Source organism: Lentibacillus sediminis (assembly GCF_002763455.1).
GTDB lineage: Bacteria > Bacillota > Bacilli > Bacillales > Amphibacillaceae > Lentibacillus_D > Lentibacillus_D sediminis_A.
Genome location: NZ_NIXK01000002.1, coordinates 519,044 through 575,638, shown reverse-complemented (window position 1 = coordinate 575,638; position 56,595 = coordinate 519,044). Strand labels below are relative to the sequence as shown.

Here is a 56,595-nt window from a genome sequence, read left to right as displayed (position 1 = left end):
CTGCAATACCAATTGGTTTATAGTGCGTGTATGCAACCCGTACATATTCACTCACATCTTGTTTGAACTTATTTTGATTCTTGGAACTTCCGCCAACAACGTAAAGGGAGTCAACTAAATATGGACTTTGGGTAAGGAATGTTGCATCAACTTTCAATTTTGTGCCATCAGACCCTGTGACCCTACCAAGCTTTTCACTTATAATGACAATAATAACTCCGCGTTGCTGCAGGTAGTTTAGCACATTGGTTACTTCATTGCTGTTAAAACCATCGCCTACCAGAACGCCAACTTTTTGCGTGTAAGCATAATTTGGATTATTTTTGTATTGGCTAAGTGAAGGGTAACTTGTTGAAACAGGAACATTGGATCCCTCTGGACGGTCAACACCAATATTATCTGCAATGATGCAAGCCATTTCCTTATCCACTTTAACCAAATTGTTTACGTTTTGCTGGCGAACAAATTCGCTTTCTACTTTCCCAAGCTGATAGCTGAAGCCCTGTATGGTGTGCTGCTTTTCAATGGGTGTCATGCTATTCCAGAATATCCTCGGCTGTGTATAGTAATCCTTGAATGATTCGCTTCTGGCCCGTATAACATGCCCTTCCTCATATTTTGGATAAGTCTCATAGCCGCCATCTTCCGGGGGCACCGTGTATGGCGTGTTATTCGCCAGTGAATTCTTGTGATAATTTACCTGATCCACATCGATTCGGTGCCTCATATAGCCTCGCCGCTGATTATTATGAAATGGGCAGAGCGGCTTGTTAATTGGTAACTCAACATAATTGGCGCTGCCGAGCCGATGCTGCTGTGTATCTCTATATGCCATTATCCTTCCCTGCAGAACAGGATCATTGGAAAAATCAATTCCCGGAACGACATTTGCAGGGTTAAATGCGACTTGTTCCGACTCCGTGAAATAATTATCAATATTTTTATTTAATGTCATCTTACCGATTAGCTGAACAGGGATCAGTTCTTCCGGCCAAAACTTTGCAGGATCGAGAATATCAAAATCATATTTGAATTCATCTTCCAGCGCAACCAATTGAACACCTAATTCATATTCAGGGTATGCACCGCGGTCAATCGCTTCCCTGAGATCCCGCCGGTGGTAATCCGGATCGAGTCCGCCAATTTTCAGTGACTCATCATTAAGAAGGGAATGAACACCAAGGACAGGCTTCCAAACATATCTCATAAAGGTTGCTCGCCCTTCTTCATTAACAAACAAGTACGTATTAATCGACCACGATTCCATCATTCGATAGCTTTTTAAAGTGCCCCGATCGGACATGATCCACTGCACCATATGAAGTGCTTCCTCGTTGTTGGCCACATAATCCCAAAATAGATCGTGTGCGCCGGAAGCTGTTGGTATATCATTATCCTGCTTCGATTGATACGCATGCATGGCATCCGGAAACTTCATCGCATCCTGATTAATTAATACAGGCATGGCAATAGTGGTCAAATCAACATTTCCTTCTTCGGTATACAGCTTCACGCCCTGACAGCGTAAATCCCTTGCCGTATCATAGGAACCTTTAGCCCCCTGTACAGTAGAAAAACGGGTCGTTAATGGTGTCTTTTTTCCTGCTTCTGATAAGAATCCTGCTTTTGTTACATGTTTCATGGACTTGTAGCATTCAAACTCTCCATGTGCACTGTAACCTCTTGCATGAACCACCCTTTCCGGTATTTCTTCATGGCCAAAGTGTGACATTTTTTCAAAAAACTCATAATCCTGCCTCAATGCAGGACCGCGTGGACCAACTTTTAACTGGTCCGTATCTTGTGACCTCTTTTTTCCCTCCTGTGTCGTCATTGGCTCTCCAGCGTTTTTAATGCGGTACCGGTCCAGCTGTTCCTGTTTTGCATTTTCGTTCAAATGCCGGTCTTTTCCAGAAGATGATTTGTTATCCATGTAATCACCTAGCCTAACATATAAATTTTCGATCCTCTACATATGAATGGTATGCATTTCCTGGAAGGGTAGACCATTTATTTTGGATGTGTATCTGATAAGCAAATTCGTATTGTCTCCGTGCACGGTCTTTCAGTGATTTCATATAGTAATTATCAGCATTAAAGGAGGCAAATGACATGGTTTATGCTCATTATATAAGACAGGGTTTGTATAACCAGGGTCTTCCTGTTTATGAAACAGACATTCCTTTTATTCAAAACATCCTTTACACAGTGGAACAGGCTGAAAGCTCGCTTGGTGCATTTCCTTATCTGAATCAGGAAGTGCCGATTACGGTTGTTGATAAGGAGTTAATGCGATGACAGACATTTCTTTTCTAACTGCTGCTGAGCTAGGACCATTGATAAAGTCTCGCCAGCTGTCTCCCGTTGAGCTGACAAAACATACATTAAATCTTATGGAGACGATTGATCCCATCCTTCATACGTATATTACTCCTCTTCCTGAATTAGCCCTTCGGCAGGCGAGAAAAGCAGAGGATGAAATCATGCGTGGGGAGTATGCAGGACCTCTCCACGGAATTCCAATTGGCATCAAAGATAATTACTTTACAAAAGGGATACGTACGACAGCCGGTTCCAAACTTTTTAATAATTTCATCCCTAATGAAAATGCCACGGCTGTAGACAAATTGTTAGGTGCAGGGGCCATCATGCTGGGAAAGCAAAATTTGCATGAGCTTGCTGCAGGATCAACTGGTACCAATCCGTATTTTGGCACGACTCGTAATCCCTGGAAAATCAATCACATGCCAGGTGGTTCAAGCGGCGGAGGTACCGCATCTCTAGCGGCAGGTCTGGCAATACTGGCAACGGGGACAGATACATTTGGCTCGATTCGTTTACCTGCTGCCATGTGCGGGGTTTACGGGTTAAAGGCAACGTATGGGCTCGTTAGTACTTACGGCATTTTTCCGACGGCCTGGTCACTCGATACATCTGGGCCAATGGCGCGTTCCGTTACGGATTTGGCGCTAATGCTTCAGGTGATGGCTGGGTATGATGCAAAAGACCCTGCCAGCCTTAACATGCCAATTCCGGATTACACAGAAAATCTGAACAAAGGAATCAGCGGAGTGAAAATAGGGATCCCTACTTATTATCTCGAGGGGTTAGAGCCGGATGTAGAACAACTCTTTAAAAATGCAATAGCGACACTAACAAGTTTAGGAGCTGAAATAAGAGAAATAGAGATCCCTGAATTAACAATGTCCACATTTTCGGGGTATGCGATCGTGGGGGGAGAGGCCTCTGCTTTTCATGAAAAATGGTTAAAAGACCATGCAGAGGATTATTCCACGGATATCCGGACGTTCTTTCTGGCTGGTGCATTATCAAATACACCGCAATACGTCAAAGCCCAGCAAGCAAGGAGAAAAATGGTTAAAGCATTTGATAGAGCTTTTCATGATGTCGATATATTGCTCGGTCCGACGATACCTATTACCACCCCGGCGTTTCAAGAGAACTGGGTGGAGCAGAATTTAGATGTGGTAAGACGCTGTATGCCATTTACTTCACCGGTAAATTTAACAGGGACCCCCAGCCTGGCTGTACCAATGGGACTGGATGAAAATGGGCTTCCTGTTGGCATGCAATTTATTGGAAAGCATTTATCCGAAAAACAGCTGCTGCAGGTGGGGCATGCTTGGGAGCGTGTTGATCCATTAAAGATTAGTTTAAAGAGGATATGAGGTTCTTAGTAAAATAGTTTATTCAATAGAGTGTATTCATTAGGAATGCTCTTTTATTTAGGCTCTTTTCCGTAAGTTTTGTTGCTAATTTAGTTCGTAGTTGATGGAAACTGTGACCTAGCCTTCTGGCCGCCGCTGCGGAAATACCCCTCGCTTTCCGCGGGTGGCTGGTGAGCCTCCTCGCGCTGTCGCGCTGTGGGGTCTCACCGATGCCATTCCTCCCGCAGGAGTCTCAGGGTATTTCCTCCGCTAACGGTGTGCTTTGTTACTTTACTGCTTATTAAATTTAAAAAGGCATACATTCACTTTTGAGGGTTGACTCCCGCGCGCACCTTAGGGCATGGCTAACTGCTCGCGGGAAACCACCGCTGCACAGTCCAAGACTTGTGCTAACCCCACTTCAATTAATAGAATAGGCTTCTGTCTTAATTGATTTTTTAAAAAACCCCACCAGCGGAGGAAATACATGGAGACTCCTGCGGGAAGAAAAGCCTAGGTGAGACCCTGAAGTGCGACAGCACAAGGGGGCTCACCAGCTTCCCGCGGAAAGCGGAATGTATTTCCGTAGCGGCAGGAATTATGTCACAGTTTATAGATAGTGTGATGAACAAACGATTTCCGATGGGGCGTAACCGCTGTCCCAATCTTTTAGAAAACAGCCTTTATTTATAAAAAAATACTGTCCCCGTTCCAAATCTTATAGTATAATGAAACTACTCCAAAACTCCCCAAAAATTCCACAGATAAGGTGATAGATTTGAAAAAACTAATTCTAGCAGAAAAACCCTCCGTAGCGAAAAATATAGCTGATGCCCTTAACATTAAAACGAAAAAAGACGGGTACTATGATGGCTCAGGCTATCTGATCACCTGGGCGTTCGGTCATCTGGTTGAACTATATGACGCGAAAGATTATGAGAGTAAAATGGCGCGCTGGAAAATGGAGAATTTCCCATTTATCCCTACTGAGTTTCAATATAAGGTGAAAAGTAATCCAAGAAACCGCCAGCAGATAGACGGTGGTGCAAAAAAGCAGCTGGAGATCATCCATTCCTTAATGAAGCGATACGATGTGGATGCGATTATCTCCGCCTGTGACTACGACAGGGAAGGGCAGCTGATCGGCGACAGCATCATTTACCGGGGCGGAAAACCGAAGCAGCAGGTTTACCGGTTGCTGCTGAATGAATGGACAAGGGAAGAGGTGCTGGCTGGCCTTGAAAGAATTCAGTCCAACAATGCAATGAAACCGCTCCGGGACGCAGGTATTTCAAGGCAATGGGCCGACTGGGTCATTGGCATTAATTTAACCTCAGTTGCCACACTGAAATATCAGAAAGGGAAAGGAAAGGCGCTGAACATCGGCAGAGTGCTGCTCCCAACATTGAAAATTATTTATGATCGCGATAAGGAAATCGAGCAGTTTGTGCCGGAAGATTATTTTAAATTAACGGCTTTATTTCAGACGACAGGCGGTAAGGAATATCCGGGCACCTATATGGAAAAGGGGAAAGAAAAATTTCCCAAAAAAGAAACCCTCCTGGATCTCGCTGAGAAAATCCAGAATGCAGAGGGGACGATTACCGACAAACAAGTCGAAAAGAAGAAGGAATTTCCTCCTTTTTTGTTCAATTTGTCCAATTTACAGGGCTACATAACCAACAAATACAGCGGATGGACCTCAGACAAAGTGTTGAAGACAGCCCAGTCGCTTTACGAAAAAAAGCTGATTATCTACCCAAGAACATCCAGCACAGCGCTGGAGGAAAGTCTTGTTGGAAAAACAGCCAAGGTTTTAAAAACGCATGCCGAGGGACTCCCGTATCAGGATGAAATCTCTTTTCGCAAAACAAAAAGGGTGTTCAATAATGCCAAAGTAGAGAGCCACAGTGCGATTATCCCGACCTACTTGAAACCAAAACAGCTTTCCAGGGATGAGCAGCTTGTCTATCAGGCAGTGAAAAACCAGTTTCTTATGCAATTCATGCCTGTTGCGGAATATGAAGAAACCAAGTTGACAACAAAGGTAAGCGAAGCAACAGGCATATTTATGTCCAAAGGCAGGGTGCAGTTAGTTGAAGGCTGGAAAAAGGTGGAGAATATCCAGTCCAAGGAAACCATCTTGCCTGCGGTGGCGGAAAAGGAAAGGGTGGCAGTGAAGGAAACAAAAGTAACTGATCATGTAACCAAACCACCGAAGCATCACAGTGAGAAAACACTCCTAAGGGTCATGGAAACATGCGGGAAGGGCTTTGAAGAGGAAGAAAGTGACGAATTGCTGGGAAGTATTCTGACGGGTTTTAGCATCGGCACCCCCGCGACCAGGGCAGAGACCATCAAGAAATTAAAGGATGTTGGCTATATCACCACGCAAAAGAAGCAACTCACTTGTACGGAACTGGGAAAACGTCTGGTCGAAACATTTCCAGTCAAGGAGCTGTTTGATCTGGAATTTACCGGACGGCTGGAAAAAGGGCTGTCCGATATTCAAAAAGGGAAAGCCGGAAAAAGGGATTTCCTTGAGCTTGTGTTCCGTTTTACCAATCAATCGGTGACCGCAATCAAAAGCGGCGAGGACGTGACCATCCAGGAAGCGGCGAGTGACAGTAAGCCAAATGAAGTACTTGGTATCTGTCCGCAGTGCGGCGGGAAAGTAATTGACGGATACATGGGCTTCCATTGCAGCAACTGGAAAAAGAACTGCTCCTTTATCATTTGGAGAAACGACAAGTACCTTGCCGCGATGAGAAAAAAACCAACCAAGACGCTGGTAAAAGCCTTGCTGAAAAATAAAAAGGCTTTTGTAAAGGGTCTGACAAGCAAACGAGGCAAGAAATTCAATGCCTATTTACGGTATGAGAAGAATCCGGAAAATGATTACTATAGCTGGAAAATGGAATTTAAGTAAAAGACAGGATAAACAGTTGAAGAGAGCTCCAATAAAAATAGAAGAGGACCCTGCAGGCGGCGGGTTCCTCTTCTATTCCTTTTTACTTCATTTCCTGCAATTTCATCCGCAGAATTTTCCCGCTTGCCGTTTTGGGAAGCTCCTCAAGAAATGTCACAGTTTGCGGGCACTGAGAGGCGGACAGTTTTTCCTTAGCGAACTCTAGCAATTCCTGTTCATCTGCAGAAATACCATCCTGAACGACAATGTACGCGTGCGTTGTTTCCTTCAGCTCCTTATGCGGCCGGACGGCAACAGCAACTTCCACCACCGCCGGGTGTTGGTAAAAAACAGCTTCTATTTTTTTTGGCGAGGTTCTTGTCGAGCTGCTCTTTTGATCAATCACCTGGATACGGCCATTTTCATCAATGGTGCCAAGATCTCCCGTATACAGCCAGCCATCAACGACTTGGTGATTAGCTGTGTTTTCGCTGTCTGGCGTGCCGCTTCCTTTCACGATAATTTCACCTATTTCCACTCCGTCGGGCTGCACATCTGTTCCGGATTTATTGACAACACGCATTTCTGTATCCACCATCGTTATACCACCTTTGCCGATAGAATCATATCAATTACGAAAATTATAACACAAATTTCTGCAAGCGTTTACTAAAATGCACATTGCGGCAACCTAATCATTAGCATAATAAATCGAAGTTTGATATGATAAATTTATCAGCATACCTGCTATTTAATCACATGACTGCTTGCTCATTAAGTAACAGGTGAAGATACTTATCACGAGAGTAATGTATAATACTTAGATTTTTACTAGGAGGGAAATTTGTATGACTACCATTAAACCAAGAGTTGTCGTACTGGGCGCAGGATATGCCGGTCTGACAACCGTCAGACACTTAACCAAGAAACTGCTGCCGGAAGAGGCGGAAATTGTGCTCGTCAACAAGCATAATTACCATTATGAGTCGACCTGGCTTCATGAGGTGGCTGCAGGAACCATCAATCCAAACCAGGCACGCGTGATGATCAGCGATGTCGTCAATCAAAAGAGAGTGCGCCTCGTTTATGATTCTGTCGTCAAAGCAAACAAAGAAGAGCAGACTGTCGAGCTGGAAAACAGTGAAATTCCGTATGACTATCTGGTATTTGGACTCGGTTTTGAATCCAATGACTTTGGCATTAAGGGAATGGCGGAACATGCCTTTGCAATTGAAGACATTGATTCCAGCCGCCTGATCAGTGAGCATATTGAGTATCAATTTGCCAAGTACAATACGGAGGAAAATCCAGATGAGAACAGCTTGAACATTCTGGTTGGCGGAGCTGGATTCACCGGTATCGAATTGGTTGGCGAGCTGGCCGAAAAAGTGCCGGAGCTCTGCAAAAAATACGATATCGACCGCAGCAAAGTCCGCATCATCAATGTGGAAGCAGCTCCATCGATTTTACCGATGTTTGACAAAGACTTGGTTTCCTATGCAAAACAATCATTGGAAGACCGCGGTGTGGAATTCCGGATTGGTGCACCAATTTCCGAGTGTACATCGGAAGGTTTCATTGTTGGGGATGACAATGAATTGATCAAAGCAGGAACGTCTATATGGACTGGCGGGGTAAAAGGTAGCAGCGTGCTGACTAATTCCGGTTTTGAATTAGTAAAAGGAAAAGTAAATGTCGATGCAGATCTGCGTTTGCCAGGGGAAGAAAATATTTTCGTGCTTGGAGACTGCTCATGGGTCTGGAACAAAGAAGAGGATCGCCCGTATGCACCAACTGCGCAGCTGGCCATGCAGGAAGCAGAAACAGCGGCAAATAATGTCCGTGCACTCCTCACTGGCCGACCATTGGAGGATTTCGTCTTCAAGAGCAAGGGAACTGTAGCTTCACTTGGGGTTAATGACGGCATCGGAAATGTTTTCAATGACTATAAACTTCAAGGAAAATCAGCTGCTGCAATGAAAAAAGTGGTGGACAATCGTTCTCTGTTCATGCTCGGTGGTACGAAATTAATGCTGAAAAAAGGAAAAGTACGCCCATTTTAATTGCACATGGTCAGTGAAACTGCCGTGAAGAGTTGACAATCTACATGGAGGAGGTCCTTTGGTAATGAAAAACACAGTCTGCGGGATATTGCTCGTCCTCACTTCTTTGGTGGGGTACCGGTTATTGAGCGATTACCTGGAGGATACAAGAGAATTTCGTTAAACAGAAAACGGCCATCCGGCATCAAGCCGCATGGCCGTTTTTCAGGAAAAAAAGATTGCCATTAAAATATCTATATAATAATGAATGAGCCAGATGCCAAGCATTATTGACAAGGAGGAAAGACGATGAGCACTGGGCTTATAGTATTTCTCGTTGTGCTGTTTATTGCGGCTGTGGGAGGTACCTTTTTTGCATTTCGTCAGGAAGAAAAAAAGATGAAGAAATACGAGGAAGAAGGGGAGACGCACGAGGAAGAACTGAAGCGGTCCCTGGAATATGAAAAATCATCTCTTTCCAGCAATGTGCCGACGCAGCTCTGGATTTATTCTGTGACGATTATTCTTGCACTTGCCGCATTAGCCTTTTACCTTCTATAGAAAACCGGGGGAAACTCCGGTTATTTTTGTGCCATTTTCCCATACTAAAATGGGAGGTGTACAAATGAAAACTGCACGATTTGCGGCTATATTATTTATCGTTTTTTCCATTGGTGAACTTTCTGCAGAAGCGGCATCTGCGGATGAGCCTGTAATAACACTGGAGAAAGTGGAAATTGACCAATACGAATTGCCGTACCTGGACAAGGCATTTATTGATGAGGTGAGGCTTGATTTTCTGATGAAAACCCTTGAGGAAAAAATGTACCAGGCTCCAGAAAATGCTGCTTTTGACGAGCACGGGAAACTGATGGAAGAAAAACCCGGCTACACACTCGATAAGCAGCAGTTTGAGAAAGTATTCCGTGAGGCTTTTTACTCAAGCGAAAACGAGGGAGTGACCGTTCCTGGTATGGCGATTCATCCCCGAGTGGATGAGGCACTGCTTATGGAAATAAGCGAGAAGGAAATTGGCAGCTATGCAACAAATTTTCGCGAGAGCAATAAAGAACGTTCCCACAATATCCAGCTCGCCACAGAAGCGATCGATAATCATGTGGTTTTTCCGGGAAAGAGGTTCTCATTCAATGAAGTTGTCGGTGAACGCACAGCGGAAAGGGGCTATAAGCAGGCACCCGTGATCGTGAAGGGTGAGCTTTCAGAGGATATTGGCGGCGGCATCTGTCAGGTCTCCTCGACACTGTTTAATGCCGTGGACTTAAAAGGCATTCAAATTGTGGAGCGTTATGCCCACAGCCGCTCCGTGCCATATGTACCACCAGGCCGTGATGCTACGGTAAGCTGGTGGGGACCGGATTTCGTGTTTAAAAATGAGTATAATCAGCCTGTCCTGATCCGCGCAAATTCCACAAACGGACGAATGGCTGTCAGACTCTTTACCTCTGAGAGTGCAGAGTATTTTCGAGGGGAATAAACTACTCTCTGACATCGATTCTGCAGGCTTCTCCGTCCTTGCATTGATTCACCGGCACCAGTTTGCGGCTATCGGCGATTTATTGATAAATAACATCCCCCAGTCCAAGCCATTTCAGGCAGATACAAAAACGGCAGGATCAGCCACATCACGGGCGATAATTTTGCAATTTCCAGGATCGCCTTATACCCTTTGAACCACCGCCCGCCACTGGAAACATGGAGGCTTTATTCCAACTCAGCTATCCAATGTGCGGAAGGAGGAAAAAAATGAGCTTCTTCCGCCAATCCAATTTCTGCGAGATTGTGGAGGTGCGGTACATATTTTGCAGAAGCCATCGTAATAAACAATCATTATAATCCCCCTCCCATTCTCCTTCTATTTTACCACAGCACACTTTAAATACGAATATTTACGAAAATTAGTTTGACAGCAACAGTGTAATCGAATAAGATAATAACGAGAATGATAATCGTTTTCAATTAGGAGGTGTATAAGATGGAACTGACGGAAATGATACGAAGCAGGCGTACTATTCTTGAATATAAACCAGACAAGATGGATAAGGATGAACTTTTACATTTATTTAATACAGCAGCATATGCTCCAAATCATCACATGAGAGAGCCCTGGAAACTGAAAATATATGAAGACAGCGCGCGTTCTTCTTTCGGGGAGAAGGTGGTGGACAGCTATATTCGGCTCGGTTTATTGAAAACGAAGCAGCCGGACAAACTGGCAAAGGCACGACAGGGCTATGACCGTTTTTTCAATTCTGTTCCTTATCACATTTTATTTTACATGGAAAAACAAGATGATGGCGGCTATGTGGATGATGAAAACTTCGCTGCGGTTTGCGCATTTATCCAGAATTTCCAGCTGCTGGCTTGGGAAAAAGGAATCGGGACGATGTGGACGGCGAAGCAAACCCTGCTTGATGAAATATTTATTCGGGATGTTGGTCTTAGCCCGGAAAAACATAAACTTGTTGCAGTTGTGCAGGCTGGCTATCCGAAAAAAATACCGGAAGCAAAAGAGCGGTCTGCCATGGGAGAAAGCCTTGAATGGATACATACATCACAAATAAAGGGAGAGAGAGCAGAATGAAAAAAATTGGTTTATTTTTAGCGATACTGTTATTAGGTGTGCTTGCAGCATGCGGAAGCACCGGGGAAGAGAATGAATCGGCTGGTGAATCCAGCGATACGCCTAATGAACGAAGCCTTTCGATTGAAGATGCTATGGGGGAACAAACCATTGAAGGTATACCGGAAGACATCGTTGTGCTGGAATGGTCCTATGCGGAAAATCTGCTGGCATTAGGTATGCAGCCGGCAGGTGTTGCGGATGTAGACGGTTATAATCAATGGGTAAATATCGATAAAGAACTGGATGATAGTGTCGTGGATGTCGGGACACGGCAGGAACCGAATCTGGAAGCGATCTCGAGACTCGATCCCGACTTGATTATTGCTGTGAAATACCGGCATGAAGCACATCTGGATGCCCTGAATGACATTGCTCCTGTTGTAACTTTTGCTCCTTATGGGGAAGAAGCTGTCCAGGACCAATACCAGAACATGATCAATGAGTTCGAGAAAATGGCGACGATCGTTGATAAAGAAGCAGAAGCAGAACAAGTCTTAACAGATCTCGATTCCTTTGTGGAAGAACAGAAACAGCGCATCGCAGAAGCTGGGTTGGAAGGAAACTCGTATATTGCTACCCAGGCATTCACAGCGCAGAATGCACCGACTTTGCGCCTGTTCACCAATAATTCAATTGTTGCCCAGGTGATCAACAGCCTCGGTCTTGAAAATGCTTACCAGTCAGACACACTGGAGACTTACGGCTACAGTGAAGTAAATGTTGAAGCACTGCAAAATTTTCAGGGAGAAAACCTGGAATTTCTCTATATCGTTCAGGAAGAGGATAATATCTGAAAATCAGCTGCAAGGAAACCCGGTATGGGAAAATCTCAGCTTTGTCCAGGAAGGAAACACCCATGCCCTGCCTGGCGACACATGGACTTTCGGTGGACCGCTCTCAGCTAAAGTACTGACAGAGCAAGTCACTGATGCGTTGGTAAATGAGTGATCTGCAGATGAATAACATGTTGCAACACTCCATTAGGGCGGTTCTCACCTTTGGTGGTGGGGCCGTGCTTTTGTGCATTCTTACGTTCATACATATTAATCAGGGCAGTGTTGAAATTCCACTGGAGACCGTCGTCCAGGCGATTTTCGTGCCGGAAGATACCCTAAGTCATCACACCGTACGAATATTGCGGCTGCCGCGGGCAGTGATAGGGATTCTCGCTGGAGGAGCCCTGGCGGTGGCAGGGGTGGTGCTGCAGCGTGTCACCAAAAACCCGCTGGCTTCAGCAAGTACACTTGGCATCCATGCCGGCACCTATTTTGCGGTGGTTGCAGCAACGGTCTTTTTCCCGGCGGCATTATTCGGAAATGGAATAGCGCCTGCTTTTTTTGGCGGTATTTTTACATTTGCTGCTGTATTTATATTATCAGGGGGAAATAAAGCAACGCCTGTCCGTATGGTATTGGCAGGTATGATTGTCACCTTTTTGTTTTCTTCGTTGACCAGCGTGCTGCAAATTTTTTATGAAAATGAAACAGCCGGTCTGTTTTTGTGGGGATCAGGAACACTGGTACAAAATGACTGGAGTGGTGTGCAGTTTGCTTTGCCTGTCATAGCTGCAGGCCTCTTGGTGATTCTGGCAATGGGGAGAAAGTTAGATACCTTGAAGCTGGGGGATGATGTTGCTGTTGCTCTCGGCCAGCATGTCAACACGGTGAAATTGACGGCAACTGTAGCAGCGGTCCTATTGACATCGGTTACCGTAAGTGTTGTCGGGCCAATTGGATTTGTCGGATTGATTGCACCGCATATTATTAAGCTGATCAGCTATCAAAATCATCTTCCGCTAACAATTGCTTCGTTTATTTGGGGAGGGAATGTTCTCCTGGGTGCCGATATTGCGGCAAGGATCATCGACCCGTCCTTTTCCGAATTGCCTGTAGGAGCAATAACGGCATTAATTGGGGCACCGTGGCTGATATATTTAGTGCTGCGGCAAAGGAAGGGAAGTTACGGGGAGAAAGATACGTCTGTTCTTCCCGGAAAGGCAACTGGAGGGATCCCGCTCAACCTCTTGATTCCGCTTTTAGGCATCGTTGTCATGTTGGCTCTTGCAGTTAGTCTGGCCACCGGCAATTATGGGTTTGAACCGCTTCTTGCTTTTCAGGCGCTTTTCGGCGAGGAAGAAGCATTCATGCGAGGGCTGATGCTGGATCTCCGTCTTCCGCGTGCCCTTGTTGCTTTAGTGAGCGGCATGCTTCTGGCAGTGAGTGGGCTGATTTATCAAGGTGTGCTCAGGAATCCGCTCGCTGATCCATCTGTTATTGGCATTACCTCAGGCGCTGGTGCAGGTGCGTTAGTAATGATGTATTTGTGGGGGGTATCTGCTGTTTGGGTGCCGCTCGGGGCAATGGTCGGAGCGTTTATATTTTTTATGCTTGTCATGGGCCTGGCTATCCGCGCCAGATTCCAGCCTACGATCTTGGCATTATTGGGAATTGGTGTATCGGCTTTTGGATCTGCAATTATTCAGATCTTAGTCGTGCAGGCGGATATGGGTGTTGCTTCCGCTTTGACTTGGTTGTCGGGAACTACTTATGCGAGAGGTTGGACGGAGCTGTTTTACTACCTGCTTTGGCCTGCTGTCATTTTGCTCCCACTGGTGTTTTTATTGATTAAAATAGTGGACACATTGGCATTAGGCGATGATACGGCAAAGGGGTTGGGCATTCGGGTGATGAGTGTTCGCTTTTATCTGGCGCTCTTGGCAACAGTACTTGCTGCCTTCAGTGTAGCCGCAGTGGGTACGATTGGTTTTGTTGGACTGATTGCACCACATTTCGCCCGTTTGCTTGCAGGATCTGCTAATCAGCGAGTTCTGCCGGTTGCTGTACTGATTGGCGGGCTGTTGATGGTCACAGCGGATCTCATTAGCCGGACATTGCTGGCACCGAATGAGATTCCTGCCGGGATTGTCGTAGCGATTATCGGTGCGCCATATTTCCTCTGGCTGATGAAAAAACGTGCAGATTAACAAAAGCGGAAGCGCCCTTACAGGCTAAGAACGCCACGTCCTGTGGCAACGCCTGTACTAGCACGTCCTGTGCGTCGTAGCGACGTATGGACTGCGTCTGGCCATGCCAGGTGGATCAGCGTTGCCGCGCAAAGCGGCGAGTTTAGCTGATCATTCCTTCGGAGGAGATAAAGGAAACACACCCCTTCATAGGGGTATGACGGCGTTGGCCGCAAAGGCCGTAATTAGCCGGCCATCCTTTAACCGAGCCGATGTTGACTTATCGTACGAAGGGGAGGGAAGTCCACACAGCTTTAGCTCTGGAGATGGCCGTGGCATCCCCAGGCTCTGCTATTCACAATATGCGTGATTTATAATTTTTCCTAAGCATTAAAAAAGAGTATCCGGGGTCCGGACACTCTTTAAAACTTTTTAGCCCTGTCTTGCTTTGGTCCAATTGATTAATCCGCCATGCAGGACAATGTCTTTTTGTCTTGAAGTTAAGTTATGTTCCACTTGGATGTCTTCATTCTTTGTTTCGATAGTCGCGGTAAGCGCATCTCCCTGTTTCAATTGGTTGCGCAAATCACTGAAAGTAAGCACATCTTCCTGCTCCAGTTTTTCGTAATCTTTTTCATCAGTAAATTTGAGCGGCAGAATACCGAAATTGATCAGGTTTTGCCAGTGGATTCTCGCATAGTCCTTTACGATAACTGCACGCAGGCCAAGGTATCTTGGAGCAAGGGCGGCATGTTCACGGCTTGAGCCCTGCCCGTAATTATAGCCGCCGACAATAGCATGACCGCCAGCGTTCTTGCTGTCTTTCGCGCGTTCTACGTAAGTAGTATCCACACCTTCAAAGGTGAAATTGCTGATTTCCGGCAAATTACTGCGGAACGGAAGCACCCGCGCGCCGCCGGCCAGAATCTCATCGGTAGAGACATTGTCACCGACTTTTAAGAGGACCGGTATTTCCAATGTATCTGGCAGTTCATCCATTTCCGGGATGGAAACAATATTCGGCCCTTTACTTAACTGCACCTGTTTCGCTTCTTTAGGCGGAATCGGTTTATCAAGCAGACGGTCATCGACATTGACATTCTTTGCTTCGGTGACCTTTGGATATGGGAAATCCAGTGTCCGAGGGTCGGTGATTTCTCCCTTAAGCGCGGAGGCTGCGGCAACTTCCGGACCGGAAAGATACACACTGTCTTCCTTCGTGCCTGAGCGCCCGGGGAAATTTCTTGGTGTTGTTCGGAGACTGTTTCTTCCAGATGCTGGTGCTTGCCCCATGCCGATGCAGCCATTACAGCCTGCCTGGTGCAGTCTTGCGCCAGATTGCAAAAGACTTGCAATGTGGAGGTCTTCCACCAAATTAGTGAGCATTTGCCGGGAAGTCGGGTTGATATCAAAGGAAAGTCCCGGCGAAATGGTTCGATCTTTAACCATTTCAGCGGCTATTGCAAAATCACGGTATCCCGGGTTTGCGGAAGATCCGATATAGGATTGGTAAATTGGTGTTCCGGCAACTTCTGTAACAGAAACCACATTTCCCGGACTAGATGGTTTGGACACAAGCGGTTCCAATTCCGAAAGATTAATTTCATCCTCCAGATCATACGTTGCACCAGCGTCCGCCTTAATTTCTACCCAGTCATCTTCCCGGTTTTGCAGGGTCATAAAGCGATGTATCTCTTCATCAGATGGAAAAACTGTTGTGGTGGCTCCAAGTTCGGCACCCATATTGGCGATGACATGCCGGTCCATTGCTGTCAGGTTATCGAGTCCAGGTCCATAGAATTCCAGGATTTTTCCGACTCCGCCTTTCACATCATAACGGCGGAGCAGCTCCAGAATAACATCTTTGGCACTGACCCAGTCCGGGAGCTCACCGGTCAATTTTATGCCGAAAACTTTTGGCATTGTAATGTATATTGGTTCTCCGGCAATCGCCATGGCAACATCGATTCCGCCTGCACCCATCGCCAGCATTCCCATACATCCGTTGGCACAAGTGTGGCTGTCAGAACCGAGCAGTGTCTTGCCGGGAACAGCAAGCCTCTGCATATGAACCGGGTGGCTGACACCGTTTCCAGGTCTGGAAAAATACAGGCCGAATCGTCTGGCAGCGCTTTCCAGGAAGAGGTGGTCATCAGGGTTTTTGCTGTCAACCTGAATTAAATTATGGTCCACATATTGTGCGGAAGCATCTGTTTTGGCATAATCCAAACCCATTGCTTCCAGCTCAAGCATCACCATCGTGCCTGTGGCATCCTGGGTGAGCGTCTGGTCAATTTTCAGGCTGATTTCTTCTCCCGGATTCATTTCTCCGGAAACAAGATGGTCTTTTATCAATTTTTGTGCAACATTTAACGCCATAACACATTTCCTCCTTTTTCTTGTAGTCTTCCTCAAATCCATCAAATTGAAACAGGAAATAGGAGAGTTTGCAGTAAAAACGCCGGTGATTTTATTTACTAAGGCTCTTTTCGTAAGTTTATGGTTTAAAAATGGCTTGGAATTGATGGAAACTGTGACATAACGCCTGCCGCTACGGAAATACATTCCGCTTTCCGCAGCGGTGATCATAATCCACACTGATTTTACGTCATAGTCTATAACAACAATCATTCAGAAAACAGCTCTTAACAAAAACACCGGACTGCATTTCTCATGTAGAAGTACAGTCCGGTGTTGTTTGGTATTTAGTTATTCAGCTTTGTGTGCTTCGATTTCTACGTGAATTTTGATTTCGTCTCCAACAAGAACACCGCCTGTTTCCACTTGTGCGTTCCAGGTAAGTCCGAATTCTTTACGGTTGATAGATGTGTCACCGCTGAACCCTGCGACGGTATTGCCGCTCATTGGGTCTTTGCTTTGTCCTTCATAAACAACATCCACTGTTACCGGATTGGTAGTGCCTTTGATTGTTAGATCACCGGTCACATCATAGTTGGATCCCGATTTTTTCTTGATGTCTGTAGCAACAAACGTGATTTTTGGATGATTTTCCACATCGAAGAAATCATCACCGCGCAGATGGTCGTCACGGCCGCTTTGACGTGTATCAATGCTTGCGGCGTCAATCGTAACCTCTACTTTAGAATCTGTTAAGTCCTCGACATCTGCCTCAACGACAGCATCAAAATCATTGAATGACCCTTTTACTTTCGAGATCATCATATGTTTTACAGTAAATCCAATTTCACTGTGCGCTGTGTCTACGTTCCATGTTTGTTTTGCCATTTTAAATACCTCCATAATTTGCGTAACACTGTAGTTACTTTATGTTACCTAGTATAGAATGATAAATAAGTAATGTCAAGTATGAGATTTGCAAAACAGTAATACTGACTTATTATTCCCAGTAAACAAAAATTCAAACTTGAAAAATACAGGAAAATCGCAATTTGGGGCTGAAAATTTTCGAAGTTTTGATATAATAGAGAAGACAAGAAAAGCTTAACTAGAGTTTAAAAGGAGCGATTGGATGCAGACAGCTTACAACCCAACGTGGGATTTGGATGTGATTTTTCCGGGAGGGAGCAATTCGGAGGCATTTCATACATATGTCCAGAACATCCGTAAAGAAGTGACAGCACTGGAGGCACAAATAGATGCCTACACGCCTGCCCGGGGGGTGGAAAACAATCAGGAACTGGCAGATATTATCAGCCAGCTGGAAGCAACAAGCAAAAAAATGCGGGAAGCAGGAGCCTTTGTCAGCTGTCTCAGCGCGCAAGACGTAAAAGATGAAAAAGCCAATCTGCTTGTCGGCGAGCGCAGTGCACTGAAAGCAGAGATGGATGGTGTGCGGACGAATTTCAAACAAAAGCTTGCGGCATTGGATGAGGAAACATGGGAAGCATTGCTCAGATCACGTGAGCTTAGCGAGCTGTCTTTTGTCCTGAATGAATACAGACAGCAGGCTAAGGAGCAGCTATCCGTAAAAGAAGAAGTGTTGATTAATGACCTGGAAGTGGATGGCTACCATGCCTGGAATCAAATGTATGGCACGATTGTCGGCAAGATGGAAGTCGAGCTGGAAGAGGATGGGGAAGTAAAATCCTATTCTGTCGGACAGGCTTCCAACAAACTCAGCAACCCGGATCGGAATGTGCGCAAAACCGTTGCCGAGAAACTGGACGAGGCATGGAGCGAGCAGGCCGACTTATTCGGACAGACCCTAAATCATCTGGGCGGATTCCGTCTGCAAAAATACAAGCACAGAGGCTGGGACAGTGTGCTGAAAGAGCCGTTGGCAATCAACCGCATGCAAAAGGAAACCCTTGATGCGATGTGGACGGCGATCACCAATAACAAACAGCATTTTGTAAAATACCTGAACAAAAAGGCGGAGATGCTTGGGCTTGAAAAGCTAAGTATGTATGACATCGGTGCACCAATATCGAAATCGGTAAAAACATACAGCTATACCGAGGGAGCTGATTTCATCGTCGAGAACTTCCGTGACTTCAGCCCGCAAATGGCTGATTTTGCCAAAATGGCGTTTGAAAAGCGCTGGATTGAAGCAGAAGACAGGGCGGGCAAGCGTCCCGGCGGCTTTTGCACAAGCTTCCCGGACAGTGAGCAGACCCGGATTTTCATGACCTATTCCGGTACTTCATCAAATATTGCGACACTTGCCCATGAACTGGGACATGCCTATCATCAGCATGTGATGAATGATGTCAATGGGCTGAACCAAGGGTATGCAATGAATGTTGCTGAAACAGCTTCAACTTTTGCGGAGATGATTGTTGCTGATGCTTCGGTAAACAATGCACAGGATAAAGAGGAAAAACGTGCGCTATTGGAAGATAAAGTGAAGCGCAGTGTCGCCTTTTTCATGAATATTCATGCCCGCTTCCTGTTTGAACAGCGCTTTTATGATGAACGGAAGAAAGGCATGGTTTCCGTTGACCGGTTAAATGAACTGATGGTTGATGCACAGAAGGAAGCATACAATGATGCTCTAGGCGAGTATGATCCTAATTTCTGGTCGTCCAAGCTGCATTTCCATATTACCGGGGTGCCATTCTACAACTTCCCCTACACATTCGGCTACCTGTTCAGCTTGGGGATTTATGCCCATGCGAAGGAAAAAGGCGGCAGTTTTGAAGATGATTATATTGCTCTCTTGCGTGATACAGGTAGCATGAAGGTGGAAGATCTGGCGCAAAAGCATCTTGATGTCGACTTGACTAAACCGGATTTCTGGGAAAATGCGATTGCACTGTGTGTTAGTGATGTGGAAGAGTTTCTGTCCCTATAAGCAATAGTAAGCAGGCAGCCCGGAAATTTCCGGGCTGCCTGTTTAGCTGTTGTATTTACTTGTTGAATACGGTACAATGACAATAACAAAAAAAGTAAAGTTAAGCCTCTAGGGGAGCCATTTGGCTGAGAGTGAACACGAGCGTTCTTACCCTTTGAACCTGTTAGTTAACACTAGCGTAGGGATGGTGGCTTTTTTGATGGTTTCGAAAAGCAATGTGAGCGGACTGCCCATCAGGAAGTCTTCCCCTTGGCATTGCTTTTTTTGTGTGGAAAAATAGAAAACGCTTTAAAAAGGGGAGGGGAACCTTATGCGTTCCGGAAAAACATTATTTATGATTGAAGTGGCTATTTTTACGGCACTTGCTTTGCTTTTGGACATTTTCCCGGGTCTGCAGTTTAAGATCTGGGCCATGGGTGGCTCGATTTCATTAGCGATGATCCCGATTTTTATTGTGGCTTTCCGCTGGGGATTAAAAGGCGGGCTTGTGTCCGGGTTTTTATGGGGCCTCTTGCAGGTCGCTGCGGGAACAGCCTATATTTTGCATCCGGTTCAGGGAATTATTGAATATGGGCTTGCCTTCACCGTGCTCGGGTTTGCCGGTGTGTTTGCCAGCAAGATCCAGCAGGCTGTGAAGGATGGAAAGGTGAAAGTTTATTTAAGTTATATTGCGTTTGGCATATTGCTTGGTTCAACGCTGAGATTTATCGCTCATTATTTCGCTGGGATTGTCTTTTTCGAGTCAGCGATTGAAGGACAGCCGGTTTGGATCTATTCGCTGGTGTATAACGGTTCCTACATGCTGCCGTCCTACATTATTTGCACGGTGCTTGTATTCTTTTTGTTTCATAAACAGCCGAGAACATTACTAAGGACCGCTTAATTGATTCTCCGCTCACATTGGGGTAACCTCTGAATAAAGGGGTTATCTTTTTTTATAGCAAGTTTTGTTGCTCATTTATTTCGTAGTCGATGGAAACTGCGACATAGGCTGCCGCTGCGGAAATACCCCTCGCTTTCCGCGGGAAGCTGCCGAGCCTCCTCGCGCTGCCTCCGCTTGAGGGGTCTCGCCTATGCTTTTTATCCCGCAGGAGTCTCGGGGTATTTCCTCCGCTAGCTGTTGTGTTTTTTGTCTATACCCTTGTTAAATTAAACAGCACCTACACTCTGTAGATGGTTGATTGGAGCGGAGGGCAGTCGACTCCTGCGGGAAAAGCACGAGTCTAGACCTGAGCAGGAAGTGATCTTCTTCCGAGGAGGCTGAAGCCGTGCCCGCGAAAAGCGACTGCCCGCAGCGGAAATCAACGAGCACTTATGTCGCAGCTTATAGATATTATGATAAAAAAAATTCTTTTAGCAAACAGCCTATGGAAAAAGGAGGGTAACGAATGCGGGAATGGATTGGTAAATGTTCATCCTGCGGCAGGGATGTTTATTGCGAGAATGGCTTTTTTGCCGGGGAGCAAAAAAATGGGAAACTGTTGTGTGAGAACTGTGCGGCTTCTCAGGAGGAAAATTAGCCATGAAAAAAGGCGGCTCCGCAATATACTTGCGGATACCGCTTTTTTAACTTTTCTTGACTACATCAAATAGCTGTTCACGTCAGCGTTATTGGTAACAATCAAAAAGACTTTGCCTTCATCCATTTTTTCTTCGTAATTTTCCGCTTCCGCTTCTGTGAAGCCGATTTCCTCCAGCTTGGTGCGTAACTCATCACCTTTTTTGCTGAACATGGTGCCGACCGCGTCAGAGAAATCCATTTCGTTAAAGCCGATCGTATTTGCTCCCGCGGAATCTGCTACCCGTTCTGTGCGGTCATCATCATGGGAGAGAATATAGACATCGTCCTTATTAACCCCTTTGTCTTTCAACACACTTACATCCGTTTTCAGTTGTTCATCATTTGTATATTCTTTGATAAATGGTTTCAAGTGTAATTTCCTCCTTTTTTATGCTTGTACAATGTGCATACCCGCTCTATATTTCAATAAACTTGGAAGTATCTGCGGTAGCGTTTCTCTTACCAATGCATAGGCTATAGCATAGCCAGAGTGAAAGGAAGAGGTGAATATGGAGCTTACAATATCCCATTGGATGTACGGATTTTTTACCCTGATGATCATTGTTACCATGATTGCCCGCAGAGGAGTCGTATTTCCGGCACTGCTCGGAACGTTTGTCGTTACATGGGTCTTTAAAGGAAATATCATCGACGGCTTTACTGCGATATTTCATGCCAACCTGGTGGCGGCCCAGGAACTGTTTAACATATTTTTGATTATTACGTTTATGCTTGCACTCTTGCATTCCCTGAGGGATCTCGGTGCAGACAAGAAAATGATTCAGCCGATACAGAAGGTTATGGTGAATGGCCATGTATCGTTTTTTGTTTTAATCGCAGCAACTTATGTTATTTCGCTGTTTTTTTGGCCGACGCCTGCTGTACCGCTGATTTGTGCGCTTCTGGTTCCTGCGGCTGCACGGTCAGGACTGCCGGTAATGTTGTCTGCTGTTGCCATTGCGATTGCCGGCCAAGGCATGGCGCTGTCATCGGATTATATGGTGCGGGTTGCTCCAAACATTTCCGCCACATCTGCGGGAGTGGAGACGGCTGCAGTAGCCGACCAGGCTCTGATTTTATCCCTGGTTACCGGGGTGATTGCGATTGGCTGTGTCTATCTTTTCTACGGCAGATCGATCCGTTCAAAAGATGATCCGCGAAATGAAGAGGATTTGAAAAAAGTTCAGCCGCCAGCCGAGACGGATAAAATTTCTCCATCCAGAAATTTATCGAAATGGAGCAAGCTTTTTGCCGTGCTTGTGCCGCTGACCATGCTGGTTGTTGTGCTGTATATGATGTCGGAAAAATTGATGTCAGGCAGGATGACAGCACTCACTAGCGGCAATGAAACAGCTTTTATTGGCGGAGTCGCTGTGATCTTGCTACTGTTGTCTACACTTGCGTTTGGTCGTCAGCATGCGCTTGACTATATTTCCACCCATATTACCAATGGTTTTGTCTTTGCCTTTAAAGCTATGGGGCCTGTCATCCCGATCGCTGGATTTTTCTACATGGGAAGTGCTGATTTTTCCGGAAGTATAATCGGAGTGGAAGAGAATCCGCCGGCACTGTTGTTTGATCTGGTGCAATCCTCACAGGAATTTTTGCCGCAGAGTGCCATTCTGGCTGCGTTCAGTGTACTGATCATCGGGATTATTACCGGCCTGGACGGATCCGGTTTTTCGGGTCTGCCGCTGACGGGGGCACTTGCCGCTTCTCTGCAGAACGGTTCGATTGATACAGAGACATTGGCTGCGATTGGTCAGATGGGTTCGATCTGGACCGGGGGAGGCACGATCGTTGCCTGGTCTTCCTTGATAGCCATCGCCGGATTTTGCGGGGTTTCGGTTATGGATCTGGTCAGGAAAAATTTCTTCCCGGTCATGCTGGGGTTGTTTGTCTCCACACTCATTGCGGTATTTTTCCTGTAACAGCTTATAAATGTGTGGGAAAGGCTTTCAATGGTTAAACTATTTCATATTTGTTACACTGGTTGAAAATCGAGAGCTAAGATACACAGGAGGTAAATTAATGGCGAATGCAATTAAAGGAATAGTTGATGAATCATTAAACGCATTAATGGATGACACAACCTTTCTGCCAGAGTTGAAGGAAAATGACCGGAAGAAAGCCTTTGCTTCATTAGTTTCCATTTTATCCACCCCGAACCATGTGCATAAATCATTTCTACGGGTAACGCTGGAGGATGACCGGGTGGTACGGATTCCCGCTTTCCGCATTCAGCACAATAATATTGTTGGCCCATACAAAGGCGGGATCCGTTTTCATGAATCGGTAAATGAAGCAGAAGTGAGTGATCTTGCTTCCTTGATGACGTTGAAAAATGCGCTGCATGAAGTACCATTTGGCGGGGGAAAAGGCGGTGTATCTATCAATCCGCGGCAATATGATACAAGGGAACTTTTTTTGATCTGCCGTAAATATGTACAATATTTCAGTGATGTGATTGGGCCGGAAAAGGATATTCCCGCACCGGATGTCGGCACAAGTGCCCGCGAGATGGACTGGATGATGGGGGAGTACAAAAGTATTCGCCCTGGCAGGAGCTATCGCGGCAGTTTTACCGGGAAAAGCATTATCAACGGCGGGTCGCTGGGAAGAAGGGAAGCAACGGGGAAAGGAGTTTACTTTTCTTTCCGCTACCTGCTGCATGACTTTTTGAAAGACAACGAGCAATGGCTCAGTGAGCGCGATAACCGTTTTGCCAAAACAGCACTCGCTAATGTGAATAAATCATTCTCTGTTGCGGTGCAAGGGTTTGGCAATGTTGGATCTGTCGCTGCATTGGAAGCATACCGCTGTCAGCACTTGAATAATAAGGTGGTGGCTGTCAGCGATAAAAATATCACACTGTACAATGCGGATGGGATTGATATTCCTGCACTGCTGCAGTTTACTGAGCAAAATAACCACGATCTGCCTGTCAGTGAGGAAGAATTGGGAAAGGCTAATGTCAAGGCAGAGTTGATGGATCGCGACGCGGTGCTTACCTTGGATGTGGATGTGCTTATCCTTGCAGCACTGGGCGGTCAAGTCCACGCCGATAACATGGAAGAGATTAAGGCGCAGATTATTGTCGAGGGTGCCAACGCCCCGGTTACAGGAGAGGCGGATGACTATTTGAGTGATCAGGGGGTCATTATTATCCCTGATATTCTGGCAAACGCCGGCGGGGTGATCGTCTCTTACTTCGAATGGCTCCAAGGCAGGGAAACACAATTTTTGACGGAAGATGAAGTGTTTGAACGGCTAAACAGCAAAATGAAAAAAACCTTTGACACCGTGCTGCCGCAGTTTTTCGGGGACCCTTTTCCACTCAGGCAAAACTGTTATATGCATGCAGTGATGAAGTTGTCGACGATTTTGTTCCGTCAGGGAAAATTGTATTAATCAGCGCGTGAAAAGAGCTGTCTCTTATGAGACGGCTCTTTTTCAATTCGATTTTTAATTTATAAAGGCTCTATCCGTAGGTTTTATTGCTTATTTATGCCACAGTTGATGGAAACGGCGACATAGGCTGCCGCTGCCGCTGCGGAAATACCCCTCGCTTTCCGCGGGCGCTGGTGAGCCTCCTCGCGCTGACGCGCTGTGGGGTCTCACCTATGCTTACCATCCCGCAGGAGTCTCGGGGTATTTCCTCCGCTAATGGTGTGCGTTTTAAAAGCAGCCAAATAGCTACCCACTCTGTTGGGGTTGATTGAGGATGATAGCAGTCGACTCCTGCGGGAGGAATGGCCTCGGTGAGACCTCGCAGTGCGACAGCACAAGAGGGCTCACCAGCCACCCTAAGGTGCGCGTAGTATATTTCCGCAGCGGCGATCCTAAACCCCATTGATTTACGACGCAGTTTATAGATATTGTAACAACATTCTTTTAGTATATAGCCATAATAAAAGTTCTAAATAGTTTACATTTGTCCCACTTTTGGTAAAATACAAGTGTACTAAAAGTAAGCGTTTTAACATAGCGTAAAACTAGGATAAGTCTATCGATATACATTACCTGCATTGTTTTTCTTCATTTTTCATAGGCTAATCCTAAAAATTCAGGGGAGGTTGAAGAAATGTCAGGGATTTTCGTTGCGATTCTGGGGATTCTTATCTTTGCATTAGGGTACCGCTATTATTCTAAGTTTCTAGCGGAAAAGATTTACCGGCTTGATCCAAATTATGTCACCCCGGCCCATAAGTACAGAGATGGTGTCGATTTCGTGCCGACGAATAAATTTGTGCTTTGGGGCCACCACTTTACTTCTGTTGCAGGGGCTGCGCCGATTCTCGGTCCTGCCATCGCATTATATTGGGGCTGGCTGCCTGCTTTTCTGTGGGTCGTACTGGGGACGGTGTTCGCAGCAGGGGTGCATGACTTTGGTACACTTGTCGTTTCTGCCCGGAATAAAGGGCAGTCGATTGGAACACTCGCTGACCGGTTGATCGGGCAGCGTGCGAAAATCCTGTTTCTGTTTATTATTTTGATTCTGCTGCTGATGGTTAATGCGGTATTTGCCTGGGCCATTGCGAATTTGTTTATCACGTATCCAGCAAGTGTTATTCCTGTATTTATACAAATTCCGCTGGCCATTTGGATCGGCTATGCCGTCTACAAAGGGAAAACAAAGATGCTGATTCCGTCATTGTTAGCGCTCGCAGTCATGTACTTTGCTGCAATCGTAAGCAGCAGAGTCAATTGGCTGCAGATTGATTTGGTCAGCTACTTTGGCGGGGAGGGAGGAGCAGGACTGTTCGGTCTGGGCTCCATTTCCTCTGCGTTTCTCATTTGGATCATCATCCTAATGGTGTATGTCTATATTGCATCCACACTGCCGGTCTGGAAACTTCTTCAGCCAAGGGATTTCATTAACTCCCATCAGCTTATCGTAGGTCTGGCGATTCTTTATCTGGGTCTAGTCTTTTTGAACCCCGCAATGGGGGCGCCGGCAACTAACGCAACATCTGATGTCTCCTGGTTCCCGCTGCTATTCATTACGATCGCTTGTGGAGCAATTTCCGGTTTTCACGGCCTGGTATCCTCGGGAACATCTTCCAAACAGTTGGACAAAGAAACAGATGCCCGATTTGTTGGATATGCTGGCGCGGTCGGGGAAGGGGTTCTAGCATTAATTGCGATTATTGCCGTGGCAACCTTTTTCACAAATACGGATGAATTCTTTGCAGCTTATGGCAGTTATACCGAAGCAAACGGTGTAGGGCTTGGCATCTTCGTTGAGGGGGCAGCGAATCTGGCCACAGGGATTGCGATTCCACCGGATATTGCCACAACGATTGTGTCGGTTATTGTCGTCAGTTTCGCCGCGACAACATTAGATACATCGGTGCGTCTCTTGCGCTATATTATCGCGGAGTTAGGCTCGGAATATAAAGTTCCTGCGCTGACAAAAACGCATGTGGCCACATCGGTCGCGGTGGTAACGACTGCTGCATTGGTACTGATTCCGCAGGGGCCAAATGGTTTTGGTTCCGGAGGTTACTTGATCTGGCCGTTGTTTGGCACGTCCAACCAACTGCTTGCAGGCATCAGTTTACTGCTTATTTCCATCTGGCTGAAACGGCAGGGCAGAAATTATGCGGTCACATTAATACCGATGATCTTCCTGATGTTCATGACTATGTATGCCATGTTTAATCAGGTGCTGTTCGAATGGTCCTGGTTCGGTACGGAATCAAATATGATGCTGTTTGTTCTGGGCGCAATTATCTTTGTATTCGCCGTGTGGATTGTCCTTACATCATTCAAAGTGATGACAGAAAAGAATGAAGGACCGATAAATAAAGAATAAAAAACAATGTAAAGAAGAGATCAGCCAGGTCTGATCTCTTCTGGTCATTTAAAGAAAGGAGATATAATCATCATGCTTGATCAGACAAAGCGGCTTATTCGCTTTTATGAAGAGGTATTAAGTATGCCGCATCGCCAGGAAATTGCCCGAGAACTCAGGGCAGAAGATGATTTATTCATGCTGATGCTTTACTCGGAAATGATTGGGATACCCAATCCTGCTTATTATTATACCCTCGAACTTTATCCGTACATGATTGAAAAATTTCACGACTGGCATCTGCGGATGGGGATGGAAAAATCTCCACTGAGCGGCATTCGCTGCTGCTGATCGGGAGAAGGGACTGTTTATAATGGATGTGCTGGAAAAAGATATTATTTTTGTCGGCGGCAAAGGCGGTGTAGGGAAATCCACCTCAGCCGCAGCACTTGCTGCAAAAGCTGCCCGTAATGGTTATAAAACCTTGCTTATTTCCACCGATCCGGCTCATAATCTGGGGGATATTTTTAACCAAACCATCGGCGGAAAAATAAGCCGGGTGGCTGACGAATTGTATGCACTGGAAATCGATGCGGAAGTGGAGACGGAAAACTATATTCAAGGTGTAAAAGAAAATATAAAGGGAACGGTGCACGTAGGGATGATGGAAGAGGTAAATCGTCAGCTGGATACCGCAAAAGCTTCTCCAGGTGCGGATGAGGCAGCGTTGTTTGACAAGCTGATTTCAATAATTCTTGAGGAAACAGATCAATTCGACAAGCTCATTTTTGACACAGCACCAACTGGTCATACCATCCGTCTCTTGTCATTGCCGGAATTAATGGGTGTATGGATAGAAGGACTGCTGCAGCGCAGACAGAAAACCAATAAAAATTATTCCCAGCTGCTGAATGACGGTGAACCGGTCGAGGATCCGATTTATGACGTTTTACGAGAAAGACAGACTCGCTTTTCCAAAGCAAGAGAGATTCTGCTGGACGGAAAACGGACAGGCTTTGTGTTTGTCTTGAACCCGGAACGTCTGCCTATCCTGGAAACCAAAAAAGCAATCGAGCTGTTGGATCAGTATCATTTGCATGTAAGAACGCTGATTGTCAATAAAGTGCTCCCGGAAGATGCAGACGGAACTTTCTTAAAACAGAGAAAAGTACATGAACAGCAGTATATGCGGATGATTGAAGAAACCTTTCCAAAGCAAAAACGCATTTATATTCCGTTATTTTCCCAGGATATTTCAAACAAAGAACAGCTGGAAGCATTCAGCAATTTTTACTGAAAGGAATGACTGGAATGAAGGCATTTGTACATGAATATGGAGAATTGAAACTGAAAGAAATGGAAGCACCTCACGCAAATGAGGGAGAAGTGGTCGTCGCCCTTCGCAGCGCTGGTTTGAATCGGCGGGATGTCAATCTTCCAAACCGGAGAGGAGAAAAAGATGAGGCGCTGATTCTCGGTTCTGACGGAGCCGGAATAGTGGAGGAAGTCGGAGCAGGAGTGAGCAATCACCAAGTTGGGGATGAGGTGATCATTAATCCGGCGCTCCGCTGGAAGGAAAATTCCGATGCCCCGCCCGAACGCTTTGATATTCTTGGTTTACCGGATCACGGCACCTTTGCGGAAAAAATCGCGATATCTGCCGAGCAGGTAGAGCCAAAGCCTGAACACCTCTCCTGGGAGGAGGCTGGAGTTGTTGCTTTAGCGGGCTTGACTGGCTACCGGGCGCTTTTCACGAAGGGGCAGGTAAAAGAATTGGACACAGTGTTCATCCCGGGTGCGGGGAGCGGTGTCGCTACCTATCTTATTCAGTTTGCCAAAAATGCTGGGGCGAGAGTGATCGTCTCCTCCCGCAGCAAAGATAAGCAGCGCCGTGCGAGAGAACTTGGCGCCGATGTGGTGCTTGATAATGAACAGGACTGGCCGGAAGAACTTCAAAATGAAACAGTCGATCTGGTGATTGATAGTGTCGGACGGGCGACGTTCAACCGTTCGCTGGAAGTACTGAAAAAAGGCGGGCGAATGGTGGTTTTCGGAGCGACCACGGAGGATGAAGTCCCATTTAATCTGCGGAAATTCTTTTATGGGCAGTACCAGCTGTTCGGTACAACGATGGGATCAAGACAGGAACTAAGGGCAATGCTTGATCATTTGAAAAACTTTACCATGCATCCGGTGGTGGACCGCAGTTTTCTTATGGAGGATTTCCCTGAGGCCTTTGAGTATCTAAAAGAAGGGAAGCAGTTCGGCAAAATAGCTGTAAAGGTGAGCGAATAGCGTAAAAGCCAGCAGGAATTTTCTGCTGGCTTTACTCGTTTAGGTAGGGGCTGACTCCATCGATCGCCTGCTGCAGCTTGAGGCTGTTTGTTTCATACATTTGTTTCGCCTGTTCATTTTCCGTCGCAAGGGCAAATAACTCCAGGTCTGCCTGGCATTTTTTCATGGTGGCAACGAGAATCGGGATTTCCGTGGGGGCAGGAACAGCAATCATGTCGTCATACAAATCCACCGTGAGCTGCCCGTTTGTATCGGCTTGGGCAAGAAAAACATTTTCAAAGCTGACATTCTGTTTATCGAGTTCGGTTTCCAGCCACTTCGGATTCAAATTCAGGTTTGTTAAAGGTTCCAGAAGGACTCTTCCATCCATCATCACGGTTTGCGGTTCTTTCTCCGGTGCCAGCTTTAAGCCAAGATCTTTTGCTGTCAGCGGGCGATTTTCGCGCTTTGGCAAGACACTTAATGATCCGGATGGCTCCAATACAGCAAATTCCACATCAGCAAACTGGAAAATATTATTATCACGCAGTTTTTCCAGCAAATCATCGGTGGAATAGCCGTGTTTTTTCATATTGTCTTCCATGATCTTCCCGTCCTGAATGAACACGACGCTCTTACCTTGTGTTAAGTCGCGAAAGGATTTGCTTTTCAGGGAGATATATTCCACACCGTAAGGAACGATGAACCAGATGAACATTGCCAACAGCCCGTAAATCAGGTTTGCATTCGTATCAAGGGTGATAATGGCGACGATTCCGCCCAGGACAATTCCGGAAATGTATTCAAAAACATTTAATTGGGACAGCTGTTTGGCACCAAGCAGTTTGGTGATTAAAAATAACACAGCGAGCAGTGTAAGTGAGCGCAGAATAATGTTAATCCAATCCGGCATTGCAGGCCCTCCTTTCTTTCAGACGCCACTATTTGTACTGCGGCTCTTCCTTTGTCAGCTGAATGACCTGTTGCTGCAAGTCTGTTTTTATTTCCGTGATGGCTTGGCTGGCAGTAAAGAATGCTTGCTGCGACTCCTGTTTCTGTGCCTGGTTAGCCAGGACATCGAGTGTTGCTTCCACATTTTTCAGCGAGGAATAACAGCTTTTTACTTGTGATCCGACCGTCATAACATTTAGCTCCTATCCTTTTGGTTTGAACAGAATGGCGCCGATCACGCCAAAAATAATCGCTGCGGAGATCCCGGAACTGGTTACTTCAAACATGCCGGTAACCACCCCGATGATCCCGTGTTGTTCCGCTTCCTGCATAGCACCATGCACCAGGGAGTTGCCGAAACTGGTAATCGGCACGGTAGCTCCGGCTCCGGCAAAATCAATCAGCGGTTCATATAATCCGATACCGTCCAGCACCGCTCCGCTGATGACGAGTATGCTGAGCGTATGAGCGGGAGTAAGTTTGAATACATCAAACATAATCTGACCGATGACACAAATCAATCCGCCGACAACAAAGGCCCAAAAGAAAATCATGACACATCACTTCCTGACTCGATGGACACAGCATGGGCAATACAGGGGATAGGATCACCCTGCTGTATGCTTAGCTGTGAGTGTAAAGAACCTGTGGCAACGACCAAAATGCGGGTGATTTCTCCTTTTCTCATTAAGTTAAGGAAATGTCCATAGGTGACAATTGCCGAGCAAGCCGCTCCGCTGGCACCTGCCAGCACCGGCTGGCCTTCCCGGTAAATGGTCAGCCCGCAATCGACATATTGCTTGCTTGTGATATCCAGTCCTCGTTTCTGCAAAAGCTCAAGGGAGACCTCTCTGCCGATATGACCAAGATCCCCGGTAATAATCAGGTCATAATAAGAAGGTTCCACCCCTCGCTCTTTAAAATGCGTTTCGATCGTATCCACGGCTGCAGGAGCCATTGCCCCGCCCATATTGAACGGGTCGGTAAGTCCTTTGTCAACGACTTTGCCCATTGTGGCCGAGGTGACGACAGGGCCTGGCCCTTGTTTTGCAAGGAGAGCACAGCCTGCTCCGGTGACCGTCCATTGTGCTGTGGGAGGTTTCTGGCCGCCATATTCTGTAGGATAGCGGAATTGTTTTTCCGTTGCTGCATTATGACTGGAAGCCCCGCTTAATACATAATTGGCGCCATCACCGTTGATAAGAAACGCGGCCAGCCCGAGACTTTCCATCGAGGTGGCACAAGCGCTGAATAAACCCAAATAAGGCACATCAATCGTTTTGGCGGCAAAACTGGATGGTGTGATCTGATTGATTAAATCCCCGCTGATGAAAAAATCTACCTGTTCTTTTTCAATCGTACTTTTTTTCACTGCTGCCTGGGCCGCTTCTTCCATCATTTTTTGCTGGGATTTTTCAAAGGAATCCTGATTCACCCACATATCCTCGTGCAGGATATCAAAATCATTGGCGATATTGCCATTCGCTTCAAAAGGACCACCGACCGTGCCGGTAGAGATGATCACCGGTTTGTTTTCAAAACTCCATGTGCGATGCCCGAGCAGCATTACAATCCACCCCATTTAATCAAAATTGTTTTGATTAAAGCGACGACAAAAGCAGAAAATACCCCGTACACGATTACCGGGCCAGCGAGTTTAAGCATGTTGCTTCCTACTCCCAGGATAAATCCTTCTGTACGGTATTCAATCGCCGAAGCAATTACCGCATTCCCGAAGCCTGTCACCGGAACAGCAGTCCCTGCTCCGGCAAATTGGCCAAACCGGTCATAGATTCCAAACCCGGTCAAGAGCATGGTGATAAAAATAAGTGTTGCGGTTGTCGGGTTACCCGCCGTCTGCTCCGTGAAGTGAAAAAAGTAGATGTAAAAGGTGGTGATTACCTGGCCAATAAGGCAAATCAGTCCTCCGATGAAGAAAGCTTTTAAGCAGTTTTTCAAGAGTGGCCGCTTTACTTCTCGCTGCTGCTGAAATTTTTGGTAGTTCTGCGCATCCGGCGGTAAATTTTTCTTTTTCTTGTCTGCCATACTAACTTCTCCTTAGGTTTGTTCTTTGGATAGTTCAATAATTGCTTTCAATTCTTTTTCCAGCTTTTTTTTGGAAACTGAGCCTTTCTGGAGATTGTCTTCCAGTGCGCGCAGTTCCAATATGATTTTACGGTCGGTAGAAAGTTCGACTTTCATGTCAGGGAACTCATTTTTCATTTCTTTTGTCTTTTCTTTACGAATCTGAGCAAGCCGGAATCGTTTATGATGCTTAATTTCTATTGCAATTAGCATTGCTTTCGATGTATTAACCGCATGCACGGCCGTTATTTTTTCATCCTGATGCAATATTTCCTTTGCCCGATTGGAAGGCTTCTGACTGATTTCATTTGATGTGGAGATCTTGGTGAACTTCGTATTCTGCTGCTGGTTATCTTTTGTCGTATCTGCCCCACATCCGACCAGCAGGGATAAAAGCGCTAAAAGCACGGTCATTTTTATTGCATGCATCTGTTTCACCTTTTTCCAGAAGAGATAATCGAGGCTGGTAAAAACCAGCCCGGTGATTAAAAGCCTTTGTATTGCGGTTCTTCCTGCTCGATCTGCTGAACTCTTGGCTCCACACTTTGCAGAACTTGCATGGTTTGCTGTGCAGCATTTTCATACATTTGCTTCGTCTGTTTGTTTTCCGTTTGCAGGGCAAATTGCTCGAAGCTTGCCTGAGCACTCTTCAGTCCTGCTATCGTCTGTTTCACTTGACTGCCAACTGTCATAAAGCACCCTCCTTTGGTTTGCAGGTCATGCGATAAGTCAACTAAGGCTGGATAAACCCAAGTTTTCTTTGGATTGCCCTCTTATCATTCGATTTTTGCTTTAGAATATACATCAGCACGTTATTTTCTGTCTTTGGAAAACTGCCGCAACTGGGAAGGGAGAGGTTTTTAAGGAAGTCATATTGTGCAGTTGAAAATTTTCATGATAGAGAGGGGAGAAGAGGTGAAATCTTCGTGGTAAATGATGAACAAGCATAAAAAACCAGCCCTCTCCAGAAGAAAAGGGCTGGTTTTGATGGATTGCTTACTGTTTGTTTAGGTGTTTCTCTTTCACAAATGGGCCGACATCCAGACGGGTCGGTTTTTTATATTTGTCGATCATTTGCGATGACCATGTGGCTTTTCTGGCATTGCTTGAGCGATTCTGATAATAATTTAAAAGCTCTTTATCAAATTCCTGAATAAGCTGCTGCTGCCTTTCCGGAGATGGATAGGTATTTTCGTGATATACTGCTTCGAGCGGGAGGCGAGGTTTGATTTCCGGCTGCTGATCAGGATAGCCAGCTGCCAGTCCGAAAAGCGGAACCACGCGGTCCGGGAGATTCAACAGGCTGCTGACACGCTGAATGTCATTACGCAGACTGCCAAGGAAACAGATACCAAGCCCCAGTGCTTCCGCTGCGGTTGCTGCATTTTGGGCAGCGAGGGCAGCATCGATTACTGTAACAATAAATTGCTCTGTACTTTCCATATTTTCCTGGATAACTACTTGTTCTTCTGCACTGCCTAATTGCTGGTTGCGTTTGAGATCTGCACAAAAAACGAACAGATGGCCATTTTCCTTGACATAGGGCTGACCAGAAACTTTAGCCAGTTCTGACTTTAGCGAGGGATCGGTAACTCCGATAATGGTATAGGCCATGACATGACTGGATGTTGACGCCTGCTGAGCAGCGCGGATGATCGTATGTATTTGCTCTGTTGTCAGTTGCTGATCCTTGAATTTCCGAATGGAACGATGATGCAGCAATGTTTCAATTGTCTGATTCACTTGCTTTTTCCCCTTTATTTATTGTATTCTTTCCAGTTGCTCGTTCACCTGTGATACTCTTTCCATATGTTAGCACGGCAATATTTCTAAACCAACTGTTACGCTTTTTGATGGTCAGCAAAATCATATTTTTTCAGGAAACATTATCAACTTGCCGCGTTTTTTGGTAAACTCAAGGGAAAGAAACCAAAAACAGAGAAATGGACAGAGAGATAGCAGGAGGGATAGTATGAAAACATTTAAACTGGTCGCTTTGGATTTGATCGAGCAAAAAGAGGAAGAAGTGGTGCAAAATAATATCCCGCTAATTGACGGACTGATCATCAACAGGGAAGATGAGGATAACACCTGGCTGATAGAAGCATATACGGAGCACAGCTATCTTGAGCTGTTCACCGCACTTCAAGAGTATGATGAAATCTTGGTACAGGTCAAAATTACAAAGGAGAGCAATGAACCTGCAACATTTATCACCTCGATTGCCGGCGTAAATGAGATTGGCGGCAATATCAATGTCCTGTTTATCGGCACGATTGTCGATCAGCAGAAAAACCAGATAGAAGAGCGGCTGGTTGCGCTGATTGAAGAAGGATATCATGGAGAAGAACTGCTGCGAAAATTCAAGGAAGCAACCTGATCACGATCAAGCAGATACAGAAGAAATAAATCACAGGAATCTGGTGTCCATTCTGGGTGAGCGGGTGCAAACTGTGAATGTATTTTTAAGGCTAAGGGGTTAAAAAATAATGGCAGGAAACCAATATCACCGTCCACTTTTCAAGTGGATCAACCGATTGTCGCCTTTTAAGTTATTATTGATTTTTTATTTTTTTGCGGTGGTTGCCTCCACGATCATCCTGTCTCTTCCTATGATTTACCAGAGCGGGGTGGAGGTCGCCTTTATTGATAAACTGTTTACCGCAGTCAGTGCTCTGAGTGTTACCGGGCTCTCCACCATAACCATTGCCGATACATTAAGCACTGTCGGAATCATCTGCCTGGCGCTGATTATGCAGCTTGGAGCAGTCGGTGTGATGGCGATTGGCACCTTTGTCTGGCTCTTGCTGGGAAAGAAAATCGGGTTAAAGGAACGCCGGCTGATTATGACAGACCAGAATCAGACCAGTTTTGAGGGAATGGTTCGGTTAATCAAACAGCTTGTCTATGTGCTTTTGACGATTGAATTGATCGGCTTTCTGATTCTCGGCACCTATTTTCTTCAATATTTTCCGACTGCTTCCCAGGCATATCTGCACGGATTCTTTGGATCGATCAGTGCAACAACCAATGGCGGGTTTGACATTACGGGTGAGTCTCTGGAGCCGTTTCGTCATGATTACTTCGTGCAGTTTATTAATATGATTCTGATCATTTTTGGAGCAATTGGGTTTCCGGTATTGATCGAAGTAAAAGAATATATTTTTGCCAGGAACGAAAAACGGACAAAAATACGATTCAGTTTGTTTGCCAAAGTAACCACGTTTACATTTGCTGTATTGATTTTTGTTGGAGCATTATTTATATATTTGCTGGATGCGGCGAATTTTTTTGCTGGGAAATCCTGGCATGAGGCCTTTTTTTATTCCATGTTTCAGTCCGTGACAACGAGAAGCGGCGGTTTATCCACCATGGATGTGAGCCAGCTGACCGAAGCCAATCATTTGTTCATGTCCCTTTTAATGTTTATCGGCGCCTCCCCAAGCAGTGCAGGAGGAGGGATTCGTACGACTACGTTTGCACTCGTGGTCATTTTCATCATTACATATGCGAGGGGAAAACGGAGCATACGGATTTTCCACCGGGAAGTCTATGAAGAAGATTTGCTGAAAGCAGTCACCGTGATGCTGATGGCTATTGTGCTTATTTTCTCTTCTATGCTGGTTATTTCGATTACAGAGCCGTTTTCGCTGACGCAGATTTTGTTTGAGGTGACCTCGGCGTTCGGGACAGTTGGTCTCTCGCTGGGGATCACCGCGGAGTTAAGCACTTTCAGCAAGATTGTTCTCATGCTGCTTATGTTTATTGGGAGAATCGGCATCATCCCATTTCTGCTGATTTTTAAAACCGATAAGAAAAGCGGCAACTATCATTATCCGAAAGAAAAAATGATTATTGGATAATCAAAAAATCGCCTCCCTTCACTGGTATAGAAGGGAGGCGATTTATTATTACTTAGTACTTCTGTCTGTCTGCAGAATCCGCAGCTGATCATTTTCATGGGCGACGATAAATGTATAGGTATAGCTCTCTTTAACAGTTTCTGTTTCGTTCTCCGTTTCTTCGGCTTCTTTTTCCTTTAGCTCCGCTGTTGTATTCAGGGTAATCTGAATCCGATTATCCTCGGTAACGCTGCTGGTGAGGTTGGAAAACTCCAGATCGACTATGTGAATGTAGCGGTCACGGAAATCGGAATAGGACACCTCATCCTGCATAGAACTGCCCATTAATGTGTAGGCATTAAGATAATCTCGAATCTCGATACTCTCCATAAAATATTCGACCAGATATTCAGCATCAAGCAGGAAGGCCTCCGGATTATTGGTATCAATAATATCCTCAGCACTGGCGAATTCGAGCTGTTCATTTTGCGCCTCATTGGACCATTTCTCAATTTGTTCAATCACTTCTCGAATCGGGATGCTGAAACCAATCGTGCCGTCTTCTGTTCCCACGGAATTAATGCCAATCACTTTACCTGTACTTCGATTAATCAATGGCCCACCGCTGTTTCCGTGCGTGATCGGTGCCGAGATTTGATAGGCATTGGAATAGGTATAGCCATTCAGGGTGAAATTCCTTTCGGTGCCGGAAATAATTCCAAGTGTTACCGTGCTTTGAAATCCATGCGGGCTTCCGAGCGCCATGACTTCCTCACCAATTTCTGCGGGCGCGTCTCTGGCGACAGGGGAGTAACTTTCTCCCGCAAGCTCCGGCACACGGATCACTGCAACATCCGTGGTTTCACCAATTCCGACAACGGCTGCAGGATAAATGCGCGCATCAGCTGTACGGACATAAATGACTTCTGCATCCTGGATGACATGCGCATTTGTGATGATATCGCCTTTTTCATTATAGATAAATCCTGATCCCGTTATGGTGGAGGAAACGGTCTGACCTTCGACCTGGACAACGTTCTTTTCTGCTTCATAAATAATCGATTGCAGATCAAGCTGCTGTCCCTCGGTGCTCACCCGGTTAACCACAGGATCGCTTACTGCCAGCTCCTGCTTTTGCCAGTGTTCATAGAAAAGAACACACAGCACCACCCCAATGATCAGTACTGATGCACTGATTATGATGGGGAGCCGTTTTTTATGCATGGATTTTCACCCCGCTTGCTGAATTAAGTGGTCAGCCGAAAATCATTCGGTATACCAGGTGACTTTGTCGATTTCCACTTGTAAACCTTTCGTCTCTTCACTGATATCAAAATGGGTAAATTCAAATTCCCCGTTTTCATCCGGATAGAGCTTATCTGGATAGACATAGACTTCATTGGATAAAACTTCCGTGTCATTATCATTAAGCAGCGAATACTCGACCAATATAGAATGGACGGGAATGGTTGCGACACTTTTCACTTCGCCCTCTACTGCAAAATTTCCCTGCTCATTTTGTTCGACTTCTGCAGAGAGCAGTTCAATCGCATCCGTTTCATTTAATTGGTGATCTTGAGCTGCTGCATTGACAGCCTGTTCTATCCGCTGCTGCTGGGCCGTTTCAAACGCGGTCTGTTCTTTCTCCACAGTTGTTTGCAGACTGGTCAGCTTCTCGGAATTCGGAGCATATTTCAATCCATCTTCCACAAGCAGCCGGGCGTCGTTGAAATGTTTGTTGTTCAGCTGGGCGCTTGCTTTGGAAAAAGAGTAATCAATAATCTGATTGCGGATAGATTCCGTAATGCCTTCCGCTTCCTGATGATTTAGTTCATCCGCTTCCCATAACAACCGCTTCAATTGATCAATCCCAGGCTCCTCTCGCAGGATAGATTTTAGCTGAGCGACCTTTATTGTCTCACGCTGACTGACAATGACGTCAATCAGCTGGTTGACGGCTGTCCCGTTATAATTCTTCAGGCTGTTCTCTGCCGTGTTGATCATAGATAGAGCTTCCTGGAATTCTTTCTCGCGGGACAATTCCGCAGCTTTTTCAAGCGTTTGCTGCACTTGTAAGGTCTTTTTCATGAATTCACTGGCTACGTTTGCTTGGGTGAAGTTCCCATTACGATCAACAGCCTCAGCGAATAAATCACCGGCAGCCTCATAATCCTGCTGCATGAGCAGGTCCGCTCCCTGATAGTATAATTCCTCGGCTTTGGCACTCCTCGAGTCCAGCCATACATAAAATATCCCGGAAGAGAGGATAACTAGGAAGAGTACGGACAAGGGGAGATACCAGAATTTGTTGAATCTCCTAGTCCCGTCCAAACGTTCATCTATATCATTCGGCAGGGCTTTGCCGCATTTTATGCAGTATTGTTCATCTTCATTGATCATTGTTCCACAATATGGACAGTGCCGCATATCCTCACCCGCCTATTGTCTTGGTATTTACCTCAACAGTTTAACATATTTTTACTTTATTTAGGGGAGAAAAATTGATATGATAGGTAAAAGTATATGATTATTTGTCATCGTTCAATTTGTCTTTTACATACTGGAAAGGGGTGCGATTAATGGAAATTATTTTTGGTGCCATCTGTTTTGGACTTCTCGCGTTAAATATCGGCTACTGCCTGTTCGATAACGAATAAAAAAAGAGGTCAGGCGAATGCCTGGCCTCCTATTCTGTCTTCGTCCATTCATCAAATGGATAAATGACAAATTCCGATTTTCCGATAATATTTTCACCCTGGATAAAACCAAGACCGTTTCGACTGTCTTTGCTGATGCCGCGGTTATCCCCCATGACAAAATAGCTTCCCTCCGGAATGTCAATCGTACCAAGCCGGCCGGTATCTTTAAGCACCTCTTCACTTAAGAAAGGCTGTCTGTATTTTTCTCCATCAATATATAAATCATTGTCATTTACGCTAATCGTTTCTCCTGGCAGTCCAATAACCCGTTTTACATAATTTTTATTTTGACGCTGAATAATGACGATATCGCCACGCTCGGGCTCATCGACCAGATAGACAATTTTGTTGAACAGCACCCGTTCGCCATCTTCCAGGGTAGGTGCCATGCTTTCCCCTTCAACGATGGAAGTGGCAAAAATAAACGTATGCAGAAAATAAGCAATCAGTAAAGCAAGGAGGATTGATTTTCCCCATTCCCACCATTCATTTTTCTTTTTTGTTTCAGCCAATGGCAATCCATCCTTTCCTAAAGTCAATCCACTACTATAATAGCACAGTGAGAGTGTGGAGACGAGTGAATTTTTCATGAAATTCCCATGCAATAAAGATGTAAGTTGTATTTATCTGAACAGTTGTGCTACATTAAAATAAATGGAAGAAAGGGAGCATTCTTATCTGATGGGACCGACAAATAATCTCCTTAACCGAATCGAATTCCTCCGCCAGAAAATGACGGAAGTAGCCTTGGATAAAGGTTTTACTGACAAAGAATCTATTGAAATCAGCCAGGAACTGGACAAGCTGTTAAATGATTATGAATGCAGAAGACAGGATAATGTATAAACGAATCCAAATATATTCTGCGACTACCGCAGTTTTTCCTTCTGCATAAATGTTTCCAGACGATTCAAGCCTTCTGTCAATGTCTCAGGGTCATAAGCGTATGAAAGACGCATAAATCCTTCTCCCAGAGAGGAAAAACTGCTCCCGGGCACAAGAGCAACCTTACCCTTCTTCACCAGTTCAAGTCCCAGTTGAAATGATGTCATTTCCTTCACGGGAAATTTCGGAAAGAAATAAAAAGCCCCATCCGGCTGATTAACCGTGAAGCCAATTTCGCTCAGCCGGCTGTAGACGAAATCCCGTCTTTTACGATATGCTTCCCGCATTTTCCAGGTAGCCTCAGATCCGGCCCTTAGTGCTTCCAATGCCGCATACTGACTCACGGAGGATGCGCAGGATACATTATACTGATGCACTTTGACCATATGTCTCGACAACCATTTTGGAGCAAGGGTATAGCCAATTCGGAATCCGGTCATGGCATGAGATTTCGAAACCCCATTTACGACAATCGTTCTTTCTTTCATTCTCTCCAAAGAAGCAATCGAAACATGCTTTCCGTCAAATACCAGCTCACTGTAAATTTCATCTGCCAGTACCAAAAGATCGTTGTTTCTGATGACAGCAGCAAGCTCGTTCAGCTCGGCAGCGGAAAATGATGCTCCGGTCGGATTGGAAGGGTAGGGTAGAACGACACATTTAGTTTTGTCCGTTATCATGCCTTTGAGAACTTCTGCTGTCAGTTTAAATCCGGTGCCAGTGGTATCTGCATACACCGGGGTTGCACCAGCGAGGCGGATCAGCGGTTCATAACCAGGATAAACCGGTCCTGGCAAAATCACTTCATCACCAGGGAGTAAAATGGTCCGGAATGTAATGTCGATGGCCTGGGAGGCTCCGGTGGTCACAATAATTTCCTCACCAGGATCATAACTTATCGCATAATTTGTTTCATTAAAGGATGAAATGGCTTTGCGCAGTTCGATAATTCCTGCATTGGGTGTATATGTGGTTTTATTGCGGGCAAGAGCTTCGACGGCTGCTTGCTTGATATACTCTGGTGTATGGAAGTCGGGCTGTCCGATTGTCAGAGAAATAATATCTCCTTCCTGTTCTTCTGCCACCATATTAAAAAATTTACGAATCCCCGATATCTCAATATCTTTCACAAGCGGGTTGATGAAATGTTCCATTTATTGGCCTCCAAATACAATTGTTAAAAAATGTTCAAATAATTTTGATAGGTAAATCTGCAAAATAGTGCTATAATAAAAAAGAAGTATAAAAGGAGTGTATCATATGAGACCAAAATCGTTAAATTTTGACGAGCTTGTCGAACGTAACAAACAGGAACTGCTCAGAGACGAAAAGGAAATTTCCCAGCTTGAACTGAACTTGGAAAAGAAACAATCGGAAAAAGCAGAAGAAAAGCAGGATTGACGCACAACTGTCAGCCTGCTTTTTCTTTTTTGTATTTAAAAAACAAAATCTATAAATTGCGATGTAAAAACAGTGGGGTTTATGATTGCCGCTCCGGAAATACCTTTCGCACCTGCTGAGCGCTGGTGAGCCTCCTCGCGCTGACGCGCTGCGGGGTCTCACCTATGCTTATCATCCCGCAGGAGTCTCAAGGTATTTCCTCCGCTGGCTGATGTGCCTTTTTAAAAGCAAACAACGGCTATCTACTCTGTAGATGGTTGATTGGAGCGGAGGGCGGTCGACTCCTGCGGGAAAAGCAACGGCTAGACCTGAGCAGGAAGCGGTTTTCTTCCGAGGAGGCACGTACCAACATAATTACGTTCATTCCCAAATCTCTTTTAAAACATCTTTTCTCTTGCAGGTATAATTCCTTTCATAGATGAAGAGACTAATAATGCAGGATATAAAAACAGGGAAGGGGGAGAAGCGTATCAATTTTCCTGATTGGTTTCATTATTCCCAGCTTATGGCATTAGGCATAAAGCCTGAGTACATTTATTATTTACTCGTATTTCTTGGAATGGTGCTTTTATATTTGCTAATTCATCCTTTAATCCAGTGGTTTGTGGCTAAAAGCAGCACCAAACTGCTCAGTTATTTGCTCTCAAGTCTGCTGTTATTAACGACCGGATTGCTAGCTGCCGCATTGTCCGGCACATTTTCCGCTTCCCTCCGTTCTCTGTTGGGAATCACGCTTGAGACCCTGGCTGGTTTCGGAGTGGCACTAATTCTCTTTTACGGCGTTCGGCGGCTGGTAAAATAATAAAAACGCATGCTAATTTCAAGCATGCGTTTTGATATAGGGGCAATCGTTGTTTTTGTGTTTAGTATTCCGTTTTGTCGCCTGCTTTCTGCTGAAGATTCTCCAGCCAGGTAAAAACTGGCTGATAATAGGCATCAGGAGAATGCAGCATGTCTGGTGCTTCTTTCATCACCATTTCTTTTTCTTTAGCAGACAGCATTTCGTACTTATCTTTAAGATCATGAGCCTGAGCAGCATGATGTTCCAGTGCAGCCATGAAAGCTTTTAATTCCACCATAACCGTTCCTCCTTTTATAATTCTTTTCCTTTTAAACGGAGAAATGAAACATATTCTAATAGTTTCGATGCGATTTGGCAGGAGGCCACTCCATTTTACCTAAAGAGGATGGAGTAAAATAGGATGATTTATATCGCTTCTTTGAGACTTGAGGCTTCTTTTTCGGCTTCCAGTCCAGATATCGGTAAACGATCCTTTTGGCTTGGCCCAAGGACATCTTTGTTTGCGGATTTCGATAATTTTGATCCAATCTGCCTAAGTGCTCAAGCTCTTTGAAGTCTTCTTTTGTAGGAGGAACGTGAAAGTAATATTCATCTACTTTGACAAGCAGAGTGGAGTGCTGGTTGCTCATTCTCGGCCGGTCAGAGAAATGGAGTCCAACTTTGACTGCCCGTTTTTCCTGCAGCAGGCGGCTAATTGCTTCTTTTTTCAGTAAGTATAGATGCTGGGGTTCGGGCGCAGTTTTTGCATGTCGATTAATACTATACAGGGCTTTGGCCAGCTCATTCAGCGGGATATTCTGTTCCATGCTTTTCCTCCTTTCCAGTTTGTTTTGCAGTTGATAGTTAAAAAAGCCAGTCCTACTCTCTATCTCCTATCCTATCGCAAAGGTTGTCCATGTGCAAGGGTGAATGTGAAAGCGCATTTTTGGGTGTGTACTGTGTGCAGACTTAAAAAAATTTAAATCGTTGCATATTGTGGTTAGCCAAGGCAGGAGTATGCCCCGGCCAGCTCCAGCGCTAAAGCTGTGTGGACTTCCCTCACGTCCGTACGATAAGTCAACATCGGCTTGAAGTTTAAGGAAGGCCGACTAAAACCGGCCTCCCGAGCCAACGTCGGCAAACCCCTATGAAGGGGCATGTTTCCTTTATCTCCTTCGAAGGAATGATCAGCTAAATTCGCCGCATTGCGCGGCAACGCTGATCCACCCGGCATGGCCAGGCGCAGTCCATACGTCGCTACGACGCACAGGACGTGGCGTTCTTAGCCTGTAAGGGCGCTTCCGCTTTTGTTACAAAAAGGAAAAAGAGCGGAATGTCATTTTTTCCGCTCCTTACCGCTAAAGTTAAACAATGGCTTATGAGGTAACCGTTTTGAGGTCTTCGAGAATCTGGTCCATGCTGTCCGAACTTACTCCGTCATAATTTTTAATTACTTCGCCCTCCGGATTGATAAGGAAAAATTTTGTCCCGTGAGTCAGCTGATCGTTGCCCGGCTGTGCTTCCACAATGAGGTTGCGGAAGGATTTTATTGAGAGCTCTTTGATTGTTTCAAAATCATACCCTGTCAGAAACGACCAGTTGCTAAAATCAGCATCATAGCTTTCACCATACCTTTTGAGCACTTCTGGGGTATCACGTTCCGGATCAATACTAAAAGATACCAGCTGGGCGTCAACACCTTCTTCCTTCATGGCTGTCTGCAGTTGTGCCATATTGGAAGTCATCGGCAGGCACACAGTCGTGCAATTGGTAAAGATAAAGTCTGCGACCCACCAATCGCCCTTCAAGTCTTCAAGTTCCACTGTCTCCTGATTCTGGTTGGTAAAAGAAAAATCCGACACCTGCTCCGACATATTCGTCTCTATATTACTCCCGCAGCCGGCAAGAAACACCACCAGTCCGAACAGGATCCATTTCAAGTATTTCATTTCCCGCGCTCTTCCTTTCTGAAAAAGTAAACCTAGCCACATTATACCATTCGAAAACAGGGGTGCATTGAACGATCTATGACAATTTTGACAAAATGCCCCTGCAAATCCAAGCCATTGTTTTCAGTTACGAACGTTTCAACGTATACACATGAATTTCCGGTCTGCATAAAAACCGGTAGGGCAGACGGGTTGTCCCGATCCCGCTGTTGACATGTACGGTAAAATTCCCGTCGTTCAGAACATATTTACCCTGTACATATTTTTCCGCATAGACAGGGGTATACAAATGGCCGATAAACGGGAAACGGACCTGACCACCATGACTGTGACCTGATAATTGCACATCAACAGGGTAATCTTTAGCGATATCGGCAAAATCCGGCTCATGTGCCAGAAGAATGGTGAACAAATCGGGATTGGCGTTTGCCAGTGTCTCTCTCAGGTCGGGCCGGCCCAGCATTAAATCATCAATCCCGGCAAGCACTATGCGCTCACGGTTCTTTTGAATTGTCGTGTGGCTGTTTCTCAGGAGGTTAAATCCGCCTTCTTCCATCACATCCAATAAAATGTCGGTTCCATAGCCTCCATGATCGTGGTTGCCGTAAATCCAATACTTCCCATCTTTCGCCTTAAGAGCGCTTAGGTGCTCGACAATATTCTGGTTCCAATTATAGATATGAGGCTCATCCACCAAATCTCCAGTGAATAAAAGCAAATCCGGTTCCAGTTCATTAATTTTCGCGATCAAGCCGCGGAATTGTTCCAATGTATAATGAAAACCGATGTGTGTATCGGAAAATTGCACGATTCGATAGTTTTGAAATGCCGCGGGTATCCTGCCTGACAGTATTTCCTGTTCATTAATGCTCAGCATAGCAGGTTCCATTTCCCTGGCATAATAATATGTTCCCCCGCTCAGCCCCACAAAGGCGAGCAGGCTTCCTAAAGCTTTCTTCAAAAAAGCGCGCCGGCTCATTGTAGTCAAGACGTTAACCCCTCTAACCTATGATAGAGAAATTATAGCATACATAAGCTGTTCTTAAACAGATTTGTATTTAGGCTTAATCACAAAAATCACAGTTGCCATGTGTGCCGCTGAATCCCTCTACTTGAATGGTGCAATGGGTGATTCCAAAAGAATTATTGATTTCCGCAGTGGCACGCTGAAGCAACTGATCCCGATCGATGCCATCCTCGACGACCAAATGACAGGTTAGGGCAGGAAACTCGGATGTAATCGACCAGACATGCAGGTCGTGCACTTCTTTTACCCCGTTTAATTTGCCAAGACTCTCTTTCATGCTGTCGATGCTGATATGTTCCGGTTTGCCTTCCATTAAAATGTGAACCGCGTCCCGGGTAATGCGAATACCGGAAATAATAATCAGCACAGAGACGAGTACACTGGCAATCGGATCTGCAATATTCCAATTGAACAAAAGAATGAGGATACCCGCAGCCAGAGCGCCAACAGATCCCAGTAAATCGCCGAAAACGTGCAAGAGGGCGCTCCGGATATTGAGGTTATCCTGGGAGCCGCCGCGCATCATCATCCAGGCCACTACCACATTGACAATTAAACCGGCGAGGGCGATCAGCATCATACTTGCACTTACTTCAGGAGGTGAGAAAAAACGCTGATATGCTTCATAAAAGATGTACAGCGAGATTAATATAAGGGTAATGCCATTCAGGAAAGCGGCAATAATTTCAAAGCGCCTGTAGCCATATGTTTTGCTGCGGCTCGCATTTCTCTCCCCATACTTAAAGGCAACGAGGCTTAACCCAAGCGCGGCCGCATCACTTAGCATATGGCCTGCATCAGAGATGAGAGCAAGACTGTTTGTAAGGAAGCCGCCGATCGCTTCAATAATCATGAACAGGAAAATTAACAGAAAGCTAAAAAATAGCACCCTCACATTGTTTGTATTGTGGTGGGTGTGTCCGTGGCCGTGGTGACTGTGTCCCATTGTAACCCTCCTAACTGGTATGCTGTATGTGCTTGATGGTTTGTTCCAGAAGTGTACGCACATGGTCGTCATCCGGTGAATAATAATACCTGGTTTTTTCTCTTCTGCTTTTAACAAGGCGCAGCTGCTTTAAATATTTCAGCTGATGGGAGATGGTCGATTGATTCATCTCTAATTGTTCCGCAATGGCAGTGACCGCACACTCCTGATGAAAAAGCAGATGGAGAATTTTTATCCTGGTCGGATCTGACAGTGCCTTATAAACTTGGGCAATCATTTCTGCGCTACCTTCATCAATCGGCTGATAAGCTATTGTTTTCACTTCCTGACTTTATATGATCATATGCTCATATTATAATGGATTTTTTCTTTTCCTGCAAATACATCCTAATACCTGTGATGGAAATTAATCTATGGTAAAATGAGAACAGCAGAGGCTGAGATATAATATCGGTCGATCCCGAACCAACCTTCCTTCAGAAAAATAAAATGAATCAAAGGCAGAGAACTTACAAAGGGGCGTTCATTAATGGGGATAACAGAAAATAAGCAGTTGACAGATATAAAAATTGGGGACATTATGATCCCTTCAGAAAAAGTTGCTCATGTGCAGATCAATAATCCGCTGGAGCATGCGCTGCTGGTATTAATTAAATCAGGTTATGCAGCGGTTCCTGTTTTGGATAATTCCTACAGGCTTGTGGGGACGATTGGCAAGACGGTGATTTTAAATCAGATATTGGGACTGGAGCACATTGAATTTGAAAAACTGAGCGGAATACGTGTGCATGAAGTAATGAAGGAGGACATTCCCTGCCTCTTGAGAGAAGATAATTTTCTCAAAGGGCTGAACACAGTGATCAACCATCCATTTGTTTGTGTTGCCGATGAAGATGGTTATTTTGACGGAATTCTGACCAGAAGAGCTATTTTAAAGGAATTAAAGCGGGATATTTATACATCGGAGAAATAATTGCAGAAGAAATTTTAGTCTGGTAAAGTATATGACAGTTAAAATTGTAGGAGGAAATGCAGCATGAATATGATGGATGCAAATGAAATTATCAGCTTTATCTCAAATAGCAAAAAAAGCACTCCAGTAAAGGTATATGTAAAAGGGGACAATCTGGATTCTCTACCCGCAAATGACAGTATCCAGGCTTTTTTGGAAACAAAAAGCGGTGTGCTTTTTGGTGAGTGGAAAGACGTGCAATCTTTTCTGGAGGAAAACAATGGTCAAATTACTGATTATGTAGTGGAAAATGACCGCAGAAACTCGGCTATTCCGCTGCTTGACCTAAAAGGAATCAATGCCCGCATCGAACCGGGTGCAGTGATCCGTGATCAGGTGGAAATCGGCGACGGCTGTGTGATCATGATGGGTGCGATGATTAATATTGGTTCCGTTGTCGGTGAAGGCACGATGATTGATATGAACGCGGTCCTTGGTGGCCGGGCAACTGTAGGAAAAAATTGCCATATTGGAGCAGGCACGGTGCTTGCAGGAGTAATTGAACCGCCATCTGCCAAACCAGTCGTAGTCGAGGATGATGTCGTAATCGGTGCCAATGTTGTCGTGCTCGAAGGTGTGACGGTCGGCAAAGGCGCGGTCGTTGCAGCAGGCGCGATTGTTACAAAAGATGTCGAGCCGAATACCCTGGTGGGCGGCACCCCTGCGAAAGTGCTGAAAGAATTGGATGAAAACACGAAATCCAAAACTGAAATTAAGCAGGAACTTCGTAAACTGGACAACTAAGCAGGAGGAGCAGCACATGGAGTTTTCTGCATTAAAAGAAATAAGAAGAGAGCTGCATCAAATCCCGGAGCTTGGGTTTAAGGAAGTAAAAACTCAAAGGTTTCTGCTGGAAACAATCAAAAAGATGCAGATAAACCGGGTGGAAGTGACGACTTGGAAAACAGGAATACTTGTGCGGGTTGCGGGAACATCTCCGGAAAAGACAATCGGTTTCCGCTGTGATATCGATGGACTGCCCATACACGAGCAGACGGATTATTCCTTTTCCTCCAGGCATGAAGGAAGAATGCATGCATGCGGTCACGACTTTCATATGACGATTGCGCTCGGTGCACTTGATTCTGTTATTTCCCAACCGATGAAAGACAATGCTCTTTTTATCTTCCAGCCAGCGGAGGAGGGACCAGGCGGGGCGTTGCCTATGCTTGAATCAGCAGAATTTCAAGCGTGGAAACCGGATGAGATTTTTGCATTACATATTGCTCCAGATCTCCCGGCAGGTACGGTTGCAACGAAGCCAGGCACCTTATTCGCCAATACAAGTGAATTGTTTCTCGATTTCACAGGTAAGGGCGGGCATGCCGCATATCCTCATTTAACAAAAGATATGACGGTTGCAGCAAGCAGCTTTACAGTGCATTTGCAGCAGGTGATCTCCCGTTTTGTCGATCCGCTCGAGAAAGCGGTGGTGACCATCGGAAAAATGGAAAGCGGCTTTGTACAAAATGCGATTGCAGAAACCGCCAGACTGGAAGGAACGATCCGAACCTTTCAGCCGGAAACGATTGATCTGGTAAAAAAGGGGATTGAGCAGATTGCCCGTGGATTTGAGATCAGTCACGACTGCAAGATTGCCATTGATTACGGAGCCAATTATTACCAGGTGTTCAATCACAAAGGTTATGTGGAAAAGTTTGCCGAAGCTGCGCGTGAAGCAGGACTCATTTTTCAGGAGTCGACAGCGGCCATGACTGGTGAGGATTTTGGTTATATGCTGAAAGAAATTCCCGGCTTTATGTTTTGGCTGGGCGTGGAGGCAGAAACCGGACTCCATTCCGCACAGCTCCAGCCGAAAGAAGAAGCCCTTGAGGCTGGTGTTCGCGCTGTTGATGCCATGCTTCGTCATTTGTCCTGGTAAAAGAGGTATAACTTTTCTATCCCAACAAAAACTATATATGTAATTTGTCATATATAGGAGGTCAGGTGAGATGGCACGAATCGGTGTAGAACAGTCACTGTCAGATGTCAAAACAGCATTGATGGAAATGGGGCATGAGGTGGTGGATCTTCGCTCGGCAGAAGATGCCGCACATTGCGACTGCTGTGTGATAACAGGCCAGGACAAAGATGTAATGGGGATGGCTGATACCACGATTGCCGGCCCGGTGATCAACGCCCAAGGAACCAATGCTGAAGCTGTTTGCCAAATGGTCGATCAAAAATTATCTTAAGCAAGAAAGGCTTTCGTTTTGAAGGCCTTTTTTTGTGTGCTTGAAACCCTTCCTTAGTACCTTGAATAGAATGAAGCGATGATTGATTCAAAGGGAGGAAGAGAAAAATGAGAATTAAAACACCACTGCCGGAATTGGGGCATACAACCAAATGGCTGAACAGCCGTCCCTTAAGTACTAAAGACCTTTTAAACAATAAACCGGTCCTTGTACATTTCTGGTCGATAAGCTGCGATTTATGTGAAAGGGCCATTCGGCAGATAAATCAGTTACGGGATGACTATGGAGACGCGATAACTATCCTCTCTGTGCATATGCCCCGTTCGGAAAAAGACAAGGATACAGGTCAAATAAAAAAGAAAGCAAGGGATCATGGAATAACGCAGCCGATTGCCGTGGACAACGATGAAGAAATGACCAAAGCATTCCGCAACAGGTATGTTCCGGCCTATTACTTATTTGATGCAAGCGGGAGACTGCGCCACTACCATTCCGGCAGCGGGGGAGTGAATATGCTGGAAAAACGGATAAAACGACTTTTGGTTAATTGAACGGATATGAAGAAAATTCCTTGCTGTCACAAGCAGGGGATTTTTTGTTCGTAAAGAGAGAGTAATTTTGGCCTTGTCATTGCAAAAATAATATTTTTATAAAAATTAAGCAAAATAGGTGGAAATTTATTTCGAAACCCGTTATATTAATAGGTACGGGAAAAAACTTCATCTTGAGGAGGGAACTGCATGGAAACATTTAAAAGGCTAAAAGAATTTTACTGGCCCTATAAAAAATTAATGCTTTGGTCGCTATTCTTTCTGCTTTTTGTCACGGGTATCACCGTGGTTTATCCGATTGTCTTACAGCAAACGATTGACAATGTCGTGCTGGAAAACCAATACGAGCTGATACCTTATATTGCCGTCGCATTTTTTCTGCTAATGGCTATAAAAGGAGTTGCCACGTATTACCATCAGTATTTGGGTGACCTGTTTGGCATCACGGCAGTCTACAAACTGCGCGACTCCCTGTATGAAAAGCTGCAGGCCTTATCATTCAGGTATTTTGACAATGCAAGAACAGGGGATATCATGTCCCGGCTAACACAGGATGTAGAAGGTTTTCGCTTCTTTCTTGCTGTTGGCTTTGCGGAATTACTGCGTGTCTTTTTACTGATCACGTTCAGTCTCGCAGTTATGTTGTTCTATTCTGTTCCGCTGGCACTGGTTACCATGGCAGCGATGCCGTTTTTGGCTGTAGTTGTGTTTAAATTCGACAAGCGTGTGCATCCGGCATTCCAGACGATCCGCAAATCGCTTGGCAGACTAAATACACGGGTGCAGGAAAACATCAGCGGTATGAATACGGTCAAATCACTATCCAGAGAAGGCTTTGAAATTGGCCGGTTTTCTGACAGCAATGATACGTATCGCCAGAATTACTTGTTCACTTCAAAAATCTGGGCAAGATATTTTCCTTTAATGGAATTTATCGGGAATATTTGTGTGGTAGCACTGCTTGCATTTGGCGGATATCTCGTTGTTAATGGTTCGCTCGGGTTAGGTGAGCTTACTGCATTTTTTAGTCTTGTGTGGTATATTCTTGGTCCGTTGATGAATCTAGGATTTATTATTAACCAATTTTCCCAGGCAAAGGCATCCGGAGAACGGCTGCTGGAAATTCTCGATGCAGAGGAAGACATTGTAGAGAAAGAACAAGCAAAGGGAAAAGATATCAAAGGCCATGTATCCTTCCGTGACGTCACACTGACCTATGTGGCAGACGATGATGCGGCATTAAAGGATATCAGTTTTGACGCCCCACCTGGCAAAGTTATCGGCTTAATCGGCTCCACCGGTTCCGGGAAAACAAGCATTACCCAGCTGATTACCCGCTTTTATGAACCGGAAAAGGGAGAAGTACTGGTCGATGGAAAACCGGTCTCTGATTACCCGATCAAAAACTTAAGGCAGCAAATCGGTTTTGTCCTGCAAGAGCCGTTTTTGTTCTCCACTTCGATTCGGGAAAATATCCGCTACGGAAATCCGGATATGCCGGAAGAACAGGTGATTGATGCAGCAAAAAGGGCCCAGGCGCATGAATTTATTATGGAAATGCCTGAAGGATATGACACCATGCTTGGAGAAAGAGGAATGGGGCTTTCCGGCGGGCAGAAGCAGCGGATCGCCATTGCCCGGGCAATTTGCATTAATCCAAGTATTCTGGTGCTCGATGATGCCACGTCTGCAGTCGATATGCAGACTGAGTTTAAAATTCAGCAGGCATTGAAAGAGGTCATGAAGGGGAGGACCTCATTTATTATCGCCCACCGGATTTCTTCTTTGAAGCATGCTGATGAGATATTGGTACTGGAAGAAGGAGAAGCAGTCGAGCGCGGTACACATGAAGAGCTGCTTCAGCAAGATGGTATCTATAGACGAATCTATGATATCCAGTACCAGGACCGTGAAGCAATTATGGAACAGGCAAATTAAAAATTCGATAAAAAGGAGGGACTCTCTTGGCACAGGCAACAAAGCTACAAAAAAGCAGTCGCCAACTCAACCGGTTTCATTATTCCGTGGACCGGGCGATTGAGAGGCCGTTTAACTGGAAGCAAATGGTGCGGCTGTTGGAGTATTTAAAGCCATATTCAAAAACATACCTGCCAGGCGCGTTTATTGCCATGCTTGTATCAACCGCCGTTCGCTTGGCCGTGCCGATCCTGATCGGTAAGGTAGCGATTGAGGTAGCAATTACTAACCAAGACATTACACTCTTGACATACCTTGTTTTCGGCATCGGTGTTTTATATTTACTAAGTTATATAGGAAATGTGTATCGGATTAAATGGGTGAACATACTGGGGCAGAATGTTATTTACGATTTGCGCCAGCATCTTTTTACCCATGTGCAGCATCTCTCCCACCGGTTTTTTGACAAACGTTCGGCAGGGTCGATTTTAGTCCGGATTATGAATGACATTAACTCGCTGCAGGAACTGTTCACAAATGGAATTATTAATTTGCTGATGGACGCCGTCATGCTTATCGGGATTCTCGTTATTTTATTTGTGCTTAGTCCGGAACTGGCTGCAGCGATTATGATTATTTTGCCAATCATGTTCTTTTTATCAACCAAACTGCGCCGCAATATCCGCCGGTCCTGGCAGGAAGTGCGCATTCAGCAGTCACGGATGAATTCTCATCTGAATGAAGGACTTCAGGGCATGAGGATTACCCAATCATTTTCTCAGGAAAAGGAGAATGCCGAATTCTTTAATGGATTGAATCAGGGATATTTCGAGAGTATTCGCACGGCCTCAAAGAAAAGTGCGATGTTCCGTCCTCTCGTGGAAATGTGCAATGCATTTGGTACGATTATCCTGGTTGCTTACGGTGCGTATCTGATTTTAAACGGCAACATGGAAATTGGTACATTCGTAACCTTTGCCTTGATTATCGGGATGTTCTGGGAACCTATCTCCCGGCTTGGGCAAATGTACAACCAATTGTTGATGGCGATGGCTTCGTCTGAACGTATTTTTGAATACCTGGATGAACAGCCAAATGTAAAAGAGCAGGAAAAGGCGTATAAATTAACCGATATGAAAGGGAACATCACCTTTGATAAGGTAGAGTTTTCCTACAATCAAGACCGCATTGCCCTGCATGAAATTTCGCTGGAGATGAAACAAGGGCAGACGGTTGCCCTGGTTGGCCATACAGGAAGCGGCAAGTCGACCATTGCCAACCTGATCAGCCGTTTTTATGACCCGACAAAAGGCACCGTGCGGATTGATGGACATGATTTGCGCGAGGTTCAATTGGCGAGTCTAAGGGAACAAATCAGTGTCGTGCTGCAGGATACGTTTATTTTTTCCGGCACGATCATGGAAAATATCCGGTTTGGTCGCCCGGACGCAAGTGATGAAGAGGTCATGGAAGCGGCAAAAGTTGTCGGTGCTGATGACTTTATCCAGCGGCTGGCTGACGGCTACTTAACAGAAGTGGAAGAGCGCGGCAATATTCTCTCTGCTGGGGAGCGGCAATTGCTTTCCTTTGCCAGGGCATTACTCGCTGATCCGCGCATTCTGATTCTTGATGAGGCGACAGCAAGCATTGATACGGAAACAGAAGTCAAGATTCAGGAGGCTCTTGGCAGGCTGTTGAAAGGAAGGACTGCGATTATTATTGCCCACCGCCTGTCAACCATCAGGGAAGCGGATAAGATTTTTGTCCTGGAACAAGGCAAAATTCTGGAAAGCGGAAGCCATGATGAATTGATGGCAAAGCATGGAGAATACTATGGTCTGGTAAAATCGCAATTTCAGATGCTGGATGCTATTTAAAAGTGGCTCTTTTCGTAAGTATTGATGTCTTAGGTGATGGAAACTGCGACATAGCCTGGCGCTCCGGAAATGCATGTGGTTTTTAATAGAGTTGATAGAGAATTCGACTTGTGAGCTTGTTGATTTTCGCTGCAGGCAGCCGCTTTCCGCGGGCACGGCTTCAGGCTCCTCTGAAGAAGTGCACTTCCTGCTCAGGTCTAGACTCGTGCTTTCCCGCAGGAGTCGGCTGTCCTCCGCTCCAATCAACATCCAAAAGTGGTAAGTGAGGTTTGATTTAAATAGCAGTAAAGTAATGACCACAACACTCAGCGGAGGAAATACTCCGAGACTCCTGCGGGATGAAAAGCATAGGCGAGACCCCGCAGCGCGACAGCGCGAGGAGGCTCGGCAGCTTCCCGCGGAAAGCGAGGGGTATTTCTGCAGCGGCGATTATAAAACCTACTGATTTACGTCGCGGTCTAAAGATATTATGATAAAAAAACTTTCGATTAGAAAAAGTCTTAAAAATAAAGAGAGCAAACTTCCTTTATGGGAGTTGCTCTCTTTTCCATTCTTGCTGTATGATAACCATAAGACATGTAGAGCAATGGAGGAAGCGAGATGAAACAGGAATTTGCGGTGATCGGTCTGGGCCGGTTTGGCGGAAGCATTTGCAGAGAACTCAGCATGGAGGGGATGCAGGTGTTGGCCATTGACAACGATGAAGAAAAGGTCAATGAGTTTAAAAATATTGCCTCCCATGCAGTGATTGCCGATTCAACTGATGAAACAGCATTAAAGGAAATCGGCATTAAAAATATCGACCATGTTATCGTGGCAATTGGGGAAAACATTCAGGCTAGCATCTTGACTGCGGTAATTTTAACAGATTTAGATATTAAGCGGATTACAGTCAAAGCGCAAAACGACTATCATCAAAAAATATTGAACAAGATCGGGATTGATGAAGTGGTGCATCCGGAACGAGATATGGGTAGAAGGATTGCCCACCATATCATTTCCAATAATATTCTGGATTACCTGGAATTATCGGATGAGCACAGCATAGTAGAAGTGAAGGCAGGAAGAAAAATGGCCGGTCGGACACTGATTGATCTAAATATTCGTGCCAATTACGGCTGCAATGTTGTGGCCATTCGGCGGGGAGACCAGATGAACGTATCTCCTAATGCATATGACACCTTAAACGAAAACGATGTTCTGATCGTGATCGGAGCAGATAAGGACATCAACCGGTTTGAAAAGCACTTAGTTATAGATGATTAGCCCACGTAAAAAAGCTGCAGAGAATAATTTCTCTGCAGCTTTTTCGGCCTCTATACTTCCATAATAATTGGAAGTACCATTGGCATAAACGCGCACAAGATGCAATTGATTCTCTCTATACTTCCATAATAATTGGAAGTACCATTGGCCGGCGTTTGGTTTTTTCGTAAAGGAACGGTGCGATGGTGTCGGTAATTTCATTTTTAATTTCCGACCATTGCGACGTTCTTCTTTCCATCACTTTATTCAAATGTTTGGATACGAGCTTTTGGGCTTCATTTATCAGGTCTTCGGATTCCCGCATGTAGACAAACCCGCGAGAAATAATATCAGGGCCTGACGCAATTCTGAATTCCTTCATGTTGATGCTGACCACTACGATAACAAGTCCCTCTTCTGAGAGAATGCGGCGATCCCGCAGTACAATATTCCCAATATCGCCAATTCCGCTGCCATCTACATAGATGGATCCGGATGGAATTTTTCCGGCGATTCCGGCATTGTCTTTGCCAAGTGCCAGAACGTCCCCATTGTCCATGACGAAGGAGTTAGCCGGATCTACACCACATGCTTCCGCAAGTTTCACATGTTCTTTCAGCATGCGGTATTCCCCGTGTATCGGCATAAAATACTTCGGCTGGATCAAACGGAGCATCAGCTTCTGTTCATCCTGGCTTCCATGCCCGGATGTGTGAATATTGCTCAGTTTGCCGTGAATGACATCCGCTCCGGCACGGTACAGCTTATTAATGGTTCGGCTGACACTGATCGTATTTCCAGGGATTGGAGATGAAGAAAATACAACCGTGTCACCAGGGATGATTTGGATTTGCCGGTGTGTTCCATTGGCAATTCTGGACAGAGCCGCCATCTGTTCCCCTTGAGAGCCTGTACATAAAATCGTGACTTCATCGGCAGGGAGACGATTTAGTTGATTCGCATCAATAAATGTATCCTTTGGTGCCTGAATGTAGCCAAGCTCCTGTCCAAGGTTGATGGCGTTTTCCATGCTGCGGCCAAACACAGCAATTTTCCTGCCGTGTTTCACAGCAGCTGCTACGACTTGCTGGAGTCGGTAAATATTGGAAGCAAACGTAGCAAAAATCACTCGGCCATTCACCCTGCTGAAAATGTCATTGATGCTTTCGCCAACGACCTTTTCGGACATGGTAAATCCGGGAACCTCACTATTTGTGCTGTCAGATAGCAGGGCAAGCACGCCTTCTTTGCCCACTTCCGCCATTTTGGCCAGATTTGCTGCTTCGCCAACCGGAGTGAAATCGAATTTAAAATCACCGGTATGGACAATATTGCCTGGAGGAGTTTTTACCACGATTCCATATGAATCCGGAATACTATGGGTCGTACGGAAAAAGCTTACGGAAGTTTTACGGAATTTAATAACATCATCTTCATGAATCGGGTGTAATTTTGCCTTACGCAGTAATCCATGTTCTTCTAATTTGTTTCTGATTAATCCAAGAGCGAGCTTGCCGGCATATATTGGCACATTCAATTCACGAAGGAGATATGGCACTCCTCCGATATGGTCTTCGTGTCCATGTGTGATGAACAACCCTTTAATTTTGTCCTGATTCTGGATGAGGTACGTATAGTCAGGGATGACATAATCGATTCCCAACAGTTCATCTTCTGGGAATTTAATCCCTGCATCCACAAGGATAATTTCATCCTGGAACTGAATTCCATACGTATTTTTGCCGATTTCACCCAGACCGCCCAGAGCGAAGACGGCTGTCTGATCATTTTTCACAAATTTCATCGACTAAACGCTCTCCGTCTGGAAATCTTCGGATTGTTTCTCATACGCCAGATGTGCCTCATCTAATGCATGGATGTACTCAATATTATAATTTTGGCTGCTCAATTTTGTTCGTACTTCACGCTCGGATTCTGCTTCAATATACATACTGTTCGTGCGTTCACGAACAGGGACTTCATCAGGGAGTTCCTGATATAAAACTTTATAAATCATTCCATCTCTCCTTCTTTTTTCTTAATCATTTATGCTCGTGTAAATAAGCTATCCTTAAAACGAGATAACTTATGATCGATTCGT

At 45.4% G+C, this 56,595-nt stretch carries 57 protein-coding genes and 1 riboswitch (1 of these 58 running past the window's edge); of the genes, 31 read left to right on the top strand and 26 right to left on the bottom strand.

What is annotated here, in order from left to right; all coding sequences use genetic code 11:
* On the bottom strand, nt 1-1,933 hold the 5' portion of the coding sequence (locus CEG13_RS06980; RefSeq protein WP_100011153.1) for a catalase. 134 nt of this gene lie to the left of the window's left edge; only the first 1,933 of its 2,067 coding nucleotides appear in the window; the start codon lies at nt 1,931-1,933; the stop codon falls past the left edge of the window.
* 179 nt (nt 1,934-2,112) lie between these two features.
* Here CEG13_RS06980 and CEG13_RS06975 point away from each other — a divergent pair, with 179 nt between their 5' ends.
* The 3 genes from CEG13_RS06975 (at nt 2,113) to CEG13_RS06965 (ending at nt 6,597) form a co-directional block, all read left to right on the top strand.
* On the top strand, nt 2,113-2,298 hold the full coding sequence (locus CEG13_RS06975; RefSeq protein ID WP_100011152.1) for a hypothetical protein: 186 nt from the start codon (nt 2,113-2,115) through the stop codon (nt 2,296-2,298).
* Entirely contained in the window at nt 2,295-3,689 is a 1,395-nt protein-coding gene (locus CEG13_RS06970) for an amidase (RefSeq protein WP_100011151.1), read from the top strand. The genes CEG13_RS06975 and CEG13_RS06970 overlap by 4 nt, the downstream gene beginning before the upstream one ends.
* Nucleotides 3,690-4,446: 757 nt before the next feature.
* Nucleotides 4,447-6,597, top strand: a complete 2,151-nt coding sequence (locus tag CEG13_RS06965; RefSeq protein WP_100011150.1) for a type IA DNA topoisomerase — start codon at nt 4,447-4,449, stop codon at nt 6,595-6,597.
* A gap of 82 nt (nt 6,598-6,679) precedes the next feature.
* Here the strand turns inward: CEG13_RS06965 and CEG13_RS06960 are convergent, their stop codons facing one another.
* Nucleotides 6,680-7,174 (bottom strand): AMP-binding enzyme, encoded by a 495-nt coding sequence (locus CEG13_RS06960; RefSeq protein WP_100011149.1) that lies wholly within the window; start codon nt 7,172-7,174, stop codon nt 6,680-6,682.
* Nucleotides 7,175-7,424: 250 nt separating this feature from the next.
* On the opposite strand from CEG13_RS06960, the gene CEG13_RS06955 reads away from it, so the two are divergent.
* The 3 genes from CEG13_RS06955 (at nt 7,425) to CEG13_RS06945 (ending at nt 10,113) form a co-directional block, all read left to right on the top strand.
* Nucleotides 7,425-8,639, top strand: coding sequence for an NAD(P)/FAD-dependent oxidoreductase (locus tag CEG13_RS06955; RefSeq protein ID WP_100011148.1), 1,215 nt, complete (start codon nt 7,425-7,427; stop codon nt 8,637-8,639).
* Between the two features lie 288 nt (nt 8,640-8,927).
* Nucleotides 8,928-9,179, top strand: coding sequence for a hypothetical protein (locus tag CEG13_RS06950; RefSeq protein WP_100011147.1), 252 nt, complete (start codon nt 8,928-8,930; stop codon nt 9,177-9,179).
* A 64-nt stretch (nt 9,180-9,243) separates the two neighbouring features.
* On the top strand, nt 9,244-10,113 hold the full coding sequence (locus CEG13_RS06945) for a VanW family protein (protein ID WP_100011146.1): 870 nt from the start codon (nt 9,244-9,246) through the stop codon (nt 10,111-10,113).
* Between the two features lie 227 nt (nt 10,114-10,340).
* On the opposite strand, the gene CEG13_RS19215 is transcribed toward CEG13_RS06945, so the two are convergent.
* Nucleotides 10,341-10,463 (bottom strand): hypothetical protein, encoded by a 123-nt coding sequence (locus CEG13_RS19215; RefSeq protein WP_275661793.1) that lies wholly within the window; start codon nt 10,461-10,463, stop codon nt 10,341-10,343.
* 148 nt (nt 10,464-10,611) lie between these two features.
* On the opposite strand from CEG13_RS19215, the gene CEG13_RS06940 reads away from it, so the two are divergent.
* The 3 genes from CEG13_RS06940 (at nt 10,612) to CEG13_RS06930 (ending at nt 14,245) form a co-directional block, all read left to right on the top strand.
* Nucleotides 10,612-11,220, top strand: coding sequence for a nitroreductase family protein (locus CEG13_RS06940; protein WP_100011145.1), 609 nt, complete (start codon nt 10,612-10,614; stop codon nt 11,218-11,220).
* Nucleotides 11,217-12,056, top strand: coding sequence for an ABC transporter substrate-binding protein (locus CEG13_RS06935; protein ID WP_338033004.1), 840 nt, complete (start codon nt 11,217-11,219; stop codon nt 12,054-12,056). The genes CEG13_RS06940 and CEG13_RS06935 overlap by 4 nt, the downstream gene beginning before the upstream one ends.
* 161 nt (nt 12,057-12,217) lie before the next feature.
* Complete coding sequence (locus tag CEG13_RS06930) at nt 12,218-14,245, top strand: iron ABC transporter permease (protein ID WP_100011200.1); 2,028 nt, start codon at nt 12,218-12,220, stop codon at nt 14,243-14,245.
* A gap of 411 nt (nt 14,246-14,656) precedes the next feature.
* Here the strand turns inward: CEG13_RS06930 and CEG13_RS06925 are convergent, their stop codons facing one another.
* Together CEG13_RS06925 and CEG13_RS06920 are read right to left on the bottom strand one after the other, a co-directional pair.
* On the bottom strand, nt 14,657-16,603 hold the full coding sequence (locus CEG13_RS06925; RefSeq protein ID WP_100011144.1) for an aconitate hydratase: 1,947 nt from the start codon (nt 16,601-16,603) through the stop codon (nt 14,657-14,659).
* Between the two features lie 330 nt (nt 16,604-16,933).
* The gene (locus tag CEG13_RS06920) at nt 16,934-17,470 is read right to left on the bottom strand and encodes a YceI family protein (RefSeq protein WP_100011143.1); all 537 of its coding nucleotides are present in this window, start codon (nt 17,468-17,470) and stop codon (nt 16,934-16,936) included.
* Between the two features lie 244 nt (nt 17,471-17,714).
* Here CEG13_RS06920 and CEG13_RS06915 point away from each other — a divergent pair, with 244 nt between their 5' ends.
* The 3 genes from CEG13_RS06915 to CEG13_RS19210 all read left to right on the top strand — a co-directional run bounded on the left by CEG13_RS06915 (nt 17,715) and on the right by CEG13_RS19210 (nt 21,019).
* Nucleotides 17,715-19,499 carry a M3 family oligoendopeptidase gene (locus tag CEG13_RS06915; RefSeq protein WP_100011142.1) on the top strand — a complete coding sequence of 595 codons (1,785 nt, stop codon included), beginning with the start codon at nt 17,715-17,717 and terminating at the stop codon, nt 19,497-19,499.
* Nucleotides 19,500-19,599: 100 nt separating this feature from the next.
* Nucleotides 19,600-19,702: riboswitch (TPP riboswitch) on the top strand.
* A 107-nt stretch (nt 19,703-19,809) separates the two neighbouring features.
* The gene (gene thiT / locus CEG13_RS06910) at nt 19,810-20,382 is read left to right on the top strand and encodes an energy-coupled thiamine transporter ThiT (RefSeq protein WP_100011141.1); all 573 of its coding nucleotides are present in this window, start codon (nt 19,810-19,812) and stop codon (nt 20,380-20,382) included.
* A 505-nt stretch (nt 20,383-20,887) separates the two neighbouring features.
* Complete coding sequence (locus tag CEG13_RS19210) at nt 20,888-21,019, top strand: hypothetical protein (RefSeq protein ID WP_275661792.1); 132 nt, start codon at nt 20,888-20,890, stop codon at nt 21,017-21,019.
* 60 nt (nt 21,020-21,079) lie between these two features.
* Here CEG13_RS19210 and CEG13_RS06900 read toward each other — a convergent pair whose 3' ends face one another.
* Nucleotides 21,080-21,430 carry a YflT domain-containing protein gene (locus CEG13_RS06900; RefSeq protein ID WP_100011140.1) on the bottom strand — a complete coding sequence of 117 codons (351 nt, stop codon included), beginning with the start codon at nt 21,428-21,430 and terminating at the stop codon, nt 21,080-21,082.
* A gap of 139 nt (nt 21,431-21,569) precedes the next feature.
* Between CEG13_RS06900 and CEG13_RS06895 the strand changes: the two genes are divergently transcribed.
* The 6 genes from CEG13_RS06895 to CEG13_RS06870 all read left to right on the top strand — a co-directional run bounded on the left by CEG13_RS06895 (nt 21,570) and on the right by CEG13_RS06870 (nt 29,152).
* A complete protein-coding gene (locus CEG13_RS06895) occupies nt 21,570-22,991 on the top strand; it encodes a hypothetical protein (RefSeq protein ID WP_100011139.1) in 1,422 nt (473 codons plus the stop codon).
* A gap of 100 nt (nt 22,992-23,091) precedes the next feature.
* Nucleotides 23,092-24,471, top strand: coding sequence for a Glu/Leu/Phe/Val family dehydrogenase (locus CEG13_RS06890; RefSeq protein WP_100011138.1), 1,380 nt, complete (start codon nt 23,092-23,094; stop codon nt 24,469-24,471).
* A 673-nt stretch (nt 24,472-25,144) separates the two neighbouring features.
* Nucleotides 25,145-26,878: a carbon starvation CstA family protein gene (locus CEG13_RS06885; RefSeq protein ID WP_100011137.1), complete on the top strand. Its 1,734-nt coding sequence runs from the start codon at nt 25,145-25,147 to the stop codon at nt 26,876-26,878.
* Between the two features lie 72 nt (nt 26,879-26,950).
* Nucleotides 26,951-27,208, top strand: a complete 258-nt coding sequence (locus CEG13_RS06880) for a cory-CC-star protein (protein WP_100011136.1) — start codon at nt 26,951-26,953, stop codon at nt 27,206-27,208.
* Between the two features lie 22 nt (nt 27,209-27,230).
* Nucleotides 27,231-28,154, top strand: coding sequence for an ArsA family ATPase (locus CEG13_RS06875; RefSeq protein WP_100011135.1), 924 nt, complete (start codon nt 27,231-27,233; stop codon nt 28,152-28,154).
* 14 nt (nt 28,155-28,168) lie between these two features.
* Complete coding sequence (locus CEG13_RS06870; RefSeq protein ID WP_100011134.1) at nt 28,169-29,152, top strand: zinc-binding dehydrogenase; 984 nt, start codon at nt 28,169-28,171, stop codon at nt 29,150-29,152.
* A gap of 31 nt (nt 29,153-29,183) precedes the next feature.
* On the opposite strand, the gene CEG13_RS06865 is transcribed toward CEG13_RS06870, so the two are convergent.
* The 8 genes from CEG13_RS06865 to nfsA all read right to left on the bottom strand — a co-directional run bounded on the left by CEG13_RS06865 (nt 29,184) and on the right by nfsA (nt 33,910).
* A complete protein-coding gene (locus CEG13_RS06865; RefSeq protein ID WP_100011133.1) occupies nt 29,184-30,044 on the bottom strand; it encodes a DUF421 domain-containing protein in 861 nt (286 codons plus the stop codon).
* Nucleotides 30,045-30,072: 28 nt separating this feature from the next.
* On the bottom strand, nt 30,073-30,273 hold the full coding sequence (locus tag CEG13_RS06860) for a DUF1657 domain-containing protein (RefSeq protein ID WP_100011132.1): 201 nt from the start codon (nt 30,271-30,273) through the stop codon (nt 30,073-30,075).
* 12 nt (nt 30,274-30,285) lie between these two features.
* On the bottom strand, nt 30,286-30,636 hold the full coding sequence (gene spoVAE / locus CEG13_RS06855; RefSeq protein ID WP_100011131.1) for a stage V sporulation protein AE: 351 nt from the start codon (nt 30,634-30,636) through the stop codon (nt 30,286-30,288).
* Entirely contained in the window at nt 30,633-31,649 is a 1,017-nt protein-coding gene (spoVAD, locus tag CEG13_RS06850) for a stage V sporulation protein AD (protein WP_100011130.1), read from the bottom strand. Before spoVAD ends, spoVAE begins: the two co-directional genes overlap by 4 nt.
* On the bottom strand, nt 31,649-32,128 hold the full coding sequence (gene spoVAC, locus CEG13_RS06845) for a stage V sporulation protein AC (RefSeq protein WP_100011129.1): 480 nt from the start codon (nt 32,126-32,128) through the stop codon (nt 31,649-31,651). The genes spoVAD and spoVAC overlap by 1 nt, the downstream gene beginning before the upstream one ends.
* A gap of 12 nt (nt 32,129-32,140) precedes the next feature.
* Complete coding sequence (locus CEG13_RS06840; protein WP_100011128.1) at nt 32,141-32,596, bottom strand: hypothetical protein; 456 nt, start codon at nt 32,594-32,596, stop codon at nt 32,141-32,143.
* Nucleotides 32,597-32,652: 56 nt separating this feature from the next.
* Nucleotides 32,653-32,859 carry a DUF1657 domain-containing protein gene (locus CEG13_RS06835; protein WP_100011127.1) on the bottom strand — a complete coding sequence of 69 codons (207 nt, stop codon included), beginning with the start codon at nt 32,857-32,859 and terminating at the stop codon, nt 32,653-32,655.
* A gap of 304 nt (nt 32,860-33,163) precedes the next feature.
* Nucleotides 33,164-33,910 carry an oxygen-insensitive NADPH nitroreductase gene (gene nfsA / locus CEG13_RS06830; RefSeq protein WP_100011126.1) on the bottom strand — a complete coding sequence of 249 codons (747 nt, stop codon included), beginning with the start codon at nt 33,908-33,910 and terminating at the stop codon, nt 33,164-33,166.
* Nucleotides 33,911-34,139: 229 nt separating this feature from the next.
* Between nfsA and CEG13_RS06825 the strand changes: the two genes are divergently transcribed.
* Both CEG13_RS06825 and CEG13_RS06820 read left to right on the top strand, forming a co-directional pair.
* Complete coding sequence (locus tag CEG13_RS06825) at nt 34,140-34,547, top strand: YwpF family protein (protein WP_100011125.1); 408 nt, start codon at nt 34,140-34,142, stop codon at nt 34,545-34,547.
* Nucleotides 34,548-34,656: 109 nt separating this feature from the next.
* A complete protein-coding gene (locus tag CEG13_RS06820; protein WP_100011124.1) occupies nt 34,657-36,030 on the top strand; it encodes a TrkH family potassium uptake protein in 1,374 nt (457 codons plus the stop codon).
* A gap of 48 nt (nt 36,031-36,078) precedes the next feature.
* Here CEG13_RS06820 and CEG13_RS06815 read toward each other — a convergent pair whose 3' ends face one another.
* The 3 genes from CEG13_RS06815 to lepB all read right to left on the bottom strand — a co-directional run bounded on the left by CEG13_RS06815 (nt 36,079) and on the right by lepB (nt 39,220).
* Nucleotides 36,079-37,233 carry a S1C family serine protease gene (locus CEG13_RS06815; RefSeq protein WP_100011123.1) on the bottom strand — a complete coding sequence of 385 codons (1,155 nt, stop codon included), beginning with the start codon at nt 37,231-37,233 and terminating at the stop codon, nt 36,079-36,081.
* A gap of 42 nt (nt 37,234-37,275) precedes the next feature.
* On the bottom strand, nt 37,276-38,436 hold the full coding sequence (locus CEG13_RS06810) for a zinc-ribbon domain-containing protein (RefSeq protein ID WP_100011122.1): 1,161 nt from the start codon (nt 38,434-38,436) through the stop codon (nt 37,276-37,278).
* A 259-nt stretch (nt 38,437-38,695) separates the two neighbouring features.
* Nucleotides 38,696-39,220 carry a signal peptidase I gene (lepB, locus tag CEG13_RS06805; RefSeq protein ID WP_239984584.1) on the bottom strand — a complete coding sequence of 175 codons (525 nt, stop codon included), beginning with the start codon at nt 39,218-39,220 and terminating at the stop codon, nt 38,696-38,698.
* Between the two features lie 169 nt (nt 39,221-39,389).
* On the opposite strand from lepB, the gene CEG13_RS06800 reads away from it, so the two are divergent.
* Entirely contained in the window at nt 39,390-39,554 is a 165-nt protein-coding gene (locus CEG13_RS06800; RefSeq protein WP_100011120.1) for a Spo0E family sporulation regulatory protein-aspartic acid phosphatase, read from the top strand.
* 23 nt (nt 39,555-39,577) lie between these two features.
* Here CEG13_RS06800 and CEG13_RS06795 read toward each other — a convergent pair whose 3' ends face one another.
* Nucleotides 39,578-40,747, bottom strand: a complete 1,170-nt coding sequence (locus tag CEG13_RS06795; RefSeq protein ID WP_100011119.1) for an aminotransferase A — start codon at nt 40,745-40,747, stop codon at nt 39,578-39,580.
* 106 nt (nt 40,748-40,853) lie between these two features.
* Here CEG13_RS06795 and CEG13_RS06790 point away from each other — a divergent pair, with 106 nt between their 5' ends.
* Together CEG13_RS06790 and CEG13_RS06785 are read left to right on the top strand one after the other, a co-directional pair.
* Nucleotides 40,854-40,994: an FbpB family small basic protein gene (locus CEG13_RS06790; RefSeq protein WP_100011118.1), complete on the top strand. Its 141-nt coding sequence runs from the start codon at nt 40,854-40,856 to the stop codon at nt 40,992-40,994.
* A 433-nt stretch (nt 40,995-41,427) separates the two neighbouring features.
* The gene (locus tag CEG13_RS06785; protein ID WP_100011117.1) at nt 41,428-41,796 is read left to right on the top strand and encodes a hypothetical protein; all 369 of its coding nucleotides are present in this window, start codon (nt 41,428-41,430) and stop codon (nt 41,794-41,796) included.
* Between the two features lie 61 nt (nt 41,797-41,857).
* Here the strand turns inward: CEG13_RS06785 and CEG13_RS06780 are convergent, their stop codons facing one another.
* The 6 genes from CEG13_RS06780 to CEG13_RS06755 all read right to left on the bottom strand — a co-directional run bounded on the left by CEG13_RS06780 (nt 41,858) and on the right by CEG13_RS06755 (nt 45,974).
* The gene (locus CEG13_RS06780) at nt 41,858-42,073 is read right to left on the bottom strand and encodes a hypothetical protein (protein WP_100011116.1); all 216 of its coding nucleotides are present in this window, start codon (nt 42,071-42,073) and stop codon (nt 41,858-41,860) included.
* Nucleotides 42,074-42,128: 55 nt separating this feature from the next.
* Nucleotides 42,129-42,602, bottom strand: a complete 474-nt coding sequence (locus tag CEG13_RS06775; RefSeq protein ID WP_100011115.1) for a YkyB family protein — start codon at nt 42,600-42,602, stop codon at nt 42,129-42,131.
* A gap of 549 nt (nt 42,603-43,151) precedes the next feature.
* Complete coding sequence (locus CEG13_RS06770) at nt 43,152-43,724, bottom strand: SCO family protein (RefSeq protein ID WP_100011114.1); 573 nt, start codon at nt 43,722-43,724, stop codon at nt 43,152-43,154.
* 127 nt (nt 43,725-43,851) lie between these two features.
* Nucleotides 43,852-44,703, bottom strand: coding sequence for a metallophosphoesterase (locus tag CEG13_RS06765; protein ID WP_100011199.1), 852 nt, complete (start codon nt 44,701-44,703; stop codon nt 43,852-43,854).
* A gap of 85 nt (nt 44,704-44,788) precedes the next feature.
* Nucleotides 44,789-45,697 carry a cation diffusion facilitator family transporter gene (locus CEG13_RS06760; protein WP_100011113.1) on the bottom strand — a complete coding sequence of 303 codons (909 nt, stop codon included), beginning with the start codon at nt 45,695-45,697 and terminating at the stop codon, nt 44,789-44,791.
* Nucleotides 45,698-45,707: 10 nt separating this feature from the next.
* A complete protein-coding gene (locus tag CEG13_RS06755) occupies nt 45,708-45,974 on the bottom strand; it encodes an ArsR/SmtB family transcription factor (RefSeq protein WP_100011112.1) in 267 nt (88 codons plus the stop codon).
* A gap of 252 nt (nt 45,975-46,226) precedes the next feature.
* Here CEG13_RS06755 and cbpB point away from each other — a divergent pair, with 252 nt between their 5' ends.
* The 8 genes from cbpB (at nt 46,227) to CEG13_RS06715 (ending at nt 54,515) form a co-directional block, all read left to right on the top strand.
* Entirely contained in the window at nt 46,227-46,670 is a 444-nt protein-coding gene (gene cbpB / locus CEG13_RS06750; RefSeq protein ID WP_100011111.1) for a cyclic-di-AMP-binding protein CbpB, read from the top strand.
* 63 nt (nt 46,671-46,733) lie between these two features.
* Nucleotides 46,734-47,453, top strand: a complete 720-nt coding sequence (gene dapD, locus CEG13_RS06745; RefSeq protein WP_100011110.1) for a 2,3,4,5-tetrahydropyridine-2,6-dicarboxylate N-acetyltransferase — start codon at nt 46,734-46,736, stop codon at nt 47,451-47,453.
* Nucleotides 47,454-47,469: 16 nt separating this feature from the next.
* On the top strand, nt 47,470-48,591 hold the full coding sequence (locus tag CEG13_RS06740; protein WP_100011109.1) for an N-acetyldiaminopimelate deacetylase: 1,122 nt from the start codon (nt 47,470-47,472) through the stop codon (nt 48,589-48,591).
* 70 nt (nt 48,592-48,661) lie between these two features.
* On the top strand, nt 48,662-48,904 hold the full coding sequence (locus CEG13_RS06735; RefSeq protein WP_100011108.1) for a YkuS family protein: 243 nt from the start codon (nt 48,662-48,664) through the stop codon (nt 48,902-48,904).
* A gap of 107 nt (nt 48,905-49,011) precedes the next feature.
* The gene (locus tag CEG13_RS06730; RefSeq protein ID WP_100011107.1) at nt 49,012-49,455 is read left to right on the top strand and encodes a redoxin domain-containing protein; all 444 of its coding nucleotides are present in this window, start codon (nt 49,012-49,014) and stop codon (nt 49,453-49,455) included.
* Nucleotides 49,456-49,644: 189 nt separating this feature from the next.
* Nucleotides 49,645-51,393 carry an ABC transporter ATP-binding protein gene (locus CEG13_RS06725; RefSeq protein ID WP_100011106.1) on the top strand — a complete coding sequence of 583 codons (1,749 nt, stop codon included), beginning with the start codon at nt 49,645-49,647 and terminating at the stop codon, nt 51,391-51,393.
* A gap of 125 nt (nt 51,394-51,518) precedes the next feature.
* Nucleotides 51,519-53,249, top strand: a complete 1,731-nt coding sequence (locus tag CEG13_RS06720) for an ABC transporter ATP-binding protein (protein WP_100011198.1) — start codon at nt 51,519-51,521, stop codon at nt 53,247-53,249.
* A gap of 600 nt (nt 53,250-53,849) precedes the next feature.
* Nucleotides 53,850-54,515, top strand: a complete 666-nt coding sequence (locus CEG13_RS06715) for a potassium channel family protein (protein WP_100011105.1) — start codon at nt 53,850-53,852, stop codon at nt 54,513-54,515.
* A 115-nt stretch (nt 54,516-54,630) separates the two neighbouring features.
* Here the strand turns inward: CEG13_RS06715 and rnjA are convergent, their stop codons facing one another.
* Nucleotides 54,631-56,298 (bottom strand): ribonuclease J1, encoded by a 1,668-nt coding sequence (gene rnjA, locus CEG13_RS06710; RefSeq protein WP_100011104.1) that lies wholly within the window; start codon nt 56,296-56,298, stop codon nt 54,631-54,633.
* Between the two features lie 3 nt (nt 56,299-56,301).
* Entirely contained in the window at nt 56,302-56,511 is a 210-nt protein-coding gene (locus CEG13_RS06705; RefSeq protein ID WP_100011103.1) for a DNA-dependent RNA polymerase subunit epsilon, read from the bottom strand.
* Between the last annotated feature and the right edge of the window lie 84 nt (nt 56,512-56,595).

What these genes read in the sequence shown, in the direction of transcription:
- CEG13_RS06955 (WP_100011148.1), top strand. Translation starts at nt 7,425, where the DNA reads ATGACTACCATTAAACCAAGAGTTGTCGTACTGGGCGCAGGATATGCC.
- CEG13_RS06790 (WP_100011118.1), top strand. Translation starts at nt 40,854, where the DNA reads ATGAGACCAAAATCGTTAAATTTTGACGAGCTTGTCGAACGTAACAAA.
- CEG13_RS06770 (WP_100011114.1), bottom strand. Translation starts at nt 43,724, where the DNA reads ATGAAATACTTGAAATGGATCCTGTTCGGACTGGTGGTGTTTCTTGCC.
- CEG13_RS06935 (WP_338033004.1), top strand. Translation starts at nt 11,217, where the DNA reads ATGAAAAAAATTGGTTTATTTTTAGCGATACTGTTATTAGGTGTGCTT.
- CEG13_RS06740 (WP_100011109.1), top strand. Translation starts at nt 47,470, where the DNA reads ATGGAGTTTTCTGCATTAAAAGAAATAAGAAGAGAGCTGCATCAAATC.
- CEG13_RS06765 (WP_100011199.1), bottom strand. Translation starts at nt 44,703, where the DNA reads ATGAGCCGGCGCGCTTTTTTGAAGAAAGCTTTAGGAAGCCTGCTCGCC.
- spoVAE (WP_100011131.1), bottom strand. Translation starts at nt 30,636, where the DNA reads ATGATTTTCTTTTGGGCCTTTGTTGTCGGCGGATTGATTTGTGTCATC.
- CEG13_RS06945 (WP_100011146.1), top strand. Translation starts at nt 9,244, where the DNA reads ATGAAAACTGCACGATTTGCGGCTATATTATTTATCGTTTTTTCCATT.
- spoVAD (WP_100011130.1), bottom strand. Translation starts at nt 31,649, where the DNA reads ATGCTGCTCGGGCATCGCACATGGAGTTTTGAAAACAAACCGGTGATC.
- CEG13_RS06715 (WP_100011105.1), top strand. Translation starts at nt 53,850, where the DNA reads ATGAAACAGGAATTTGCGGTGATCGGTCTGGGCCGGTTTGGCGGAAGC.
- cbpB (WP_100011111.1), top strand. Translation starts at nt 46,227, where the DNA reads ATGGGGATAACAGAAAATAAGCAGTTGACAGATATAAAAATTGGGGAC.
- CEG13_RS06865 (WP_100011133.1), bottom strand. Translation starts at nt 30,044, where the DNA reads ATGCCGGATTGGATTAACATTATTCTGCGCTCACTTACACTGCTCGCT.
- CEG13_RS06760 (WP_100011113.1), bottom strand. Translation starts at nt 45,697, where the DNA reads ATGGGACACAGTCACCACGGCCACGGACACACCCACCACAATACAAAC.
- CEG13_RS06815 (WP_100011123.1), bottom strand. Translation starts at nt 37,233, where the DNA reads ATGCATAAAAAACGGCTCCCCATCATAATCAGTGCATCAGTACTGATC.
- CEG13_RS06820 (WP_100011124.1), top strand. Translation starts at nt 34,657, where the DNA reads ATGGCAGGAAACCAATATCACCGTCCACTTTTCAAGTGGATCAACCGA.
- CEG13_RS06795 (WP_100011119.1), bottom strand. Translation starts at nt 40,747, where the DNA reads ATGGAACATTTCATCAACCCGCTTGTGAAAGATATTGAGATATCGGGG.
- CEG13_RS06870 (WP_100011134.1), top strand. Translation starts at nt 28,169, where the DNA reads ATGAAGGCATTTGTACATGAATATGGAGAATTGAAACTGAAAGAAATG.
- CEG13_RS06780 (WP_100011116.1), bottom strand. Translation starts at nt 42,073, where the DNA reads ATGGTGGAATTAAAAGCTTTCATGGCTGCACTGGAACATCATGCTGCT.
- CEG13_RS06920 (WP_100011143.1), bottom strand. Translation starts at nt 17,470, where the DNA reads ATGGCAAAACAAACATGGAACGTAGACACAGCGCACAGTGAAATTGGA.
- CEG13_RS06885 (WP_100011137.1), top strand. Translation starts at nt 25,145, where the DNA reads ATGTCAGGGATTTTCGTTGCGATTCTGGGGATTCTTATCTTTGCATTA.
- CEG13_RS06880 (WP_100011136.1), top strand. Translation starts at nt 26,951, where the DNA reads ATGCTTGATCAGACAAAGCGGCTTATTCGCTTTTATGAAGAGGTATTA.
- CEG13_RS06720 (WP_100011198.1), top strand. Translation starts at nt 51,519, where the DNA reads ATGGTGCGGCTGTTGGAGTATTTAAAGCCATATTCAAAAACATACCTG.
- CEG13_RS06925 (WP_100011144.1), bottom strand. Translation starts at nt 16,603, where the DNA reads ATGGCGTTAAATGTTGCACAAAAATTGATAAAAGACCATCTTGTTTCC.
- CEG13_RS06970 (WP_100011151.1), top strand. Translation starts at nt 2,295, where the DNA reads ATGACAGACATTTCTTTTCTAACTGCTGCTGAGCTAGGACCATTGATA.
- CEG13_RS06800 (WP_100011120.1), top strand. Translation starts at nt 39,390, where the DNA reads ATGGGACCGACAAATAATCTCCTTAACCGAATCGAATTCCTCCGCCAG.
- CEG13_RS06810 (WP_100011122.1), bottom strand. Translation starts at nt 38,436, where the DNA reads ATGCGGCACTGTCCATATTGTGGAACAATGATCAATGAAGATGAACAA.
- spoVAC (WP_100011129.1), bottom strand. Translation starts at nt 32,128, where the DNA reads ATGGCAGACAAGAAAAAGAAAAATTTACCGCCGGATGCGCAGAACTAC.
- CEG13_RS06825 (WP_100011125.1), top strand. Translation starts at nt 34,140, where the DNA reads ATGAAAACATTTAAACTGGTCGCTTTGGATTTGATCGAGCAAAAAGAG.
- CEG13_RS06915 (WP_100011142.1), top strand. Translation starts at nt 17,715, where the DNA reads ATGCAGACAGCTTACAACCCAACGTGGGATTTGGATGTGATTTTTCCG.
- CEG13_RS06725 (WP_100011106.1), top strand. Translation starts at nt 49,645, where the DNA reads ATGGAAACATTTAAAAGGCTAAAAGAATTTTACTGGCCCTATAAAAAA.
- rnjA (WP_100011104.1), bottom strand. Translation starts at nt 56,298, where the DNA reads ATGAAATTTGTGAAAAATGATCAGACAGCCGTCTTCGCTCTGGGCGGT.
- CEG13_RS06875 (WP_100011135.1), top strand. Translation starts at nt 27,231, where the DNA reads ATGGATGTGCTGGAAAAAGATATTATTTTTGTCGGCGGCAAAGGCGGT.
- CEG13_RS06730 (WP_100011107.1), top strand. Translation starts at nt 49,012, where the DNA reads ATGAGAATTAAAACACCACTGCCGGAATTGGGGCATACAACCAAATGG.
- CEG13_RS06940 (WP_100011145.1), top strand. Translation starts at nt 10,612, where the DNA reads ATGGAACTGACGGAAATGATACGAAGCAGGCGTACTATTCTTGAATAT.
- CEG13_RS06895 (WP_100011139.1), top strand. Translation starts at nt 21,570, where the DNA reads ATGGAGCTTACAATATCCCATTGGATGTACGGATTTTTTACCCTGATG.
- CEG13_RS06735 (WP_100011108.1), top strand. Translation starts at nt 48,662, where the DNA reads ATGGCACGAATCGGTGTAGAACAGTCACTGTCAGATGTCAAAACAGCA.
- CEG13_RS06890 (WP_100011138.1), top strand. Translation starts at nt 23,092, where the DNA reads ATGGCGAATGCAATTAAAGGAATAGTTGATGAATCATTAAACGCATTA.
- CEG13_RS06705 (WP_100011103.1), bottom strand. Translation starts at nt 56,511, where the DNA reads ATGATTTATAAAGTTTTATATCAGGAACTCCCTGATGAAGTCCCTGTT.
- CEG13_RS06960 (WP_100011149.1), bottom strand. Translation starts at nt 7,174, where the DNA reads ATGGTGGATACAGAAATGCGTGTTGTCAATAAATCCGGAACAGATGTG.
- CEG13_RS06930 (WP_100011200.1), top strand. Translation starts at nt 12,218, where the DNA reads ATGAATAACATGTTGCAACACTCCATTAGGGCGGTTCTCACCTTTGGT.
- CEG13_RS06860 (WP_100011132.1), bottom strand. Translation starts at nt 30,273, where the DNA reads ATGACGGTCGGATCACAAGTAAAAAGCTGTTATTCCTCGCTGAAAAAT.
- CEG13_RS06785 (WP_100011117.1), top strand. Translation starts at nt 41,428, where the DNA reads ATGCAGGATATAAAAACAGGGAAGGGGGAGAAGCGTATCAATTTTCCT.
- CEG13_RS06840 (WP_100011128.1), bottom strand. Translation starts at nt 32,596, where the DNA reads ATGCATGCAATAAAAATGACCGTGCTTTTAGCGCTTTTATCCCTGCTG.
- CEG13_RS06835 (WP_100011127.1), bottom strand. Translation starts at nt 32,859, where the DNA reads ATGACAGTTGGCAGTCAAGTGAAACAGACGATAGCAGGACTGAAGAGT.
- CEG13_RS06950 (WP_100011147.1), top strand. Translation starts at nt 8,928, where the DNA reads ATGAGCACTGGGCTTATAGTATTTCTCGTTGTGCTGTTTATTGCGGCT.
- CEG13_RS06975 (WP_100011152.1), top strand. Translation starts at nt 2,113, where the DNA reads ATGGTTTATGCTCATTATATAAGACAGGGTTTGTATAACCAGGGTCTT.
- thiT (WP_100011141.1), top strand. Translation starts at nt 19,810, where the DNA reads ATGCGTTCCGGAAAAACATTATTTATGATTGAAGTGGCTATTTTTACG.
- CEG13_RS06775 (WP_100011115.1), bottom strand. Translation starts at nt 42,602, where the DNA reads ATGGAACAGAATATCCCGCTGAATGAGCTGGCCAAAGCCCTGTATAGT.
- dapD (WP_100011110.1), top strand. Translation starts at nt 46,734, where the DNA reads ATGAATATGATGGATGCAAATGAAATTATCAGCTTTATCTCAAATAGC.
- CEG13_RS06755 (WP_100011112.1), bottom strand. Translation starts at nt 45,974, where the DNA reads ATGATTGCCCAAGTTTATAAGGCACTGTCAGATCCGACCAGGATAAAA.
- CEG13_RS19210 (WP_275661792.1), top strand. Translation starts at nt 20,888, where the DNA reads ATGCGGGAATGGATTGGTAAATGTTCATCCTGCGGCAGGGATGTTTAT.